This is a genomic window from Corynebacterium halotolerans YIM 70093 = DSM 44683, assembly GCF_000341345.1.
Lineage (GTDB): Bacteria > Actinomycetota > Actinomycetes > Mycobacteriales > Mycobacteriaceae > Corynebacterium > Corynebacterium halotolerans.
Genome location: NC_020302.1, coordinates 3,092,987 through 3,135,752, shown reverse-complemented (window position 1 = coordinate 3,135,752; position 42,766 = coordinate 3,092,987). Strand labels below are relative to the sequence as shown.

Below are 42,766 nucleotides of genomic sequence, written 5' to 3'. Positions count from 1 at the left end.
TCTTACCTCGTTCTTGTTGTCGTCAGGGTCTCACTGGGCGCCGGATTCCCCCAGTCCCCCGGAGTCACCACTGCCCTGCTGCCGGCACGGCAGGTCCGCTTTTTCGACGAGGTTGTGCACCGTGCCATTAACTGTCATTCACAGCCGATGTGTTCTGAAATATCGGCCGTAACCTCGTCTTCCACAATTTTGTCCACAGTTGTGGATAACTCGGACGGAGTTAGTTGTCCACAGCTTAGCGGAACTGCTGTGGAAAACTTTAACCGTCATATCCAGTTCTCTGACCTGGGAAAACAAAGAGGCGGAACGAAATCTGTAATCTCGGACCGCCAGTTATCCACAGGATTGGGAATCCACACCTTGTGGGTTGTGGGTGATTAACCAATTGTTACCCCCTGGCTTCGGACGATGTCTAGACGGTGTCCGGATTGTTGTGATTCCGTGGGGTCGACTTCCCCGCCGCCCAGCTGCCGGGCCCTGTCCTCCTCCGCAGCGCGCGCGGGAAATTCCACTCGGAGCAGGAGGAAATCCCACGAATGTCATTTCGGGTGCCCCCGGAGAGCTAACGCCGAATCGGCGGCGTGTCAATTTGTTCGGGTCCGCCCACCTCGCGTAGTCTGGCATGGTCTGTCACATCATCGGACCATGCCGCGTGGTACAGCGCCTCGCGGCCGGCCGTCGATGTGTGTGAGAGCAGTGTCGGCGCCGAACACCGGGCCGCGGCCGACCCTCCCGGGTCATGGCCGCGCGTCTGCGCGGGTACTGCGTGCGGTAGCCGTGCTCCGGCATGGAGTCCGGCCGCTTCATCTCAATATCGTCATTTCACCCGGGTGACCCACTCCCGGAGGGAACCGGCCGATCAACTCACTGGTCGGCGGAACCCGCACGGTCACCGAACAACACAGAGGAGTTTTACCGTGGCAAAGGGCAAGCGGACGTTCCAGCCGAATAACCGTCGTCGCGCACGCGTGCACGGCTTCCGTACCCGTATGCGTACCCGCGCCGGCCGTGCGATTGTGTCGGCCCGTCGTCGTAAGGGTCGCGCCAAGCTGACCGCGTAAGGTCACCGGCGTTGCTTCCGAAGTCGCACAAGTTCACCTCACCGTCCGAGTTCACCCGGACGATCAAGCGTGGACGCCGCGCCGGAAGCCGGACAGTGGTCGTACACCTGTGGGACCACGCGACTGAGGCCGACAACGAGGACCCCGCCACCTGTGGCGGCCCCCGTTTCGGCCTCATCGTGTCGAAGGCCGTCGGGAACGCGGTGATCCGTCACCGCGCCTCCCGGCGGCTTCGTCATGTCTGCGCCGGGCTCGTCGATGAACTGCCGGCCACCATGAACGTCGTCATCCGCGCGCTGCCGCGCGCGGGTGACGCGACCTCGGAGCAGCTGGGGCACGACATCCGGCGCGCGCTCGCCAAACTGGGGGTGGGTGACCGTGAGCGGCGTTCATGACGCCGGCGGTGACCGGAACCCCGGGGGCGGGCGTCGGCCCGACCGCTACTACACACTGACCGGCGATGAGATTCCCGGCGCACGTGGTCCCGCCTCGCGCGGGCTGGTTGCGGCGGTCAGTTTCTACCAAAAGTACGTCTCGCCCCTTAAAATGGGGTCCACCTGCCGTTTTGAACCCACGTGCAGCGCCTACGCCCTGGAGGCCGTCTCCCGGCATGGGGCCGTCAAGGGCGTCGTGATGGCGTTGGCCCGGCTGAGCAAGTGCGGTCCATGGCATCCGGGTGGCTACGACCCTGTCCCGGTACCCTGACGTGAGCCTGAGAAGCGACGTCGGCGAGACCCGACCACCATCTGACACCGAGGAGTCCTGACACACAGTGCTCAACTTCATCTATTGGCCGATTTCGGCCGTCCTGTGGTTCTGGCACAAGGTATTCAGCTTTGTGCTCAACCCGGATTCCGGCATCACCTGGGTGCTGGCCATCATCTTCCTGACCTTCACCATCAAGGCTCTCCTGGTCAGGCCGACCATCAACCAGCTGCGCTCCGGCCGCAAGATGCAGGAGATGCAGCCGAAGATGCAGGAGATCCGTCAGAAGTACAAGAATGACCAGCAGAAGCTGATGGAGGAGACGCGCAAGCTCCAGAAGGAGATGGGCGTCAACCCGATCGCCGGCTGCCTCCCGATGCTGGTACAGATCCCGGTGTTCATCGGCCTGTTCCACGTGCTGCGCTCCTTCAACCGCACCGGCGAGGGCATGGGCCAGCTGGGCCTGTCCATCGAGGAGAACTACAACACCCCGAACTACATCTTCGGCGTCGAGGAGGTCCAGTCCTTCCTGGACGCGACGCTGTTCGGCGTTCCGTTGTCGGCCTACCTCTCCATGCCGGAGAGCATGTACGCCGCGTTCCCGAACGTCGATTTCGGCCGGATGGACATCGCCTTCGTCGCGGTCCCGCTGGTCCTGATCATCGCCGTGGCCACCCACTTCAACGCGCGCATGTCGATCGAGCGTCAGCAGGCGCGCATCGCCTCCGGCAAGCAGGCCAAGCCCACCGGTGACAACGCCGAGATGATGCAGAACCAGATGCAGATGATGAACAAGATGATGATGTGGGTCATGCCGGCCACCATCCTGTTCACCGGCTTCCTCTGGCACATCGGTCTGCTGTTCTACATGGTCTCCAACAATATCTGGACCTTCTTCCAGAACCGCTGGGCGTTCGCCAAGATGGACGCCGAGGAAGCGGCCGAGGAGGAGGCCCGCAAGGTCCTCAAGCGCACCACCGCCCCGGCCCCGGGCGCCCGCCCGACCCAGCCGAAGAAGAAAAAGAAGAAGAACCGGTAGGACCTCGGTCCCGCACCAACAACCGGTCAGCACCGTGCCTACCCCGACATCCGGGGTGGGCACGGTGCTTTTTGCGGTGGGCCGGTTGTCCGCTCCGGGGGTGCGGCGACTACTCTCAGTCTCAGCCGGATTGTCACCGTAGGAGGACCCCACCGTGTCAGAGAACCCGGAGAACCCGGAGCCCGCACCCGCCCCCGCGCCCGCCGCCGACATCTTCGGCGACCGCCTGCCTCTGGCAGAGGCCTACCACCGCTCGCTGGCCACCGACGGCTCCACCCGGGGTTTCATCGGGCCGCGGGAGGTGCCCCGCCTGTGGGAGCGCCACATCCTCAACTGCGCGGTCATCGGCGAGGCCATGGATTACGGCGTCGCCGTCGCCGACATCGGATCGGGGGCCGGCCTGCCCGGTATCCCGCTGGCGATCGCCCGCCCCGATCTGCGCATCACGCTCATCGAGCCGCTGCTCAAGCGTTCGGTCTACCTGAACGAGGTCGTCGACGCCCTGCAGCTGACCAACGTCACCGTCATCCGCGGCCGGGCCGAGGAGAAGTCCGTGCGGCAGGCGGTGGGGCGCGTCGATGTCGTCACCTCCCGCGCCGTCGCCCCGCTGGGCAAGCTGACCGGGTGGTCGCTGCCGCTGGCCCGGGTCGGTGGCTCGATGATCGCGATGAAGGGCTCCTCCGTGAGCGAGGAACTCGAACGCGACGCCGCGGAGATCACCCGGGCGGGCGGCGGCGAGGCGGAGATCCTCACCGTCGGGGGCGGGCGGTTGTCCGAGGCGACCACGCTGATCCGCATCCCGCGGGTGAAGTGACCGACCGACCGAACATGACAGCCGTTCCGGCGAGACCGGAGACCCCTGACCGCCTGTGGAATGCGTCGGGGGCAGTGATTAAGGTGGAGGGAGTGCCGTTATTCGGCGCCGCCACGTCGATATGCAGGAAGAGGGCAGGGCACATCCATGGATGACCAGCAGTGGGACGAGACCCCGATCGCCGCAGCCGCACGCCGCGCGGCGCAGGTGATGACACCGAATTCCCTGCGCCTGCCGAAGCCGGACGCCCCGCGTCTGATCACCATCGCCAACCAGAAGGGCGGCGTCGGCAAGACCACCTCCTCGGTGAACCTGGCGGCCTCCCTGGCCCTCCACGGGCTCAAGGTCCTCGTCATCGACCTGGATCCGCAGGGCAACTCCTCCACCGCCCTCGGCGTGGAGCACCGCGCGGGCACGCCGTCGAGCTACGAGCTGCTCATCGGGGAGGCCTCCGCCGAGGAGGCCGTGCAGCAGACCCCCTCGAACGAGAACCTCTACTGCATCCCCGCCACCATCGACCTGGCGGGCGCGGAGATCGAGCTGGTCAGCCTCGTGCGCCGCGAGTACCGGCTGCACGACGCGCTGCACACCGGCTACCTCTCCGAGCAGGGCTTCGACTACATCCTCGTCGACTGTCCCCCGTCGCTGGGCCTGTTGACCATCAACGCGATGACCGCGGTGGAGGAGGTCCTCATCCCCATCCAGTGCGAGTACTACGCGCTCGAGGGCGTGGGCCAGCTGCTGAACAACATCTCCATGATCCGGCAGCACCTCAACACCAACCTCCACATCTCGGCGATCCTGCTGACCATGTACGACGCCCGCACGAAGCTCTCGGAGCAGGTGGCCAATGAAGTCCGTGACCACTTCGGTGACGTGGTGCTGCTCAACGTCATCCCGCGTTCCGTCAAGGTCTCCGAGGCGCCCGGCTACGGGCAGACCGTCCTCGAGTACGACCCGGGTTCCCGCGGCGCACTGGCCTACCTCGACGCGGCCCGGGAGTTCGCCAACCGCGGCGACTACCTGCCCGTCGGGTCCACGGGCCCCATCGGCGTCAGCCCGGAGACCGCGAAGCGGCTGACGGAGGAGCCCGCCGCGGACGCCGGTGAGGGCGCTGACGCATCCTCCGGGCCCGAGTCCACGTCCGCGCCCGACGACACCACCGGCGAGGCGGACAACGCCAGAGCCGACTCCGGTGGCAGCGAGCGTTAAGATATGGACTACTAGTAACGGACCCGCGGTCCGGGAAAGGCAACCGACGTCATGTCACAGGAAACTCGCAAGGGTGGACTCGGTCGTGGGCTCGCCGCCCTGATCCCCTCGGGCCCGAGTAACACTCCGCGCCTCGGCGACACCCCGGGTCTCGGGGCGCTCGCACGCGCCAAGGAATCAGCGGCGGCGGAGAACGCGGAGAAGGAGAAGACCACGCAGGCTCAGAAGCAGGCCGAGGAAACCCCCCGCGCCACCCAGTCCCCCCAGACCGAGGCACCGCAGCGCCCCAGGGATGTCCCGCGCACCGTGGATCCCGAGCGCTACCGGACCTCCCCGCGACTCGGGGACTCCGCCGCCGACGTGATCCTCGGGGGTGCCGTGGGCGCCCGCGACCGTCGTGACGAGACGCCGCAGGGGGTTCCGGAGGTCCCGGAGGCCACCGGAGCCGCAGAAGCCACCGGGGCCGCGCCGGAGACACCGGATGACGCGACGTCGGAAAGCAACGACTTCGGTGCCATCTACCAGGAGATCCCGATCGCGGAGATCTCCCCGAACCCGCATCAGCCCCGCCAGGTCTTCGACGAGGAGGCGCTGGCCGAGCTGGTCCACTCCATCCGCGAGTTCGGCCTCATGCAGCCGATCGTCGTGCGCCGCGCCCCCAAGGGCCCCGGCTACGAGCTCATCATGGGCGAGCGGCGCTGGCGCGCGGCCGGCAAGGCCGGGTTGCCGACGATCCCGGCGATCGTGCGGGAGACCGACGACGGCGAGATGCTGCGCGACGCGCTGCTGGAGAACATCCACCGTGTCCAGCTCAACCCGCTGGAAGAGGCGGCCGCCTACCAGCAGCTGCTCGAGGAGTTCGGCGTCACGCAGGCCGAGCTGGCGGACCGTCTCGGTCGCTCCCGTCCAGTGATCACCAACATGATCCGCCTGCTGGCCCTGCCGATGCCGGTCCAGCGCCGCGTCGCCGCCGGGGTGCTCTCCGCCGGCCACGCCCGCGCCCTGCTGGGCCTCAAACTCGGTGAGCAGGCCCAGGACGAGCTGGCTGACCGCATCATCGCCGAGGGCTTGTCCGTACGCGCCACCGAGGAGGCCGTCACCCTGCTCAACCGCAGCGAAGGGGTGCCGGAGCGTCCGAAGCGCGAGCCCGTCCCGCAGCCGGAGTTCCTGACGCACGCCGCGGACCGCCTGTCCGACGTGTGGGAGACCAAGGTCACGGTGTCCATGGGCAAGCGCAAGGGCAAGATGGTCGTGGAGTTCGGCGACCGCGACGACTTCGAGCGCATCATGTCGCTCATTGAGGGCCAGGATTAGGCGGTGACCCGACATGTTCGCCTCCCTCTCCCCGATCACCCAGGAGACGTTGGGGAACATTCACCCCCGAGCCAGGCGATCCGTCTTCTGGGAACTCGATCCCGAGACCGCCGCGAAGGTGACCGATAAGGGGGACCCGGCCTTCGAGAAGGAGGCGTGGCTGACGACCACCCTGCTCAACTACGGGTGCTGCGGTTTCTCCATCGGCGGCAGCACACGTGTCGACGGCACGCATCGCCGCGCCGTCGCCACCGTCCTCTACTGCGGGCGGGACGACGCCCCCGGAACCGTGAACATGCCGACCGCCCCGGTTTCCGACGACGCCGAGGTGCTCACCTCCCTGTTCATCGATCCGGGGTTCACCGGCCTCGGATTGGAGGCGGTGCTCGTCGACGCCTCGATCATGGAGCTGGTGCAGAAGGACGCCTCCGCCGTGGAGGCCTTCGGCCGGCGGGAGGACTTCCCGGCGAATGCGGAGGACGAGGAGGCGCTCGGCCCGGAGATCCGTTCGATACTCGACCGGGCGGAGGACATCGGTCTGTTGAGCGTGGCCACCCTGGAGTCGGCCGGCTTCCAGGTCGTCGCCGATCACCCCGTGCTGCCCCGCCTGCGTCTGGAGCTGCCTCCGCAGCAGCACCTGCTGTCCGCGGAGGCCGTCGAGCTGCTCCTGGCCGAGACCTCCGCGTGCTGAGGGCGGCCGGGCAGATCAGTGGCATGCTCTCGGCAGGAATCATGGGTTGAGGACGTGTGTTCGGCAGCGCGGATGATGTGATGGCACCGGGGCATCCGAAAGCTGTGCTTCCGGGGAGACCGAACCAGCCGACACAACAACCGGAAGCCGGGGTCGCCATGGCATTGCGCAGGGGGGTGTGGATCTCTGTCTGGGTGTCCCTGACAGTGGGGGCGATCCTGGCCATCGGCGGGTTGAACGGTTTCTATGTCACGATGCGGTGGCTGCAGGCGGAGGACGCGGAGGTGACCGGCCTGCTCCACCGCATCGAGACGGCGTGGGGATACATGTGGCCGGCGATCTGGTTCCTGGGCTACGGCGCGACCGTGGGACTCGGGATGAAGGTGCTGCCGAAGATGGCCTGACGGTGCCTATGGGGGAGGAAAACGTCACCCTGGTGCGTCGGAGAAAATCCTGCCCTGAAATCACCGGGCCGCGACTGCCACCGGATCATCATCATGCCGCTTTCAGCTGGCCGTCGGTCCTGGGCACCATGCTGTTTCCCGCGGGAGCTCCGTGCGGCCGCGTGGAGGGCCGACACCGGAAGGCGCCCCGGGAACGGCGAAGACGCCGTCCCCGGGATGTCAGCACACCCCGGGGACGGCGCCTTCGCCCACTTCCCTGCCCTACTGCAGTTCCGCGCGCAGCAGCTCGGAGAAGTTGTAGGTGCCGGTCGGCTGGTCGTCCTGGTCGAGCAGGTAGAGACGCTTGACGGCCACGACGATGGCCTCGGCGATGTTGTCGCGCATGACCGGGTCGGTCAGGATGGCCACGTCGCCGGGGTTGGTGAGGTAGCCGGCGACGACCTCGACGGTCGGCATCCTGGTCAGCCGCAGCAGCTCCCAGGTGCGGCCGTGGTTACCGCAGTTGATCAGGTCGGTGCGGGCGGCGATCTCGCGCTGGATGAACCCGGACAGGGTCTCCCCGATCAGCGAGCTGGCGCCGATCTCGGAGCCGAAGTAGAACGTGGCCACCCCTGAGGCCTTCTCGTTCTGGTACGAGTCGCACTGCAGGCAGATCATCAGATCGGCGCCGAAGGCATTGGCGATGTCGGCGCGGTCCTTCGCCTCCGGGTCATCCATCCGCGGCCGCGAGATGATGGTCTCCATCCCGGCGGCGATCATCCGTCCCTCGACCCGGGTGGCGAGATCCCAGAGGAGCTCCTCCTCGGTGATCTGGCCGTAGCGGCCCGTGACCACCTGCCCCTTGTTCGCCCCGCCCAGGGCGGGATCGATGACCACCCGCTTGCCCGCCAGCCGGGGGCCCGCGGCCCGGACGTACTCGAGCTCGCGGATCGCCTGCGGCGAGCCGCCGGTGATGCGGCGTCCGAGCAGGGTCAGGGCCCGCAGGGTCTCGGGTCCGCAGATGCCGTCGTTCTGGATGCCCGAGTTGAGCTGGAAGGACGCCAGGGCCTGGTGGGTGTACTCACCGAAGTGCCCGTCACGGCGGTGCGCGTAGAAGCCGAGCTCCTGGAGCTGATCCTGCAGCTGGGCGACGTCGTCGCCGACCAGCACGTTGTTCGGCTGGTAGGACAGGACGCGGGCGCCGAGGGTGTAGGAGGCGTGGCGTAATTCGCGGAGGGTCAGTTCGTCGATCTCACCGGTGGGGATGATGCCGCGGGACTGCTGGAAGGCCTTGAGGTACTCAGCCAGGTCCTCGTCGAAGAACTTGTCTTCCTCGCTGTACTTCTGGGACTTCCAGTCCACGACCTCTCCCTCGTATCCCGACAGGAGGCCCAGGCGCGCCAGGGTTGAGCGCGTCTCGGCCACCCGTGGGCTGCGGTCACCGACACGGACTACCTGCGTCACTGCGCTCCTTCCCTCACTTGAACTGCGGAAAATTATGGGCCTGGCCGGCGGGTTCGGTCGGCCGGGCCCAGGTTCGGAATCAGATTACCAGCTACAGCTGGGCATTCAGCTTCGCCACGATCTCGGACTTGGGGCGGACGCCGACGAACTCGTCGACCTTCTCGCCGTCCTTGAAGATCAGCACGGACGGGATGGACATGATCTGGAACATGGCCCCCAGGGTGCGCTCGGAGTCGACGTCGACTTTGGCGACGGTGACCTGGTCACCCATCTCCTCGGCGATCTCCTCGATCATGGGGCTGAGCTTCTTGCAGGGGCCGCACCATTCGGCCCAGAAGTCGACGATGACGGGTTTGTCGGACTCGATGACGGTGGACTTGAAGGTGTCCTGGGTGACGTCGATGACGTTGGTCATGGGGTGTGCTCCTTTACGTGCGGGCTGGTTCGGAGGGCGTGTGGTCTGCCGACCTACGCCGCGCTGACGGCGGCGAGGTAGTGCTCGGCGTCGATGGCGGCGCGGCAGCCGGAGCCGGCGGCGGTGATGGCCTGCTGGTAGTGGTCGTCCACGAGGTCACCGCAGGCGAAGACGCCGGCGATGTTGGTGCGGGTGGAGGGTTCCTCGACGTCGACGTAGCCGCCCTCCTTGAGGTCGATCTGGCCGTCGAGGAACTCGGAGCGCGGATCGTGGCCGATGGCGACGAACATGGCGGCGACGTCCAGGTCGGAGAGCTCGCCGGTGATGGTGTCGCGCAGCTTGATGCCGCCGACCTTGCCGTCGGACTCGATGACGTGGTCGACGACCTTGTTGGTGGTGAACTCGATCTTGTCGTTCGCGCGGGCGCGCTCGAGCATGATGGCGGAGGCGCGGAAGGCCTCACGGCGGTGGACGATGGTGACCTTGTCGGCGAACTTGGTCAGGAAGATGGCCTCCTCCATGGCGGAGTCGCCGCCACCGACGACGGCGATCTCGCGGCCCTTGAAGAAGAAGCCGTCGCAGGTGGCGCAGGTGGACACACCGCGGCCCATCAGCTTCTCCTCGCCCTCCACGCCCAGCAGGCGGGCCTGCGCGCCGGTGGCCAGGATGACGGTGCGGGCCTGGTGCAGCTCGTCGCCGACCCAGATCTTCTTGACGTGGCCGTTCAGCTCAACGCGGTCCACGAGTTCCATGCGCAGATCGGCGCCGAAACGCTCGGCCTGGGAGCGCATGTCCTCCATCAGCTCCGGACCCATGATGCCCTTGCGGAAACCGGGGTAGTTCTCGATCTCCGTGGTGTTCATCAGGGCGCCGCCGTACTCGTAGCCCTCGAAGACGATGGGCTTGAGCTCGGCGCGGGCGGCGTAGAGGGCGGCGGTGTAACCGGCGGGGCCGGAACCGATGATGGCGACCTCGTGGATCGTGTCGTTCGCGGTCATTCAGCTTCTCCTGGTTGGACGGTACTGGGGGACGATGAACCGTCCCACCAGCTTTTATTCACTATTCCTAGCGGTCACCGTAATTGTAATAGGTGCTCACGCGGCCGGGAGTGGACAGGCCGCGGGGCGGGCGGTGCTCATAGATGTCCAACGCTTTACAGGCCGAAAAAGTTCCCTCCCGCTCCTGCCGTCAGGCGGGCTCGACGCGCAGGTCCTCCCGGAGGAACTCCCGGGCGCGGGCCCGGCGGGACTTGATGGTGCCCGGCCGCACGCCCTCCCGGCGGGCCACATGGGAGACGGAGTAGCCGGCCACGTCGATGAGCAGCAGGGCGGCGCGCTGGTCGGGGCGCAGTTTGGCCATCGCCTGCCGCAGCAGCATGGTCTGGTCGAGGTGGCGGGTCGGATCGTAGGACAGCCGGATGTTGAACTCGTGCGGGACGACGTCGTCGTCGAGCGTGGTCTGCTCCCGGTGACTGCGGTGGTGGGCGAAGTCCCAGCCGGAGTTCATCACCAGGCGGTGCAGCCAGGTGCTCAGCGTGGATTCGGCGCGGTAGGTGTGCAGTTTGCGGCTGGCCTTCAACAGCGCCTCCTGCAGGATGTCATGGGCGTCGTCCTCGTTCCTGGCGTACCGGCGGGCCACCCACAGCAGGCGCGCGCGGTGGCGTTCGACGATGACGGTGAAGGCCCGCATGTCGCCCGCCACATAGGCGGAGACGAGGGCGCGGTCGGAATCGGTCGTGGTCTCCTGGTGAGACAGAGTCATTATTTCCCCCCGAAAATAGTTCTTCCGCCCTCATTCCACCCCACGGCGTGGGACGCTTCCCGGCGAGGCCGCCCACTGTATTGGGCGGTCCCTGCCCTGCCCCAGCTCCGCGTGCCGACGCCCGCCCCTCGCGGGCGTCGGCACGAGGCGTGTTCTACTGCCCCGACTCGAAGGAGGGCACCGGGGCGGCGTCCTCGGCGTCGAGGCCGATGGGCGTGATCTCCGCGACGGTCACGCTCTGCCCGTTCTCGGGCAGCTCGGAGATCCACAGGAGCAGGCCGCCGGACAGGGGGGCGTCCACGAGCTCAATGCTGTTGCGCCCGGAGTGGAAGGTCCCCTGTGCCAGGCGCGGCAGCTCCGCGGGATCGGTGACGTCGGCCGGCGCGGTGCCGGCGGGCAGGGCGTGGACGGCGAAGCGCGCGCCCGCCGAGGGCGTCTGCACCAGCAGATGCTGCAACTGCACCTCCTCGGCGAGGGTCACCGCCAGGCCGACGCCGGGCTTGGCGCCCAGCCCGCCCGGGTAGGTGTCCGTGGACCAGGTGGTGCCGGTGTCGTCGTCGACGGTCAGCTCGGCGTCGCCGGGGTTGTCGGCGCCTGCGGTCTGGCCCGGCACCTGCCACACCTCGGCGTCGGCGACCTCCTGGATGACCGGCAGCGGGCGCGGGGCCGTCTCGGCCTGCGAACCCTGGATCGACTCGGTGTTGATGGGGGCCTGCCCGCTGTCTCCGCCGATGACACTGACCAGGTAGGTGGTCAGCGCCGCGACGAGGACCACCGTGCCGATGGCGGTCACGCCGATGACCGCGGTCATCCGCGGCGAGTAACTCTTGGACCCGAAGCCGGCCTGGGCGGTCGGCTGCGGCACGTCGTCCCGGGCCACCACGAGCGGCTCCACCGGCTCGGCCGCGGCGGCGCCGGGTGCGACCTCCGCACGGGTGGAGCCGGTGCGGGCGCCGGTGTCGTCGGTGTCGTCGGTCTGCGGGATCCGCTCCCCCAGCCCGCAGGCGCGCAGGTCGGTGGCCAGGTCGGTCAGGGCGCGGGTGCAGTCCACCGAAGTGGAGCCGGCGTCGGTGGCGTCCTTCTCCCCCGCGGCGTCGTGACGCGCGCGCTCGGCGATCTCGCCCAGCCACCCGGCGAACCCGGAGTCGACCGGGTCCGTGGCGGCCTCCGCGTCCCCGGTGTCCCCGGTGGCGCGCGTCAGCAGCGTCAGCGCGGAGCTGAGCGCGGTGAGATCCTTCTTCTCGCTGGCGTCGGGCAGGACCGCCGGGAAGGCCAGCACCGCGGTGCCGTCGGTGGAAATCCGGATGCGTGCCCGGTTGTCCAGGCCCAGCGGGGTGCGCGCGGAGTGGGCGTCGACGGCGGCGTCGGCCAGCGGGGCCAGCGCCAGGGCCACGGCCTGCGGATCCAGGGAAGTGTCGGCTTCGGCGACCGTCTTCAGGGAGGACCCGGGCACCCAGTCGGCCACGACGAGGCAGCCCGAGCGGTAGGCCAGGACCTCGATGTCGGGGGCGATCGCCGGGTGCTCCAGCGCGGCGAGCTTGCGCGTGCGGCGGGAAACTTCGGCGGCGGTCCCGGCCGCGGCGGCCGGGGAGGCCGGGGCCAGCGGGGCGTTGCCGGTGGTGTCCACGAACGTCAGCGCCACCTCGCGGCGGGTGGACATCTCGCGGGCCTGCCAGAACCGGGCGCCGGGCACGGAGCCGTGGTCGGCGAGCAGACGGAAGCGGCCGTCGGAGACCGGGGCGCCGGGCACCAGGCGGGGGCCCCGGACCACGCCGGCGGACATCGGCGGCGGGACCGGTGAGGAGTTGAAGGCGTCCATCGCCAGGAACTGGGTGGACACCTCCGTGAGATCCGGGTCCTCGACCTTGATCTCCCGTTCCGGGTCGGGGCGCACGAAGCGTGACATGCCCGGGATGCGGTTGAGGGCGCGGCCGAGGTTCTGGACCTCGGGCAGATCCGAGTAGGACAGCGCGACGCCGGTGGCGATCACGAAGATCACGCCGACGACCGCCAGGCGGATGAGGTAGCCGACGCTGCCGAGGGAGTCGAAGATCCCGCCGGCGACCAGGTCGAGGAGGAAGTTGGCGAACAGTGCCACCGCGATACCCAGCAGACCCGTGGCCATCGCCCAGAAGGTGGTGCGCAGGATGGTGCGCAGACCCAGCGGGCCCAGTTTGCGGCGCAGCAGGAACGCGCCGATGACCGCGCCGGCGACGAAACCGAAGCCGTTGGCCGCGCCCAGCAGGATGACCACCCGCGACGGGGAGGCGGCCACCAGCGGTGCGAGCAGGGACAGGACGATCTTCGTGGCGGTGATGCCGGCGATGATGAACGTCGGGGTCCACGCCTCCTCGCGGGCGTAGAACACGCGCAGGTGCAGCAGCACCAGGGCGTACGGGATGAGCGTGAACGCCGAGAAGCTCAGCGTCAGACCCAGCAGCGTGGCCGACTCGGAGTCGAAGGCGCCGTAGGCGAACAGGGCGTTGCCGATCTGCGGGCCGAAGGCGGTGAGGAAGATGATGACCGGGATCAGCCCGATGAAGGTCAGCTTCGTGCCCATCGTCAGATCACTGACCACCGCCTTGTCATCGCCCGCGGCGGCGTTGCGGGACAGGCGCGGCATGATCGCGGTCAGCAGGGTGACGCCGATGATGCCGTAGGGCACCTGCAGCAGCAGCCACGCCTGCTGGTAGATGAACGGGGCGGCCGCGTCCGCGAGTGAGGCGATGCGGGTGGTGACGATGTAACCCGCCTGCGAGATGGCGACGTAGACGACGATGGCCATGGCCATGCCGCCGAACTGCCTGAGCCGGGCGTCCACACCCCACAGCGGGCGCAGATCCACTCCTGCCTTCCTCAGTGGGTAGATCATGATGAGGGCCTGCACCACCACTCCCAGGGTGGTGCCCAGGCCCAGCAGCAGGACGTGCGGATCCGACACCCCCGACGGGGCGGCCGGGTTCAGCGAACCCGGAATGAACCAGTACAGCCCCAGGACGGCGATGCTGACGAGGTTGTTGGCCACCGGGGCCCACGCGCCGGGCCGGAAGATGCCCTTGGTGTTGAGCACCGCCATGAACAACGAGAAGATGCCGTAGAAGAAGATCTGCGGCAGCAGCAGGAAGGCGAACGACGTCGACTGGACGACGTTGACCTCGCCCTCCGAGCTCAGCGTCAGCCTCGTCAGGGCGGGGGCCGCGATGATCGAGATCACCGTGACGATGATCAGCAGGGTCGCCGCGAGGGTGAATAGTCGCCGAACAAAGGCGGCGCCGCCGTCGGCGTCCTCCTTCTCCGCGCGGACCAGCACGGGCACGACCAGGGAGGTCAGGACCGCGCCGAGGACGATCTCGGTGATGAGGTTGGGCAGGGTGTTGGCGGTGTTGAACGCCGACGCCACCGCCGAACCCAGCGTCACGCCGATGAGAGCGTTGCGCAGGAAGCCGGTGATGCGGGAGACCAGCGTGGCCACCGCCATCGAACCGGTCGAGCGCACCACGTCCGAGTCGGAGGCGACCTTCTTCGCAGCCGTAGCCGTCTCCGTCGCCGTCTCCGGGTCGCCGGGGGCGGGCACGGCGGTCGGGACCGTCGTCAGGCTGGAACGGTCGGGGCCCGGGGCGGCGCGCTGCGCCGGGGCGGCCGCGCGCGGCTCGGGCACCGGCGCCGGCGGGGACGACGTGACGATGCGGGAACGCTGCCCCGCCGCCCGGTTGCGGGGCGGGGAGCTGAGGGTGGGGGTGTCGGCACCCTGGGATGCCGGATCGGAGGAACTCACTTCGGAACCAATCTGGGGCCGGGATGGAGGATGAACGGATCTTAGGTCGACCACGGGGCGGCGCGGTATGGCGTGGCACACCGCGGTCGGCCACGGTCAGGGGTCCGGGGTGCCGCCCGGGGGCTTCGGGGACCCGGTCGCGTCACCGGCGCGGCCACCACCCCGGCGGGGGGTCCGCCGGGCGGGGCGTCCACGTCGCGCCCGGGCGGCCGTCGAGCCGCCCGGGGACTGAGTCTGGGGGCGGTCCCGGGGGCGGTCCTGTCCCCCGGGGTGCTCCGCATCCCTGCGCCGCCGGTTCCGGCCGACGCGGAAGAGCAGTGCGAGGGCGAGGAAGACGACCACCAGCAGGCCGATGCCGTAGGCGCCGACGGTACCGGCGCGGGTCTGCACGCTGATGTCCACCGGGGAGGAGATCGTGGAGCCGTCCGGGGTGGCCAGCCACAGGGTCAGGTCGGTGCGCTCATTGCCGGGCGGCAGATCGGCCGTCATCTGGACGGTGATGGAACCGCGCGCCGGGATACGCACGAGACCGGGCAGGTTGAGACGGGCGCCCTCGGGACCGGAATAGGCCAGCTGCGCGTCGACGGGCAGCGGGAGGCCGTTCTCGGCGACGATCAGCAGCGGCGAGGACTCGGAGGCGCGGGTGTAGACGTTGCCCGGCGGGATGAGCGAGACGGATTCGCGCAGATCCTGCAGGGCCCGTCGGTTGCCGTCGAGAATCCGGTTGGTCCGCTCGACGGCCTCGTTGTGCGTGGCCAGCGCGCGGCGGTCGGTCACCGTCAGCGAGGTGAGCAGGTCGCGGCGCAGCGGCAGGGTGAAGCCGTAGCGGGTCAACGCGATGATCGGTTCGTTGACGGTCATGCGGGTCAGGTCGTCGATGTAGCGGGCCTGCTGTCCGGCGCGCAGCACTTCGGCGTCGCTGACCTGTGCCGGATCGGGGTACGGGGTGCCGAAGCGGGTGACCCCCGGCTGGGCGGGGGCCGCGGGCTGCGCCGCCAGCTCAGCGGACTGTTCCGGGGTCGGGGTGACGTAGTCGCGCAGCGGCAGCGGCTGCGCGCGGTCGTCGGCGAGCAGCTGCGTGACGGTGTCCAGCAGGGTCTCGGCCGCCTGCGGGGCCAGCTGCGCCGGCGGCATGACCAGCAGCGGATCAGGGCTGTCGGCCTGCCCGCCGGGGATCGTCTGCTCCCCGGCGGCCAGACGCACCGCCGCCCCGGCGGTGACGGAGCGGGCGAAGTCGGAGTCCGCGCGGTAGTCGAAGCGCGACGCCGGGTTGGAGTAACCGACGGTCTGCGGCGCGGGGCCGGTCGTGGCGAGCGTGGCGGCCAGGGAGTCCTGGTAGGTCACGGCGGTGATGCCGGGCGACAGGGTGGCGAACCGGTCGACCTGCGGCGCCTGCCACACGGTGTTGGCGGCGACGAGGACGTGCACCGGGGTCGCCGGGGCCGGGCCCGTGGCCTCGAGGGCGGGCAGCTCGGTGCTGTCGAGGGTGGACCCGGAGTCCGTGTCCCGGTGGGCCTGTTGCGCGCGGGCGGCGGCAGCGGCCTCCCAGGCCTGCTGCATGCCGCCCTCCGCGACGGTCGAGGTGGACTGGTCCGCCCAGCCGAGTGCCGGGGCGGCGGTCTCGGTGATGTAGCCGTCGCCCGGGATGATGATGTTGGTCTCCGGGGTAGCCCCCAGTACGTCGGTCAAGGTGGTGGGGCCCCGCTCCACAGCCTCGCGGAAGAGCCACTGGTCGCCGGTCTCCGCCACGGCCCCCAGATCCGCGTTCGCCCACGGCAGGGCCACGGTGCACCCCTCCGCGGCGGTCTCCCGCAGCTCGGCGAGCCACTCGGTGGCGTCCTCGGCGCCGGTGCCGGGGACGCCGGGATCGGGTTCACTGTTGCTGGTCCAGCTGTCGCGCAGGCGCTGCCCCTGCCGCGACAGCGACGGTCGTTCCTCGCCGACGGTGTAGCCCCGGCTCATCCGGTCGACGGTGTCCACCAGCGCCGGATCGAGCGCCAGGCAGCTGCCCTGGGCCAGCTCCTCCCCGCCCGGGCCGGCGAGCGCCTCCTGGTAGGAGGCCAGCAGCTGCTCCAGGCGCCCGCCCGGGGCGAGCTGCTCGGCCAGCTGTTCGCTGCGCAGGAGGAGCGGCGGATTCTCGGGCGCCTCGCCCGTCTCCCCGGGCACGATGTCCACCGGCGCGGTGAGCGGGTACAGCAGGGTCAGGCCCGGAGCCTGCTCGGCGGGCGCAGCGTCGGGGGTCGTGGCGTCATCCACGACGGCGCCCCCGCCCGAGCTCTCGGCGTCCGCCACCGGCACGAGCACGCGCTCGGTGGTGAAGTTCTCCACCGGACCGGGATTGGTGGCCGCTCCGGAGTCCTCGCCGTCGGCGGTGCCGCGCACCCCCGACAGGGAGAACAGCACCGGGTACACCCCGCCGGCGGTGATGCCCAGGGTGTCCTCCTCCCCCGGCGCCGTCGGCACGGTCACGTTCAGCTCGCGGCTCTCGCCGGGCGCGATCGGGCCGTTCAGCTCCACCGCCCTGCCGTAGAACGGGTAGGAGGAACGGTCGAGGCTGAGCACGTGGCGGGCCTGCGCGACCGTCGGGGCGGGGTTGGAGCGCTGCGTGAGCACCGACAGGCCGCTGACCGGCTCATCCGAATCATTGTGCACCACCAGCCGCACCCGCAGATCCTGCCCCGGTGAGAGCTCGCGCCCCTCGATGTCCGGGGCCGCGACGAGCTCGAGACGCACGTCAGAGTCCGCCTCCCCGGGGCGCACCAGGGGGTTGACCCACTGTTCGGCGACGGTCGGGTCGCGCGGATCCAGCGGGGTCGGCGCGGCGTCGGCCGCGGGCGTGCCGGGCAGCCCGCCTCCCACCAGCACGGCCGAGGCGGCCACCGCGGTCAGGGTGGTCACGCGCGCGGGCACCCGCCGGGACCACGAGCGCGCCCGTCGGAGGACGGACGCGGCGGTCACGGGGGTACGCGGGTTGACGCGGATCACCGGGGTGTCGCCCTTCCGGCGGCCTTCTCCTCCCGCGCGAGTTCGGGTAGGAGGTCATGCGCGATGCGGGCGAGCTTGCGCTCGTCGGCGTAGGCCAGGTGCTCGATGAGTTCCGAGACCGGGATCCAGGACACCTCGGTGACCTCCGGATCCTCGTCGTTGAGGTCTCCGTCCACGTAGCGCAGCAGATGGTGGTGGACCGTCTTGTGGATGCGGATGCCCTCGGAGACGAACCAGTAGTCGATCACCCCCAGGTCCGCGAAGACCTGGCCGTGCACGCCGGTCTCCTCCCACACCTCACGCTCGGCCGTCGCACCGTGGTCCTCCCCCGGTTCCACGTGCCCCTTCGGCATGGACCACAGCAGGCGCCCGCGCCGGTCAAGCCGGCCGATCAGGGCGACGTAGATACGGGAGAGGTCGACGTGGCCGCGGTCGTCGACGGCCTCGGCCAGCCCGGAGACCACGAGCCCGCCGGCCGAGGTCTCGTCGCGGGTGTGCATCCGCGACTGCGCCCCGTTGCGGCGGTTCTGCCCGCCGCGCGGCATGGGCCGGGAGGAGGGCTGGCCGCTGCGGCGGCGGTTGCGCCCGCCCGCTTTCCGACGCCCGCGGGTACCTGTCGGCGGCTGTGCGCCACCGGAGGCCTGCGCGCCGTCACCACCGGTCTGTTCCGTGGTGGAAGCGGTGTTCTGACCGCTGTTCTGGCCCGTGGAGGAACCGCGGCGGCGGTTGCGGGAGCGGTTGCGTCCCCGGCTGCGGGAGCGGTTTCCGCCGCTCTTCTCCGGGCCCCTGGTGTCCTTGTCGCCCTGGTTTCCGCCCTTGTCACCGTCGCCGGAGCCCTGCGCCCCCCCAGTGGATCCGGCGGAGTCGGACCGGGTGGACTGACCGGACTGGCCGGACGGGCCGGAGGCACGACGGCGTGAGCGCCGGCGGCGTCGTCGGCGCTTCGGGCCCTGGGAGTCCGGCCCGGGGTTCGGGGACCCGCCGGAGCCGGAACCGGCACCATCGCTGGCCTGCGGGCGGGCCAGGTGCCGTTCATTGTCAGTCATCGCCACGATGGTATCCGCTGGGAGGACCTTTCGGAATTCATTCGCCGTGTCGCCGACCGTGTCGCGGGGCCGGTGGCGGGGCGGTGAGGAGGCGTCGCGGAGGTGACGGTGGGATGGCGGTGAGGTGGCCGGGGACCACCTCCCGACCCCGTCCGTACTCCGTCCGTGCCCTGCCCGTGCCCCGCCGCCTGTTCGGGGTGGCCCGGTGGTGCCGGGTAGACTGAGGCGGATGAATCCCGAGGACACGCACGACACCGAGTCCGCCGCCCCGGCTCCCGGACACACCCCGGCCGCCGGGTCGGCGCTGCCCGACGCCTCCGACGTCAACGGGCGTGCCGCGCTGCTGGCACGCGCCGAGCAGGTCATCGCCGGGCTGACCGACGTACTCGCCGATCTGGTGGCGGATTTCACTGACCGCGGGCACCCGCTCCACCTGGTGGGCGGATCCGTCCGCGACGCCATCCTGGGCCGCCTAGGCAACGACCTGGACTTCACCACCCCGGCCCGCCCGGAGGTGGTCAAGGAGATCCTCGACGCCCACGCGGGTGTGGTCTGGGACACCGGAATCGCCTTCGGCACCGTCTCGGCGCAGATGCGCGGCCAGCAGATCGAGATCACCACCTTCCGCTCCGACACCTACGACGGCACCTCCCGCAACCCGGAGGTCCGGTTCGGCGACACCCTGGACGGCGACCTCATCCGCCGCGACTTCAAGGTCAACGCCATGGCCGTGGAGCTGGTCGCCGGCGACGACGGCCGCCTGACGGGGCGCTTCCACGACCCCGTCGGCGGTCTCGACGATCTGCTCCACCGTCGGCTGGACACCCCGGACACCCCGGAGAGCTCCTTCAACGACGATCCGCTGCGCATGTTGCGCGCCGCCCGCTTCGTCTCCCAGCTGGGATTCGGGGTGGCCGACCGGGTGAAGACGGCCATGACGGAGATGGCGGGGCAGATCACCCGCATCACCGCCGAGCGCGTCCAGGTGGAGCTGGACAAGCTCATGGCCGGTCCGGCACCGTGGACGGGGGTCAACCTGCTCGTGGACACCGGCCTCGCCGGGCACGTCTTCCCCGAGATCCCGGCGATGCGGCTGACCCAGGACGAGCACATGCAGCACAAGGACGTCTACGCCCACTCCATGCAGGTGCTGCGCCAGGCCATGGAGCAGGAGGAGGACGGCCCCGACCTCGTGCTGCGCTGGGCGGCCCTGCTGCACGACTGCGGCAAGCCCGCCACCCGCGCCTTCAAACCCGGCGGCGGGGTGACGTTCCACCACCACGAGGTCGTCGGCTCCAAGCTGGTGCGCAAGCGCCTGCGGGCCCTGAAGTACCCCAAGCAGGTGGTCTCGGACGTCTCCCAGCTGGTGTACCTGCACATGCGCTTCCACGGCTTCGGCGAGGGTCAGTGGACCGACTCCGCCGTACGCCGCTACGTCACCGACGCCGGGGAGCTCCTGCCCCGCCTGCACAAGCTCGTGCGCGCCGACAGCACCACCCGCAACAAAAAGAAGGCGGCGCGGCTGCAACGCACCTACGATCATCTGGAGGAGCGGATCGACGAGATCGCCGCCAAGGAGGATCTCGCCCGCGTCCGCCCCGATCTCGACGGCAACGAGATCATGGAGATCCTGGATCTGCGGCCCGGCCCCGAGGTGGGGCGCGCCTGGGCGTTCCTCAAGGAGCTGCGCCTGGAGCGCGGCCCCCTGGATCGCGCGGAGGCTGTTGCGGAACTGCGCGCCTGGTGGGATTCTGAACAGTCATCCCCCGACGCAGACACCACCGGCACCGGAGACACCGGTGCCGACGAGGTTCGAGAGTAAAAGGAGTGAGGCTGCGTGCCCGATTTCTACGCGGACCGGCTCTTCAACGCCCTGGAGCGCAATGACCCGGCCCCCGGTATGCTGCTGGTGGCGGCGCCGGGGATGCTCTCCGATGAGTTCGCCCGCAGCGTCGTGCTCATCATCGAGCACAATGAGCACCTGACCTTCGGCGTCAACCTCACCGCCCGCAGTGAGCTCGCCGTCTTCAACGTCATGCCCGACTGGTTGCCGTGCGTGGCCAAGCCGCAGGCCCTCTACATCGGCGGACCGCTCAACCAGCAGTCCGTCGTCGGCCTGGCGATGACCAGGCAGGGCGTCGACATGGACACCGCCCCGCAACTCAACCGCCTGGCCAACCGGCTCGCGCACGTCGACCTGCGCTCCGGACCCGAGGAGGTCACCGAGCTCGTCGAGGGCATGCGCCTGTTCGCCGGCTACGCGGAGTGGTCGCCGGGCCAGCTGGACGACGAGATCGAACGCGGCGACTGGTACGTCGCCCCCGCCCTGCCCACCGACGTCATCGCCCCCGGACACGTGGACCTGTGGGGCGACGTCATGCGCCGCCAGCAGATGCCGCTGCCACTGTTCTCCACCTTCCCCGCCGACCCCGTCGACAACTGATGGCGGGGGCGTCGGAGGCGACCCGCGCGGAGATCCGCGGCGGGTTGCGGGAGGCGTGGCCGGTGGCCGTGGGCCTGGTGCCCATGGGCATCGCCTTCGGCCTGCTCATGACGCAGGTCGGTTTCGCATGGTGGTGGACGCCGGTCTTCTCGGTCGTCATCTACGCCGGCTCCATGGAGTTCCTCGCCCTCAACCTGGTCACCGCCGGGGTAGGGCCCTTCTCCGCCCTCGTCACCGGCCTGCTGGTCAATTTCCGGCACATCTTCTACGGACTGACCTTTCCCCGGCACGCCATCCGCGGCACGGCGGGCAGGGCGTACTCGACCTACGCGCTCACCGACGAGTCCTACGCCATCGTCTCCGCGCGGCCCCCGGGGACGATCTCCGGAGCGCGGGTACTGACGATCCAGCTCTTCTGCCAGTCGATGTGGGTGCTGCCCGGCATCGTGGGCGCCGTGGCCGGCCAGGTCATCCCACCCGGCGTGCAGGGCATGGAGTTCGCGCTCGTCGCCCTGTTCGTCGTGCTCACCTGGGAGACCTTCCGCAACAACCAGGACCTCTCCCTGCCCGCCGTGGCACTCGCCCTGGCGGTGGTCATCGGTCTGTTCTCCCCGGAGCACATGCTGATGCTCGCCCTGTCGGCCTATTTCCTCATCCTGCTCGCCCGGTACCTCTCCCCCCGCCTGGACCAGGCGATGGAGGTCCGCCTCGACCGGGCGCAGCGCACCCGGGAGGAACGGTGACGGTCACGGTGCTCGCCGAACACGGACTGCCGGAGGGCGTGTCCCTGACGCAGGTGCTGGCCGTCCTCCTGCCCGTCGCGCTGGTGACCGTGCTCCTGCGCCAGTTGCCGTTCTCCTTCCTGAAGGTGCTCAAGGGAAACCAGTTCTTCGGCACGCTCGGAATGATGATGCCCGTCGGAGTGATGGCGGTGCTCGTGGTCTACACGCTCTCCGGGCAGTCGGGCGCCCCGGGCGGGATTCCGGCGGCGTTGATCGGGGTGGCCGTCACCCTCGGCCTGCACGCCTGGCGGCGGGACTCGGGGCTGTCGATCTTCGGTGGCACGCTCGCCTACATGGGCCTGGTCAACTTCGTGTTCTGACCATCCGGTCGGCCCCGCTGAGGCCTCTGGAAACGCCGGAGGGCCTCCCGCCCGAGGCGGGAGACCCTCCGTGTGTGGGGAGCACTAGAGTTCCGGGAACTTGGCGACGGCCTCCGACCACAGACCCTCGAACTCGTCCTCGGTGAGCTCGCGGTGGTCGATGTCCGGGAAGCCGGCGTAGGTGTCCGGGTGCGGCACGACCTCGGTGGGGGCATTCTGCATGCCGACCGTGGTGCCCGTGGACGCCCGGGCGGCGCCGCGGATCGTCTCGGCGGGGTCGAGCTCGATGATGCGCACCATCATGCACCGCTGCGCGTCGATCTCCTCGAGCTCGGCGACGTGGACGATGGAACCGGCGCCAGGGACGGTCAGGTCGATGCGGATGAAGAATCGTGGTTTCACGTGAGATATCCTCTCCCCCTTCCCCCGGTGACGCAAACACGGGCGTCGTCACGCGGGCCGGGTGAGCCTGTGCAGTGGTGTCAGAGCGCAGACGGGGTGTGCTGCCCACCGGCCTTCCAGGCGTAGCGGGCCGCCAGCCAGGAGCAGATCATGAGCTGGACCTGGTGGAAGATCATCAGCGGCAGGATGAGCAGGCCGAGCGCCCCACCGCCGAACATCACCGAGGCCATCGGCAGGCCGGTGGCCAGAGACTTCTTGCTGCCACAGAACTGGATGGCCTTCATGTCCTTCTCATTGAAGCCCAGGCGCCGGGAGACGAAACGGCTCAACCACAGCATGAACACCACCAGGACGGCGGAGAACACGACGAGGAAGACGATCTCGAGGACCGAGACCTCGCCCCACACCCCGGCGACCATACCCGCGGAGAAGGCCGAGTAGACCACCATGGTGATGGAGCCGCGGTCGACGATCTTGGTGGCCTTGTTCGCGGCGATGCCCTTCACCCACCTGCGCAGGACCTGGCCCAGGATGAACGGAAGGAGCAGCAGCAGAGAGATGTCGATGAACACCTGGGCGTCGATGTGGACCCCGTCGCCGGCCGACATGAGCAGCAGGACCAGCAACGGGGTGAAGAACACACCGGCCAGGTTCGACGCACTCGCCGCGACGATCGCCCCCGCGATGTTGCCCTTGGCGATCGAGGTGAACGCCACCGAGGACTGCACCGTCGACGGCACCAGCGTCATGTACAGGATGCCCAGGTAGAGCCCATCGGAGATGACCAGCTGCAGGGGTGCCAGCGCCACCCCGACGAGCGGGAACACGAGGAAGGTGAACGCCAGAATCGTCAGGTGTAGACGCCAGTTCATCAGACCGTTGAGTGCCTCGCGGGTGGACAGGCGCGCGCCGTAGAGGAAGAACAGCAGGGCGATCGCGAGGTTGGTGGCCACCGCGAACCAGTCCGCGAAGGTGCCGCGCGCCGGCACGATGACCGCCACGATCACGGCGGCGATGATGAGCACGATGAGCGGATCCGTCCGCTTGAGTCGGGAGAGCATGGGCAACAGTTTAGGGCCCGCGGGACGGCCCGACCGGCTCTTGGATCGGTGGCGGCGTAGTCTGGTGGGCATGTCTGAGCTGTTCTCCCCGTTCAGGCTCCGTGACCTGGAGCTGCCCAACCGCGTGTGGATGCCGCCGATGTGCCAGTACCACGCCTCCGACCGCGACGGCACGCCCGAGGACTGGCACCTGGTCCACTACGGTGCCCGTGCCGCCGGCGGCTTCGGCCTCATCATCGCCGAGTCCACCGGCATCGTCCCGGAGGGGCGCATCTCCCCGCTGTGCACCGGTCTGTGGAACGACCGCCAGGAGGAGGCCTGGGCGCGCATCGTCTCCTTCGTCCACTCCCAGGGCACGAGGATGGGCATCCAGCTCAACCACGCGGGCCGGAAGTCCTCCACCGTGCCGGCCCTGCCGAACCAGGAGCGCTTCGGTGACACCGACACCATCCCGCCCGGGCACGGCGGCTGGGAGCCGGTGGGCCCCTCGGCCGTCGCCAACGCGGGTCTGGCCGTGCCGCGGGAGATGACCACCGACGAGCTCTACGACCTGCCCGAGCAGTTCGCCGCCGCCGCGGAGCGGGCGGTGCGCGCCGGTTTCGACGCCGTGGAGATTCACGGCGCCCACGGCTACCTGCTCCACCAGTTCCTCACTCCCCTGGCGAATAAGCGCACCGACTCCTGGGGCGGTTCCTTCGAGAACCGCACCCGCCTGATCCGTCTGGTCGTCTCCGCCGTGCGGGCCGTCATCCCTGAGACCATGCCGCTGATCGTGCGACTGTCGGCCACCGACTGGGTGGACGCCGAGGATTCCGAGCCTTCGTGGGGCCTGGACCAGACGATCGCGCTCACCCACCTGCTGCGCGATGCCGGTGTCGACCTCATCGACGTCACCACCGGCGGCGCCGCCCCGGCCGACATCCCGGTGGGGCCGAACTACCAGGCCCGCTTCGCCGAGGAGATCCGCCGCGCCACGGGCGTGCCGACGGCCGCGGTGGGCCTGATCACCGAGCCGGCGCAGGCGGAGGCGATCGTCGCCGAGGACCGGGCCGACGCCGTGCTCATCGGTCGCGCCGCGCTGCGCGACGCCCTGTGGCCCCACCGGGCGGCCCACGAGCTGGGAACACCGCGCGAGGAGATCCCCTACCCGGGCTCCTACGCCCGCGGCGCATGGCGGGATCCCGCCCCCACCGGGCGCTGAGCACGGCGGGGCCGCGGGTGGGGTGAGAGCTGAGGGCGCTGCTAGAGAATCTCCCGTCGGTGGGCCGCCACCAGCCCCACCCCCATCAGGACGAGCCCGCCGACGGCCAGGCCGAGCGGCACCCCCAGCGAGTCATCGCCCGGCAACTGCGTGTGGCTGAACGGCGACGCGTCGATCGCCCAGTCGGGCAACTGCAGAATCGCCCCCATCAGTGAGACCACCGCGCCGGCGGCCAGCGGCGCCCAGGCGAACTGGGTCAGCCGCGGTACCGCGCCGACCAGCAGCACCGCGATTCCCGTCAGGAACAGGGTGGGGCCGAGCTGGGACAGGGCGGCGTAGGTCAGGGAGGCGTAGTCCTCGTCCATCGTGTTCTCCTGGGAGGCCAGGCCCACCGCCCCGCCGGCCAGGAGCGCGACCGTCATGGCCACCAGGCTGAGCAGTGCCACGAGTGTCGTCGCACCGAGCGGCACCCAGCGGCGCACGCCCGTCGAACGCTGCAGGTCCACGGTCCGGGCCTGCTCCTCCGCGTGGTGGGCGGTGATCTGCTGGACGCCCGCCGCGGCGATCAGGATGCCGATCACCTGGCAGATATAGGCGATGAACTCCTCGTAGACGGCGTCGCCGTCGAACAGGTCGCGGAAGACCTCCCCCGTGCCCTCGCTGGTGCCCACGAGGTCGGCGATCGTCCCGGACAGGGACATGAGGAATCCGCTGAGGCCCGCGACGACCAGCACCCACGCGACCAGCACCCCGCGGGAGAGCACCCAGCGCAGGCCGAGCGGTCCCCGGATGTGGCGCGGGCGTCGGGACGCCTGCCGACGCCGCGGGAGCAGACCGGTGGCGAAGCTGCGGCGGCGGTCAGCGGCCCCGATGAGCACCGCGGCCAGCAGACAGACGCCCACGAGCACCGCGACGACGGTCCAGTCATCGGTGTCGTAGGGTCCGATGACCTCCCGCCAGCCCAGCGGGGAGAACCAGTTGAGCCAGGTGAGCTCGCGGGTGTCGGCGACCACCCGGATGATGAAGGACGCGAGGACGGTGAGCAGCGCCGCGCGGGTCAGCGCCGCGCCGTCGTGGATGAACAGCAGCACGGCCTGGGCGAGGAGCGCGGAGCCGGTGGCGGCGAGCGCCACACTGGCCCCGAAGGCGAAGGCCCCGGAGGTGGTCAGCTCCTCCACAATGGCCTGCTCGAACAGGAGGACCACGCTCGAGCCCGCACCCAGCACAACCGCCGCGAGCAGCGTCGTGATCAACGCGGCGGCGGCCGGGACGACGGGCCGGATGCCAGTGGAGCGCTGCAGCTCCCCCAGCCCCGAGTACTCGGCCCGGCGGTGGAGGCCGGTGACCAGCAGCACGGCCATCACGGAGCCGAGGAGACCGACCCAGGCTCCGATCTCCCAGGCGGTCATCTGTCCGATGGTGCCGGGATCGGCGATCACGCCGTAGATGGCGGTGGTGCCGGTGTTGCTGCGCAGCCCCTCGATCATGGGCTGGCGGGACTCGAGAGTGGGATAGTAGCTCTCATACGCGGGTGGGAACGCCGCCACGAGCGCCCACAGGGGAAGACACCAGGCGAGCAGGTAACCCCGCCGCGTCCTGATGTTCAACCGGGTCAGGGCCAGCAGATCGTGCGTCATGCGTGCACCCCGCTTCCGGCCCCTGCCGCTCCCGTTCCCCTGCGGAGAAGACCGGTGGACAGATCTCCCGAATGCCGGTCGGACACCGGGTTCCTGCGCGGCGGTAATTTCGTCACAGTGACACTACTGGGGGGTGGTCCGGGGTACCCGGGCATGCTCGTGCAAGGACTCATCCGGCGACTTCTTCCGCGAATTCATCGAGTACTCCACGCCAATGCGCCTTGATGGCGTCCCGTTGTTCGAGTGAACCCAGCTTGTCGTGCTTCACGCTCAGGCGGGTCTTGCGCACCTCTCCGGTGGAGGCGTCAGAACAGTCGATCGCGACGGTGGAACCGTCGGTGAGTCCGGCCCGCCAGTAGCGCCACTTCTCGGTTTCAGAGATGCGGGGTTCATCGAGGGGCTCGGCGGGCAGCAGATCTCGTCCACCCGCGGACAGGAAGGCGACGAAGCTGTCGAATGCCTCGGTCCACTCCCCTCTTACCGTCTTGCTCGCCCCCGCGCTCACTGACCCGGTGACGGTCTGTCCGACGCGGCGACGTCCGATGATTCTCTCCACCTCCACGGAGATGCTCTGCGCCCACCATTCGGAGGCTCCCCCTTCGATGGCGAGGCGTGCGAAATCCTGGTGGGTGAGGTCGTGGAGATTCACGCCTCCGTCTGGGTGGGACTGCAGGTACTCCATCCATTCCCCGATGGAACGGCCGGTGGCGTTGGCGAATCTGTCCTTCGTGTTCTCATTGGGCTGTTTCTTCTCGGCGGTCATGGTGTCGAGTATGCCCCGCGACGAATGCCGCCGCGCGTCGGCAGAGGCGTGGTTTCACGTGAAACCTTGATGGTTGGCGCCGTACGGAGCCAGGGGGCGGGCGGTGGGTACAGGAACCGAGTTCTGCGGTAGGCCGCCTGCTGGCCGGTCGTCCTGACCACGTCCGGATGCTGATCAGTGATCAGGGTGGCGGTGGTGTTGACGGTTTCAGACGGTGAGTGCGCAGCTGCGCACTCCTTGCGGTTAATGTGCCTTGGGGCGGACAAGCGCCCATCGGAACCGGAACCAGTTTGCCGGTGCACACTGCCAACCCCCGGCCATCCGGGAGACGGCGGCGCACGCGCGAAAAGGATGGGACGAGGCACCGGGCTCCCCGGAGGGAGGGACATTCTGCACGCGCGGGGGCATCCGTTTCTATCCGGATTGGGAGGGCTGGGACCGGGAACAGTGCTAAGCATCCACGTGGCTTCTCCGGCTCCCGTTTCACGTGAAACCACCCTCCTCAAGGGCGAGGCGTCTCGCGTTACTGTTGCCGCGATGCGTCGAAGAGAAATATGCCCCAGTTCCAGTTGCGGCTGACGGGATGCGGGCGACAGGAGGCGGCTTTGGACCTGCCGCCTCAGGACGTGCTCTGGTCGTCGCTGTAGTGACGGAGGAACAGTTCCTCCACACTGGTCGGCGTGGCGGTGATCCCCTCTCCTCCGGCAGTGAGAATCAACCGGAGAATATGGGAGACGTCCTCCCGGTTGGCGGTGACGCGGAGTTGAGCATCCTTGAACTCCGCGCCGGCCAACTCCCGCAGCTCCGGAGTGGGTTCCGGGACGGTGGCGGTGATCCGGTGCGCCGAAAGGTGACGGAGCTCGGAGATGCTGCCGCTCTCCACGGCACGCCCCTCCTTGATTACCGTGACCGAATCGCATAGCTTCTCCACCTCGCTCATAATGTGGCTGGAGAGCAGCACGGTGGTGCCCCGCTTCTTCTCCTGCCGGATGACGTCGACGAAGGTCTGCTCCATGAGCGGGTCGAGCCCGGCGGTGGGCTCGTCCAGGATGAGCAGTTCCGCCCCGACGGAGAGCGCCGCCACCAGACTCACCTTCCGCCGGTTGCCCGTCGAGTACTCGCGTGCCCGCTTGTCCGGATCGAGTTGGAAGGCGTCGATGAGTTCGTCCTCCCGGTCGCGGTCGACCTGTCGCCCCCGCAACGACTCCAGCGCGCGGAGGGTCTCGCGCCCGGTGAGGTTCGGCCACAGGGACACATCGCCCGGCACGTAGCCCACGCGGCGGAGGACATCCGGGTGTCGGCGGGGATCACGGCCGAGCACTCTGACTGTTCCGGAGGTGGGATGGAGGACGCCGAGGAGAGTGCGAATCGTGGTGGACTTTCCGGAGCCGTTGGGGCCGAGGAAACCGTGGATGCTCCCCTTCTCCACTGAGAGGTTGAACTCGTTCAGCGCCCGGAAGTCCCCGAAGTTCTTGGTGAGGTCCTGAACCTCGATCACGGCTGTCACTGTTCTTCTCCTGATTTCTTGTGGGGTGTGTCTGTCTCTCCGGGTCCGGGGCATCCGCCCGTCGGTCGGCTGAGAGCGATGAGGGGTGGAGGTTGTCCGGCCCGCTTGATTTCCGGGCGGGAGGAGTGGGATGTGAATCGCGCCGGAGACTTCGCGTTTGTCCCGTGTTTCACGTGAAACACCATGGGGCGGTCTTCAGAACTCAACATGCGATCGCAGTGGTGTCCTTCCTCCGCCGCGTTCTGATCCACCGAGAATGCTTCGGTCGCCCGTGCCGTCTCGGCGGGGCAACGAGTGGGCGGGATCAGGGCGGCGCGGTTCGGGATGAAGACGTGATCGGCGATGAAGGTCAGCGCCGGGTGGGCTGATTGCGCCGTGCCCCTGCCGGGGTCGGCGAAGCGCGCCGTTGCTTCTCGGCCACCCGGAACCATCCTGGTTCTCATCGATTCCCCATCGTCCCTGTCGGGCTATGTCATTCGCCAGCATAGTTCCGCGGACGGTGACCGGGGCGGTGAGAAGCCGAACCTCCTGTGCCCTCATGGCGGTCGTAAGCGCTGCCGATGCCTGTATTCCCGGTGGGTCATTGTCTCCAGCGGCCCGGTAGCCACTCCCCTACCCCACCGCCCAAGACCGGCATTTCCTCTTGGGCACCGACCGCACCTGCGGTTGAACGCCCCGAAGCCGCCGGATGGTCGGTGAGCGGTCAGCGGAAACCGGCGGGCGGCGGGTGGCCAGTGCCTTCCCCACCCTTCGGAGCGCCCGGTAGCGCCGTCGACGAGCCGAGAAGCGGTCAGGGTTCTGGCCTTGATCGCTGTATCCGATGCGGATGCAGCGATGAGGGCTTTCTTTCGTCTCGATTGGGCCGGAACCGGATCGACACCCCGGTAGCACGGAAACCTCCACCTCGCCGCAGCCCGCTGCCGCTCGTCAGCTTCTCCGGCTTCTACACGGAAAGGCGTTCCGCCGCCACGTTTCGGCGTTCCATCGCGCTGGTATCAATGGCCGAGCGCCAGCGTGTGCCCGGCATCGTCGGCGACCCCCGCGGTTCCACGATGTTTCACGTGAAACGACGACGCCCGTCCCCTCCCCCACCGGGGAAGAGAACGGGCGCCGCGTGGGACCAAGCGGAGCTACTTCTTCGTGGCCGCCTTCATGGCGGAGACGAACTCCGTCAGCTCCTTCTTCAGGGCGGCCATGTCGGTGACCCGCCCCGGGTTCGGGTGCTCGCCCTCCACGTACTTGTCGATGATCTTCGTGATCGCTGAACCGGAGAGCGCGCCGGCGGCCCCGGCGGCGACGGCGTCGGCCACGTGCCGCGGGCTGGAGATGCCGAAGCCGAGCAACGCCGGGGCACCGCCGAAGCGCTGGATATTGGCCACCACATCCGCCAGGCCGGTGGTCTCCGACTCCTGCTCGGTACCGGTCACCCCGTGGCGGGAGACGGCGTAGATATAGCCCTTCGAGCGGGCGGCCACACCACTCAGCGTCGCCTCGGAGGCCTGGGCCGGGGCGATGAAGATCGGGTCGACGCCGACGGTCTCGGCGGCCTCCGCGAAGGGGCGGCCCTCGCGCACGGGAACGTCGGGCAGCAGGACCGAGTCGGCGCCCGCCTCCTGGAACTCGCGGTAGAACTTCTCGAGACCGCGGACGTACGGCACGTTCGAGTAGATCAGCATGCCGATCGGCAGATCCGGGTAGGCCGCGCGGATCCGGCGGATCTGCCCCAGGGCCCCGTCGACGGTCGCGCCGCCGTCGAGGGCGCGGACGTGGGAGTTCTGGATCGTCGGGCCGTCGGCGATCGGATCGGAGAACGGGACGCCGAGCTCGACGGCGTCGGCACCGGCCTCCACGATGGTGGAGATGATCTCGACGGCCGAGTCCGGATCGGGGTCGCTCAGCATGATGAAGGGGACGAAGGCGCCCTCCCCCTTGGCCTCGAGGGCCGCGAAAAGCTTCTCGTAGCGGCTCATGGTCAGTCCTCCTTCAGGACGAGTTCGGGGTGGGCGTCGAGCGAGCGGCGGACGTGGTCGACGTCCTTGTCACCGCGGCCGGACAGGGAGACCAGGATGGTGATGTCCTCGCCGTCGGCCTCCGCCTGCTTCGCGCGCTGCAGGGCGTAGGCGAAGGCGTGGGAGGACTCGAGCGCCGGGATGATGCCCTCCTTGCGGGAGAGCAGCTGGAAGGCCTCGAGGGCCTCGGCGTCGGTGACGGGGACATACTGCGCGCGGCCGGACTTGGCCAGGTGCGCGTGCTGCGGGCCGACGGCCGGGTAGTCCAGGCCGGCGGAGATCGAGTAGGACTCCTCGACCTGTCCGTCGGCGTCGCGCATGAGGTAGCTCTTCGTGCCGTGCAGGATGCCGACCTTGCCCATGGCGATGGCCGCGCCGTGCTTGCCGGAGTCCACGCCCTCGCCGGCAGGCTCGGTGCCGACGAGTTCGACGGACTCGTCGTCGATGAAGTCGGCGAACATGCCGATGGCGTTCGACCCGCCGCCGACGGCCGCGACGACGACGTCGGGCAGCCCGCCGGTGCGTTCGAGCATCTGCGCCTTGGCCTCCTCGGAGATCACCCGGTGGAACTCCCGCACGAGCGTCGGGAAGGGGTGCGGGCCCGCGGCGGTGCCGAGCAGGTAGTGGGAGTCGTGGAAGGTCGCGGTCCAGTCGCGCAGCGCCTCGTTCACGGCGTCCTTGAGGGTGCCCGAGCCGGTTTCGACGGGCACGACCTCCGCGCCCATCAGGTTCATCCGCCAGACATTCGGCTGCTGGCGCTCGACGTCCTTGGCGCCCATATAGATGACGCACTCGAGGTCGAGCAGCGCGCAGGCCAGGGCGGTCGCGGTGCCGTGCTGGCCGGCACCGGTCTCGGCGATGATGCGGGTCTTGCCCATTCGCTTGGCCAGCAGCGCCTGCGCGATGACCTGGTTGGTCTTGTGGGCGCCGCCGTGCACCAGGTCCTCGCGCTTGAGGAAGATGCGGGCGTGGCCCCTCCCCTCCCCCGCCAGCGGCAGGTTGGCGCACTCGGTCAGCGGGGTCGGGCGGCCGAGGTAGTCGCGGAGGTAGGTGGCCAGCTCCTGCTTGAAGTCGGCGTCGTCCATCGCGTCGACGAACGCCTTCTCCAGTTGGTCGAGGGCCGGGATGAGCGACTCGGGGACGAACTGGCCGCCGAACTCGCCGAAGTACGCCGGCAGGATCGTGGCGCCGCCGTCGCGGGCTGCATTATCAGTCATGGTCGTGTTCTCCTGCGGTCAGAGGTCGGATTCCGGGTAGCTGAATGTGCGGACGGTGGAGAAGACGCGGCGGATGGCGCCGGCGTCCTTGCGGCCGGCCCACTCTCCCGCCGTCGCCGGGTACTCCACGCCGGAGTTGAGGTCGAGACCCGCGCAGCCGACGGCGAGTGCGTCGGCGGCGTTGTCCGGGCCCAGCCCGCCGGCGAGCAGGGAGTGCCGCTTGACGACGTCCGGGACGACTCCCCAGTCGAAGCTGGTTCCGGTGCCGCCCTCCCCGGCGTCGAGGACGAGCCGGTCCACGGTGCCGTCGGCGGCAAGCGCCTCGGCGATGGCCGGTCCGTGCTCCTTCGTCATGGACACCGCGCGCCACACCTCGACGCCCTCGGGCACCTCGGCGCGCACGGCCTGGACGAGATCGAGCTCGGCGTCGACCGAACCCTGGTACGGGGCGTGGACCTGGACGGCGCCGACGCCGTCGAGGAGCAGCTCCGCATAACCGGAGGCGCGCCGGGAGACGGCGACGTAGGTCAGGCCGGGCTCGTTCGCGATGATCTCCGTTGCGGTTTCACGTGAAACATCGCGCGGGGAGGCCTCCTCGAAGACCAGCCCGCCGTAGACGGCACCCGCAGACCGGGCGGCCTGCGCGGCCGTCGCGGTGGTCAGGCCGCAGACCTTGTTGGTGCCGTGGACGAGCTCGCGGGCGGCGCGCTCAATATCCGGCTGGCTGGTCAGCTGCGAGCCGACGAGGAAGCCGTTGGAGTGACCGCCGAGCCGGCGGACGGTCTCGTTGTCGCGGATGCCGGATTCGGAGACGACCACGCGGTCGGCCGGGATGAGCTCGGCCAGGCGGCCGGAGCGGGACAGGTCGATCGAGAGGTCGTGGAGGTTGCGGTGGTTGACGCCGATGATCTTCGCGTCCAGCCGCAGCGCGCGCTCGACCTCGTCTTCGTCGATGACCTCGGTGAGGACGTCGAGCCCGAAGCGTCCGGCCTCCGCGGCGAGTGCCGCGTACTCCTCATCGTCCAGAACGGAGAGCATGAGCAGAATCGCGTCGGCGCCGTAGTAGCGGGCGGCGTGGATCTGGACCTCGTCGACGATGAAGTCCTTGCACAGCACCGGCAGGTGCGTCGAGGACGCGACGGTGGCCAGGTGGTCGTAGTCGCCACCGAAGCGGTCCGGCTCGCAGAGCACGGAGATGCCGGCGGCGAAGCGGGAGTAGATCTTGGCGATCTCGCCGGGTTCGTAGTGCTCGCGGATCATCCCCAGCGAGGGCGAGGAGGACTTGCACTCCATGATGAAGCGGTTGAGCCCGCGGCCGCCCCCGGGCTCTCCTCCCCCGAGGGAGGTGTAGAGCGAGCGTTCCGATGTCGGCAGCGCCGCGACGTCCACGTGCGCGATGCGTGCGCGGATCTCGGCCAGGTGGCCGCGGCGGCCCTCGACGATGCCTTCCAGAACAGTGGGCAGCTTATGCGCCATAGTCAGTCTCCTCGTGCTTCTTCAACCAGGCGGCGACGGTGCCGTCCGCGATCAGCTTCAGCGCCAGTTCCGTGCCCTCGCGCAGCGAGTCCGCCTTGGACTTCAGGTAGAACATCGCGCCGGCGTTGACGGCCACGGCGTCGCGGTGGGCGGTGGGCCCGGTGCCGTCGAAGATGGCGCGCATGTGGCGGGCGTTCTCCTCGCCGTCGCCGCCGACGAGCTCCGCCAGTTCGCAGGTGCTCACCCCGAGCTCCTCCGGGGTGACCTCGTAGTGGATGATCTCCCCGTCCTCGGTCAGCTCCCACACCTGCGTGGTGCCGTGGACGGCGATCTCGTCGGTGCCCGCGCCGTGGACGACGAGCGCGCGGGTGCGGCCGAGCTCCTGCATGACCTCGGCGATCAACTGGCCCTGCTCCGGATTGGCCACGCCCATGATCTGGAACTCGGGGCGCACGGGGCTGAGCAGCGGGCCGAGCACGTTGAAGATGGTGGGGATCTTCAGTGCCTTGCGCACGGGCTGGGCGTGGGCCACGGCCGGATTGTAGGCCGGGGCGAACAGGAAGGTAAAGCCCGAGTTCTCCACCCACTTCACGGCACGGTCAACGTCCAGGTCCAGGGGGATGTTCAGCGCCTCGAGCACGTCCGCCGAGCCCGACCTGGAGCTGACGGAGCGGTTGCCGTGCTTGATCACGGTGCAGCCACCCGCGGCGGCCACCAGGGAGGCGCCGGTGGTGATGTTGATGGTGTTGGCGCCGTCACCCCCGGTGCCGGCGGTGTCCATCACGCCCTCCCCCTCGTAGGGGAAGGGGCGGCCCGCGGAGATGAAGGCCTTCGCGGCGCCGGCGATGTCGGCGAAGGTCTCCCCGCGGGTGCGGATGGTGGCCAGCAGCGCGGCGATGTGCACGTCGTCGTAGGCGCCGATGGTCATCGGGGTGAAGACCTCCACGGCCTCCTCGAGCGTCGGATTCGGGTTGTCGAGGTACCGCGACAGCACGGCGAGATTATCGGGACTGGTCATGACGCATCCGCTCCTTTTGTGGAATTATTCAATAATTGCTGCGCCCCACGGTCCAGAATCAGCGGGCCGCTGGGACTGAGCACCGACTCGGGGTGGAACTGCAGGCCGAGCGCCAGACCGTCGCGGGTCCGCGCGGCCATCACCACCTCCCCGATCTCGGAGTCACAGGTGGCCAGCACCTCCAGCTCAGCGGGCACCTGACGGCAGCCCAGCGAGTGGTAGCGGGCCACCGGCACCAGGTGCCCGACCACGCCGGGCAGATCCGGGCCGCTGTCCACCGCCAGGCCGTCGAAGACGGGGCTGTCGACGCCGGCGTCGGTCAGCCGCATGAGATCCGAGGTGCCGTGCACCGGGCCGCAGGGTTCGACCGTGCCGCCGAAGTGCTCCAGCAGCGCCTGGAAACCCAGGCAGATGCCGAGGATCGGCACCTCGCCCAGCGCGGCGTCGATGAGCGCCATGAGGTGGCCGGCCTCGCGCGGGTGCCCGGGGCCGGGCGACAGGCAGATCAGATCCGGCTGCGCGGCCAGCACCTCCTCGACACCGACGGTGTTGCGGAAGACGGTGCAGCGGTAACCGGCGACCGCGAAGGCGTCGACGAGGTTGTAGACGAAGGAATCGTGGTTGTCGATCAGCACGATGTGCGGGTTGGTCACCGGACCACCTCCAGGGCCGAGTCCGCGGCGAGCGCGATGGCGTTGAGCACGGCGTACGCCTTGTGCAGGGTCTCATCGGCCTCGGCCTGCGGGTTCGAGTCACGCACCACACCCGCCCCGGCCTGCACGGCCGCCACTCCCCCACTCACGTAGGCCGAGCGGATGATGATGCAGTTGTCCATGTCCCCGTTGCCGCGGATGTAGCCGACCGCTCCCCCGTAGGAGCCGCGGCGGCGCTTCTCGACGCCGCGCAGCAGCTCCATCGCGCGCAGCTTCGGCGCCCCCGTCAGCGTGCCCATGTTCATGCAGGCGCGGTAGGCGTCCAGGGCGTCGAGATCCGGGTGCAGCTCCGCGGTGACCCGGGAGACCAGGTGCATCACGCGCGAGTAGCGGTCCACCTGCAGCAGATCGGCCACGCGCCGGGTGGCGGGCACGGCGACGCGGGCAAGGTCATTGCGGGCCAGATCCACGAGCATGGTGTGCTCGGCGATCTCCTTGGCGTCGGTGCGCAGCTCGAGTTCCAGGCGGATATCCAGCTCCGGGCTGACCGTGCCGTCCGGGTTCAGCCCGCGTGGGCGGGTGCCGGCGATCGGGTACAGCTGCACCTCGCGCGTGGCGGCGTCGAATTTCAGGTTCGACTCCGGGGAGGCGCCGAACAGCTCGTAGGGCCTGCCCTCGGTGTCCAGCCCGCGGACGTAGAACATGTACGGGCTGGGGTTGGTCTCGCGCAGCTGGCGGTAGGCGGCGAAGGCGTCCGGACAGGGCGCGGTGAAGGTGCGCGCCGGGACGACCTGGTAGATGTCGCCGTTGCGGATGTGCTCCTTCAGGTCGGTGACCTGGGCGCGGAACTCATCGTCCGGGATGTCCGCGGTGACAGTCAGCGTGTCCCCGTCGTGCTCGGTGACCCGGTAGGCGTGCTCGGTGTCCGGCTCGGCGGCGTCGATGGTCGCCGCCAGGTGCTTCAGCTCGGTCTCCAGCGCCGCGGTCTCCGCCTCGTCCGCCCCCACGGCCGTCAGCTTCGCGGACCTGGTCTCGTGGTTGATCGTCAGCACGATCTCGGCGAGCAGGAACTGGTAGTCCGGGTAGGTGTTGGCGGAAGCGCCCACCTCGGGCAGGACCTCGAAGGTCTCCAGGTAGTCGAAGGCCATGCCGCCGGCGAGGAAGGGCAGGGTGTCGCCGTCGTCGTGGTAGCCGGCCTCCAGCTGCAGGCGGCGCAGCGGCTCGATGGTGCTGGTGGCCAGGAGACGTTCGCGCTCGTCCGCGGCACCGGACGGCGGGAAGTCGAAGGCGAGCTGATCGCCGTCTCCGCTGTCGACGACGTGCCCGGCGAGCTGCCCGCGCAGCCGCTCGGCGAAGAGCTCGCCGGAGCGGGTCAGCGGCTCGGCCGTGACCACGGTGCCGCGGCAGGTCAACCGCAGCGCGCCGCGCAGCACCGCCACCGAGGAGATGCCGCTGCGGGTGGTGATGTCCGCGCTCTCCAGGAGCACGGCGTCGTCAATGGCCGTGCCGCCGATGTGCGCGAAGAGACCGGAGGCGTCCTCGTGGTAGCGGACCGGGATGGTCAGGACGCGTGGATCAAAGCTCATGGCAGGCACCTGCCGTGTCTGCCGGTGGTGGTGCTCATCGGGTGGGACCTCCTGGAGTGGTGGGTGATCGACGGGGACTTCTCCGAGCTGCTGCTTCTTTCAAGCGGCGCCCTTCCCGTCACAGACTCTCAGGGGGTGGAACCACGAAGGGCCCGCCGCTTGGCTGAAGCGTGCGAGCCCTTGATTTCAGGTGCTGTCAGGTGTGCAACATCGTGGCTCGCTCAGCTGGCGCGCCACCACCACTGCCGGTGGTCGATAAGACAGATGCTGTACATGTCTGGTCACTTTAGCACCGGGTCGTGAACTCCGCGCGGTGATCCCCCCGACGGAGCACCCGCTGGCGTGGTTCAGGCCATGCCGTTGCGGCGGGCCACCTCGACGGCGCGGCCGGCACCGCGGGTCCAGGGGTTCCCGTGGCCGGGCAGGACGTTCCGGGCCTCGGTCGCCGCGATCGCGTCGAGCGAGGACAGCGCCTGGGCCTCGTCGGCCGTCGCCGCCCCGGCGACGAGCCGCGGACCGGTGAAGGCGGTGTAGGGATCCAGGGTCACCAGGGCGTCGCCGGTGATCACTGCGTCGCGGCCCGGCAGGTGCAGGGCCACGTGCCCGTAGGTGTGGCCCGGGGTGGCGATCACCTTCGGGCGGCCGGGCACGGCGAGTTCGGTGTCCACGGTCAGGGGCTGCACCTCCTGGACGCCGCGGACGAACGCCGCTCCGGCCAGCACCATCGAGCCCAGCACCGGCAGGGCCCGCGGGTGCTTCAGCGGGTACAGGGCGATGGGGTTCTCGTGGGCGTAGCGGAAGGGGTGGGCGGCCAGCTCGTGGTCCTCACTGTGGGCGTGGACCGGCAGCCCGAGCTGCCTGACCAGGCGGCGGGCCATGCCGACATGGTCGAAGTGGGCGTGGGTGAGCACGAGGGTGCGGATGTCCTCCAGGCGGTGGCCGAGGGTGTTGACCCCGTCCTCCAGTTCACTCCACGTGCCGGGGAGGCCGGCGTCGACGAGTGTGAGGCCGTCGTCGTCCTCGAGCAGCCAGCAGTTGACGTTGGCGTGCTGGATGAGGTGCACGCCTTCTGCGACATCGGTGATCAGCATGGGAACCTCCGTGGTACTCCGTCGGGCCGGGGTGCGTGCCACCACACTACTGATCCGGGGGACGAAAAGCCGGGCCCTCCCGTGCCGGTTCATGCGGCGGGGAGGGCCCGGTGTGGCGGGGGGTGGGGCGCTACTTCTTCTCGGAGGAGTCGAGGGCCTTGCGCAGGGCCTCGAAGTCGACCTCGGGGGCGGGTCCGGCGTGTCCGCCGCAGCCGCAGGAACCGCCGTCGCCGCAGGAGGAGCAGCCGTCGTCCTGGTTCCGGGCGTCCAGGATGGAGACGGCACGGGCGCCCGTGCCTGCGCCCATGCCCAGCAGCACCACGGCCGCCAGCACCAGCAGGACCACGATGAGCCACATCCATCCCGTGGCGGTGAAGGCGAGGACCGAGCTCAGCAGCAGGGAGACACCGCCGACGACCCACAGCGGTCCGGCGACCCCGTGGGCGGCGTCCCACAGTTCCCGGGATTTGCGGACCTCGGGGACGCGGATACCGATGATCCCGTTGCCGGGGAGTTTCCGGGACCACGCGAGACCACCCAGGATCAGGAGGGCTGCGGCCAGCACGAGGAGAATTACGCCGATCACCATCATGTTCCTCACTTTATCCCCGAATCGGCCCAGTACTGAATCCGTCCCGGCCCTCCCCGCCAACACCCGCCCACCCGGTGGGCGGTAACGCTTCGGGCACGACTGGAACGAAAAGGCCTCTTCCGCCGGTGACTCCGGTACATCATGGGGCATGAGCCCCGCTCCCCTGCCCCGCTGGCTGCTGCCGACGCTGCGCGGAGCCCGGGAGACCCTGGGCACCGATCTGGTCGTCGGTCTGACCCTGGCCGCCATCGCCCTGCCCGGCTCCATGGCCGCCGCGCAACTGGTCGGCGTCTCCCCCACCCTCGGGCTGACGGGGCTGCTGGTCGGCGTGATCGTCTTCGCCCTGGTGGGCGGCCACCGCATCCTTTCCGTCGGACCGGACTCCACCATCGCCCCGTTGCTGGCCGGCGGGGCGGCGGCCGCCGCCGTGGGGACGGGCGCGGGTGGGAACGCGGGCGTCGACCGCGGGGCGCTGCTGCTGTTGAGCCTGATGGTCGCGGCGCTGCTCATCCTCATCGGCCTGATGCGCGGCGGGTGGATCACCCAGTTCCTCTCCCGCCCGGTGACCGTCGGCCTGCTCGCGGGCGTCGGCGTCAGCATCATCGTCACCCAACTCAGCACCGCCCTCGGCATGCCCGAGACCACCGGCGCGGTGCCGGAGCAGGCGCGGCAGCTGGCCACCGGCCTCGACGAGGTCAACCCCTACGCGGCGGCGCTCAGCGTCACCGTGCTGACGGTCACGGTGGTCACCGTGATGATCAGCCCGCGCCTGCCCGGTGCGCTCCTCGGCCTGGCCGTCGCCGCGGGCGCCACGGCGGCCTTCGGACTCACCGATCACGGGGTGGCGACCCTGGATGAGGTCGGTCCGGTGTGGTCGCTGCCTGACGTCCGCGCCGTCCCCTGGTCCGCCGTGCCTGAGCTGCTGACCCCGGCGCTGGTCATCGTCGTGCTCGTCACCGTGCAGACCGGTGCCACGGAGGCCGCGACGCGGCAGGGCCGGACGACCCTGGACCGCGATCTCGGGGTGATCGGCGTGGCCTCGGCGGCCTCGGCGGTGGTCGGTTCCTTCGCACTCAACGCCTCCCCGCCGCGCACCCGCCTGGTGCAGGACGCCCGGGGCCGCAGCCAGGTCGTCGGGCTGACGGCGGGGCTGGTCGTGCTCGCCGTGCTGTTCCTCGGCTCCGGGCTGCTGCCGCTGCTGCCCCACGCCGCCCTGGCCGCGGTGCTGCTGCAGATCGCGGCCTCGCTGATCCGGGTCCGCGAGCTGCGCCGCATCCTGCGCTACAGCCGCCTGGAGTTCGGGGTGGCCGTCGGGACGGTGGTGCTGGTGTGCACGCTCGGTATCGCGGAGGGCGTGGCCGTCGCCGCGTTGGTCACCCTGCTCGACCGCACGCGCCGGGAGGCGCGTCCGCCGGTCTACCGCAAGGGGCTGATGCCGCAGTCCAACCACTGGGTGCCGGTGAACGCGGGCGTCGAAACGCGGCAGGTGCCCGGCGTGCTGGTCTGGTCGGTGGAGGCCCCGATCTGGTACGCGGACGCCGACTACGTCGTCGAGCAGCTGCGCGAGGAACTCAACAGCGGTTCGGGCCCCTATGACGTGGTGGTGCTCGACGGCGCGGCGGTCCCGGACCTGGACTACACCGGTGTTCTCGCGTTGACCACCCTGGTCGACCACCTCGTGGAGGTCGGCACCCCGGTGCTCGTCGCCCGCGCCACCCGCTCCGTGCAGAAGGCGCTGCGCCGCTCCGGCCTCGCAGAGCGGGTGACCGTCCACCCCACCGTCGCCGACGCCGTGAAGGAGGGCGCGGAGATCGCCGGGCTCGAGGCGGAGTTCCGCGCCGCCCGCGGCAAGAAGAAGGATCTGCGCGCCCTCGACGAGGCGGGGCTGGACCGCCGGAGGCTTCTCGACGCCCGCGGCGACGGGGAGGACGCGGATGGTGACGACGGCGACGACGGCGGTGGCGTCAGCGACGACGGTGGGCGCGGGGACGTGCAGTAACGTGACTGCGGTGATCTGGGAGTCGCGGGCCGCCCGCGCGTGACACCCCGACCAGGACAATCATCCGTGGACGTCGGCCACGGGCTCGAACAAGGTGGTGCTCAACTACATGGACTTACGTCGCTTATCATCCTCGCTGCTGTTCCGGATCGTCGTCGCGATCATCCTCGGCGTCATCTGCAGCCTCTTCTTCCCCGAGTGGCTGGCGCGGGTGTTCGTCACGTTCAACAGCCTCTTCGGCAACTTCCTGAATTTCTTCATCCCCGTCCTGATCTTCGCGCTCATCACCCCGGCGATCGCCGGACTGGGCCGCGGGGCCGGAAAGTGGCTGGCGATCACCACGGCGATCGCCTACGGCTCGACGGTCTTCTCCGGTCTGGTGGCCTACGCCGTCGCCCGGGGCCTGTACCCCGCGTTACTGGGTGATGAGCAGGTGGCCGACGACGTCGCGGACGTCGACGAGGGCGCCCTCGCATCGTTCTTCACCATCGAGATGCCGCCGCCCTTCGAGGTCATGACCGCCCTGCTGCTGGCCTTCTGCCTCGGCGTGGCCATGACCGTGGTCAAGTCCGACACGCTCTTCAAGGTCACCCGCGACCTGGAGCGAGTGGTCATGAAGGTGATCTCCGCCTTCGTCATCCCGCTGCTGCCGATCTTCATCTTCGGCACCTTCCTCGGCCTGGGCATGAACGGCAATCTGATCGACACGCTGGTCACCTTCGGCAAGGTCATCATCGTGGCCACGGTCATGACGATCATCCTGCTGCTCATCCAGTTCACCGTCGCCGGCGCCCTCACGGGCCGCAACCCGCTGACCGCGCTGAAGAACATGCTGCCCGCCTACGCCACGGCACTGGGCACCTCCTCGTCGGCCGCGACCATCCCGGTGACCTACGAGGCCGCCCGCAAGAACGGCGTGGAGACCAACGTCGCCGGCTTCGTCATCCCGCTGTGCGCGACCATCCACCTGGGTGGATCCATGATGAAGCTGACGCTCTTCGCCTTCGCCATCGTCGCCATGGCGGGCCTGGAGGTGTCCGTCCCGCTGGCCATCGGCTTCATCCTCATGCTCGGCGTGACGATGATCGCCGCGCCGGGCGTGCCCGGTGGCGCGGTCATGGCGGCCGTCGGCCTGCTCGGCAGCATGCTCGGCTTCGACGAGAGCATGATCGCCCTGATGATCGCCGCCTATATCGCCATCGACTCCTTCGGCACCGCCGCCAATGTCACCGGCGACGGCGCGATTGCCCTGATCATCAACAAGTTCGCCAAGGGCCGCCTCGACATCCGTCGCGATGACGAGGAGGCCTTCGCCGTCCCCGGCGTCTCCACCGACCACACGAGGGACTGACGCCTTCCCGTCGTGGCACCCCGGTTGTGAACCGCAACCGGGGTGCCTTTGTCTTCCCACCGGGCTGAATGTCGTGCCGGACACCGGGGCGGGGCGATAGGCTGAGCGCATGATCGAACATCCCGTCAAGGTCGCGCGGGTCGGGGAGATCGCGCCGGGGAAGGGCGTCGCCGTTCCGCCGGAGGTCTCCGGGCACCCGACGCCGATCGCACTGTTCCACACCGAGGACGGTTTCCGCGCCGTCGACGACACCTGCACCCACCTCGGGGCCTCCCTGGCCAAGGGCGGGGCCGTCGGCGGTGAAGTGGCCTGCTGGCTCCATAACGGGAAATTCTGCCTGGACACCGGCGAGGCCACCCTCTACCCCGCCCGCGCCTCACTGACCACGTTCCCCGTCGAGGTCCGCGGCGATGAGGTGTGGCTGCTGCCGACGACGGGTGACTGAGCGGGGAACACCGCGCTCACGCGCTCATCGGCGGCCGCGGGCCTCCTCCAGGCGCAGCGGCGCGGCGTCGGCGAGCGGTGCTGCCCCGGAGTCGATGAGCGACTGCGGAGCCTTCTCCGGCTGCGGCCGGAGACGGATGAGGTGGATGCTCACCAGGCCCGCGATGACCGGCAGGATGATGGTGGTGGCCGGCGTGCCGAGCAGCCACACCGAGACGGCGATGCCGAACCACAGTGCCGACAGGGTGCGCACCTTGTGGCGGGGCGTCATCGCGCGGTGGTAGTAGTTCGAGATGTAGGTGCCGAAGACCCGGTGATTGACCAGGTAGTTGTGCAGCCGGTTGGAACTGCGGCCGAAGCAGAACGCCGCCAACAGCAGGAACGGGGTGGTGGGCAGCACCGGCAGCATGATCCCCGCCGCCCCGAGGGCAAGGCTGAGCGAGCCGACGGCGATGAGGACGGGCTTGAGCATGCCCTTAATTATACGATGAAAGTCGGGTTAAAAACAGTGGCTGCGGAGGGCCTCAGCGGCCTGCCAGCGCTCTCGCG

General features: G+C 69.5%; 39 protein-coding genes (1 of these 39 only partly in view). 17 read left to right on the top strand and 22 right to left on the bottom strand.

Annotated elements, in window-relative coordinates; genetic code table 11:
• Positions 1–917 precede the first annotated feature (917 nt).
• The 9 genes from rpmH (at position 918) to A605_RS14250 (ending at position 7,240) form a co-directional block, all read left to right on the top strand.
• Positions 918–1,061: a 50S ribosomal protein L34 gene (gene rpmH / locus A605_RS15160; protein ID WP_015402223.1), complete on the top strand. Its 144-nt coding sequence runs from the start codon at positions 918–920 to the stop codon at positions 1,059–1,061.
• 11 nt (positions 1,062–1,072) lie between these two features.
• Positions 1,073–1,456: a ribonuclease P protein component gene (gene rnpA / locus A605_RS14280; RefSeq protein ID WP_015402222.1), complete on the top strand. Its 384-nt coding sequence runs from the start codon at positions 1,073–1,075 to the stop codon at positions 1,454–1,456.
• A gap of 55 nt (positions 1,457–1,511) precedes the next feature.
• The gene (gene yidD / locus A605_RS15155) at positions 1,512–1,766 is read left to right on the top strand and encodes a membrane protein insertion efficiency factor YidD (RefSeq protein WP_149029544.1); all 255 of its coding nucleotides are present in this window, start codon (positions 1,512–1,514) and stop codon (positions 1,764–1,766) included.
• Positions 1,767–1,833: 67 nt separating this feature from the next.
• On the top strand, positions 1,834–2,805 hold the full coding sequence (gene yidC, locus A605_RS14275; protein WP_015402220.1) for a membrane protein insertase YidC: 972 nt from the start codon (positions 1,834–1,836) through the stop codon (positions 2,803–2,805).
• 154 nt (positions 2,806–2,959) lie between these two features.
• A complete protein-coding gene (gene rsmG, locus A605_RS14270) occupies positions 2,960–3,619 on the top strand; it encodes a 16S rRNA (guanine(527)-N(7))-methyltransferase RsmG (protein WP_015402219.1) in 660 nt (219 codons plus the stop codon).
• Positions 3,620–3,766: 147 nt separating this feature from the next.
• Positions 3,767–4,831 carry a ParA family protein gene (locus A605_RS14265; RefSeq protein WP_015402218.1) on the top strand — a complete coding sequence of 355 codons (1,065 nt, stop codon included), beginning with the start codon at positions 3,767–3,769 and terminating at the stop codon, positions 4,829–4,831.
• Between the two features lie 51 nt (positions 4,832–4,882).
• Positions 4,883–6,145 (top strand): ParB/RepB/Spo0J family partition protein, encoded by a 1,263-nt coding sequence (locus tag A605_RS14260; RefSeq protein WP_015402217.1) that lies wholly within the window; start codon positions 4,883–4,885, stop codon positions 6,143–6,145.
• 13 nt (positions 6,146–6,158) lie between these two features.
• Positions 6,159–6,836: a hypothetical protein gene (locus A605_RS14255; protein ID WP_015402216.1), complete on the top strand. Its 678-nt coding sequence runs from the start codon at positions 6,159–6,161 to the stop codon at positions 6,834–6,836.
• 194 nt (positions 6,837–7,030) lie between these two features.
• Positions 7,031–7,240 carry a hypothetical protein gene (locus tag A605_RS14250; RefSeq protein ID WP_244428993.1) on the top strand — a complete coding sequence of 70 codons (210 nt, stop codon included), beginning with the start codon at positions 7,031–7,033 and terminating at the stop codon, positions 7,238–7,240.
• 261 nt (positions 7,241–7,501) lie between these two features.
• Here the strand turns inward: A605_RS14250 and A605_RS14245 are convergent, their stop codons facing one another.
• The 7 genes from A605_RS14245 to A605_RS14215 all read right to left on the bottom strand — a co-directional run bounded on the left by A605_RS14245 (position 7,502) and on the right by A605_RS14215 (position 18,665).
• Positions 7,502–8,683: an N-acetylmuramoyl-L-alanine amidase gene (locus A605_RS14245; RefSeq protein WP_015402214.1), complete on the bottom strand. Its 1,182-nt coding sequence runs from the start codon at positions 8,681–8,683 to the stop codon at positions 7,502–7,504.
• 91 nt (positions 8,684–8,774) lie between these two features.
• Positions 8,775–9,098, bottom strand: a complete 324-nt coding sequence (gene trxA, locus A605_RS14240) for a thioredoxin (protein ID WP_015402213.1) — start codon at positions 9,096–9,098, stop codon at positions 8,775–8,777.
• Between the two features lie 53 nt (positions 9,099–9,151).
• Entirely contained in the window at positions 9,152–10,096 is a 945-nt protein-coding gene (gene trxB, locus A605_RS14235; RefSeq protein ID WP_015402212.1) for a thioredoxin-disulfide reductase, read from the bottom strand.
• A gap of 190 nt (positions 10,097–10,286) precedes the next feature.
• Positions 10,287–10,859, bottom strand: coding sequence for a sigma-70 family RNA polymerase sigma factor (locus A605_RS14230; protein WP_015402211.1), 573 nt, complete (start codon positions 10,857–10,859; stop codon positions 10,287–10,289).
• A 154-nt stretch (positions 10,860–11,013) separates the two neighbouring features.
• A complete protein-coding gene (locus A605_RS14225) occupies positions 11,014–14,634 on the bottom strand; it encodes a murein biosynthesis integral membrane protein MurJ (RefSeq protein ID WP_015402210.1) in 3,621 nt (1,206 codons plus the stop codon).
• A 96-nt stretch (positions 14,635–14,730) separates the two neighbouring features.
• Complete coding sequence (locus A605_RS14220; protein ID WP_149029453.1) at positions 14,731–17,532, bottom strand: hypothetical protein; 2,802 nt, start codon at positions 17,530–17,532, stop codon at positions 14,731–14,733.
• An 83-nt stretch (positions 17,533–17,615) separates the two neighbouring features.
• On the bottom strand, positions 17,616–18,665 hold the full coding sequence (locus A605_RS14215) for an NUDIX hydrolase (RefSeq protein ID WP_015402208.1): 1,050 nt from the start codon (positions 18,663–18,665) through the stop codon (positions 17,616–17,618).
• 229 nt (positions 18,666–18,894) lie between these two features.
• On the opposite strand from A605_RS14215, the gene A605_RS14210 reads away from it, so the two are divergent.
• From A605_RS14210 to A605_RS14195, 4 genes are read left to right on the top strand one after another with little or no spacing between them, the layout of a single operon-like run.
• Positions 18,895–20,487: a CCA tRNA nucleotidyltransferase gene (locus A605_RS14210; RefSeq protein WP_015402207.1), complete on the top strand. Its 1,593-nt coding sequence runs from the start codon at positions 18,895–18,897 to the stop codon at positions 20,485–20,487.
• A gap of 15 nt (positions 20,488–20,502) precedes the next feature.
• Entirely contained in the window at positions 20,503–21,108 is a 606-nt protein-coding gene (locus tag A605_RS14205) for a YqgE/AlgH family protein (protein ID WP_015402206.1), read from the top strand.
• Positions 21,108–21,851 carry an AzlC family ABC transporter permease gene (locus A605_RS14200; protein WP_034990808.1) on the top strand — a complete coding sequence of 248 codons (744 nt, stop codon included), beginning with the start codon at positions 21,108–21,110 and terminating at the stop codon, positions 21,849–21,851. The genes A605_RS14205 and A605_RS14200 overlap by 1 nt, the downstream gene beginning before the upstream one ends.
• Positions 21,848–22,210, top strand: a complete 363-nt coding sequence (locus tag A605_RS14195) for an AzlD domain-containing protein (protein ID WP_015402204.1) — start codon at positions 21,848–21,850, stop codon at positions 22,208–22,210. The genes A605_RS14200 and A605_RS14195 overlap by 4 nt, the downstream gene beginning before the upstream one ends.
• A gap of 84 nt (positions 22,211–22,294) precedes the next feature.
• Here A605_RS14195 and A605_RS14190 read toward each other — a convergent pair whose 3' ends face one another.
• The gene (locus A605_RS14190) at positions 22,295–22,612 is read right to left on the bottom strand and encodes a hypothetical protein (RefSeq protein ID WP_015402203.1); all 318 of its coding nucleotides are present in this window, start codon (positions 22,610–22,612) and stop codon (positions 22,295–22,297) included.
• Positions 22,613–22,692: 80 nt separating this feature from the next.
• On the bottom strand, positions 22,693–23,673 hold the full coding sequence (locus tag A605_RS14185) for a bile acid:sodium symporter family protein (RefSeq protein ID WP_015402202.1): 981 nt from the start codon (positions 23,671–23,673) through the stop codon (positions 22,693–22,695).
• A 70-nt stretch (positions 23,674–23,743) separates the two neighbouring features.
• Between A605_RS14185 and A605_RS14180 the strand changes: the two genes are divergently transcribed.
• Positions 23,744–24,874 (top strand): NADH:flavin oxidoreductase/NADH oxidase, encoded by a 1,131-nt coding sequence (locus A605_RS14180; RefSeq protein WP_015402201.1) that lies wholly within the window; start codon positions 23,744–23,746, stop codon positions 24,872–24,874.
• Positions 24,875–24,915: 41 nt separating this feature from the next.
• Here A605_RS14180 and A605_RS14175 read toward each other — a convergent pair whose 3' ends face one another.
• From A605_RS14175 to A605_RS14125, 11 genes are all read right to left on the bottom strand, one after another.
• The gene (locus tag A605_RS14175; RefSeq protein WP_015402200.1) at positions 24,916–26,511 is read right to left on the bottom strand and encodes a hypothetical protein; all 1,596 of its coding nucleotides are present in this window, start codon (positions 26,509–26,511) and stop codon (positions 24,916–24,918) included.
• 169 nt (positions 26,512–26,680) lie between these two features.
• Positions 26,681–27,274 (bottom strand): hypothetical protein, encoded by a 594-nt coding sequence (locus tag A605_RS14170; protein ID WP_015402199.1) that lies wholly within the window; start codon positions 27,272–27,274, stop codon positions 26,681–26,683.
• A gap of 619 nt (positions 27,275–27,893) precedes the next feature.
• On the bottom strand, positions 27,894–28,772 hold the full coding sequence (locus A605_RS14165; RefSeq protein WP_015402198.1) for an ABC transporter ATP-binding protein: 879 nt from the start codon (positions 28,770–28,772) through the stop codon (positions 27,894–27,896).
• Positions 28,773–29,911: 1,139 nt separating this feature from the next.
• Positions 29,912–30,751 carry a tryptophan synthase subunit alpha gene (trpA, locus tag A605_RS14160; RefSeq protein WP_015402197.1) on the bottom strand — a complete coding sequence of 280 codons (840 nt, stop codon included), beginning with the start codon at positions 30,749–30,751 and terminating at the stop codon, positions 29,912–29,914.
• 2 nt (positions 30,752–30,753) lie between these two features.
• Positions 30,754–32,007: a tryptophan synthase subunit beta gene (gene trpB, locus A605_RS14155; RefSeq protein ID WP_015402196.1), complete on the bottom strand. Its 1,254-nt coding sequence runs from the start codon at positions 32,005–32,007 to the stop codon at positions 30,754–30,756.
• An 18-nt stretch (positions 32,008–32,025) separates the two neighbouring features.
• Positions 32,026–33,483, bottom strand: coding sequence for a bifunctional indole-3-glycerol-phosphate synthase TrpC/phosphoribosylanthranilate isomerase TrpF (gene trpCF, locus A605_RS14150; RefSeq protein ID WP_015402195.1), 1,458 nt, complete (start codon positions 33,481–33,483; stop codon positions 32,026–32,028).
• Positions 33,473–34,501, bottom strand: coding sequence for an anthranilate phosphoribosyltransferase (gene trpD / locus A605_RS14145; protein ID WP_015402194.1), 1,029 nt, complete (start codon positions 34,499–34,501; stop codon positions 33,473–33,475). Before trpD ends, trpCF begins: the two co-directional genes overlap by 11 nt.
• Positions 34,498–35,154 (bottom strand): anthranilate synthase component II, encoded by a 657-nt coding sequence (locus A605_RS14140; RefSeq protein WP_015402193.1) that lies wholly within the window; start codon positions 35,152–35,154, stop codon positions 34,498–34,500. The genes trpD and A605_RS14140 overlap by 4 nt, the downstream gene beginning before the upstream one ends.
• On the bottom strand, positions 35,151–36,740 hold the full coding sequence (locus A605_RS14135; protein ID WP_015402192.1) for an anthranilate synthase component 1: 1,590 nt from the start codon (positions 36,738–36,740) through the stop codon (positions 35,151–35,153). Before A605_RS14135 ends, A605_RS14140 begins: the two co-directional genes overlap by 4 nt.
• A 347-nt stretch (positions 36,741–37,087) precedes the next feature.
• Positions 37,088–37,831, bottom strand: coding sequence for an MBL fold metallo-hydrolase (locus tag A605_RS14130; RefSeq protein ID WP_015402191.1), 744 nt, complete (start codon positions 37,829–37,831; stop codon positions 37,088–37,090).
• A 130-nt stretch (positions 37,832–37,961) separates the two neighbouring features.
• The gene (locus A605_RS14125; protein ID WP_015402190.1) at positions 37,962–38,423 is read right to left on the bottom strand and encodes an SdpI family protein; all 462 of its coding nucleotides are present in this window, start codon (positions 38,421–38,423) and stop codon (positions 37,962–37,964) included.
• A 148-nt stretch (positions 38,424–38,571) separates the two neighbouring features.
• Between A605_RS14125 and A605_RS14120 the strand changes: the two genes are divergently transcribed.
• The 3 genes from A605_RS14120 (at position 38,572) to A605_RS14110 (ending at position 42,218) form a co-directional block, all read left to right on the top strand.
• Positions 38,572–40,422: a SulP family inorganic anion transporter gene (locus A605_RS14120; RefSeq protein WP_015402189.1), complete on the top strand. Its 1,851-nt coding sequence runs from the start codon at positions 38,572–38,574 to the stop codon at positions 40,420–40,422.
• 109 nt (positions 40,423–40,531) lie between these two features.
• Positions 40,532–41,773: a dicarboxylate/amino acid:cation symporter gene (locus A605_RS14115; protein WP_015402188.1), complete on the top strand. Its 1,242-nt coding sequence runs from the start codon at positions 40,532–40,534 to the stop codon at positions 41,771–41,773.
• A 109-nt stretch (positions 41,774–41,882) separates the two neighbouring features.
• Positions 41,883–42,218 (top strand): Rieske (2Fe-2S) protein, encoded by a 336-nt coding sequence (locus tag A605_RS14110; protein WP_015402187.1) that lies wholly within the window; start codon positions 41,883–41,885, stop codon positions 42,216–42,218.
• A 24-nt stretch (positions 42,219–42,242) separates the two neighbouring features.
• Here the strand turns inward: A605_RS14110 and A605_RS14105 are convergent, their stop codons facing one another.
• Both A605_RS14105 and A605_RS14100 read right to left on the bottom strand, forming a co-directional pair.
• Positions 42,243–42,689 (bottom strand): YbaN family protein, encoded by a 447-nt coding sequence (locus A605_RS14105; protein WP_015402186.1) that lies wholly within the window; start codon positions 42,687–42,689, stop codon positions 42,243–42,245.
• Positions 42,690–42,741: 52 nt separating this feature from the next.
• Positions 42,742–42,766, bottom strand: partial view of an AraC-like ligand-binding domain-containing protein gene (locus tag A605_RS14100; RefSeq protein ID WP_015402185.1) — the 3' portion only. It continues 914 nt past the right edge of the window; only the last 25 of its 939 coding nucleotides appear in the window; its start codon lies off the right edge, out of view; its stop codon occupies positions 42,742–42,744.

Excerpts from the sequence above, each read along its gene's own strand:
- A605_RS14265 (WP_015402218.1), top strand. The coding sequence starts at position 3,767 with ATGGATGACCAGCAGTGGGACGAGACCCCGATCGCCGCAGCCGCACGC.
- A605_RS14260 (WP_015402217.1), top strand. The coding sequence starts at position 4,883 with ATGTCACAGGAAACTCGCAAGGGTGGACTCGGTCGTGGGCTCGCCGCC.
- A605_RS14255 (WP_015402216.1), top strand. The coding sequence starts at position 6,159 with ATGTTCGCCTCCCTCTCCCCGATCACCCAGGAGACGTTGGGGAACATT.
- trxA (WP_015402213.1), bottom strand. The coding sequence starts at position 9,098 with ATGACCAACGTCATCGACGTCACCCAGGACACCTTCAAGTCCACCGTC.
- trxB (WP_015402212.1), bottom strand. The coding sequence starts at position 10,096 with ATGACCGCGAACGACACGATCCACGAGGTCGCCATCATCGGTTCCGGC.
- A605_RS14230 (WP_015402211.1), bottom strand. The coding sequence starts at position 10,859 with ATGACTCTGTCTCACCAGGAGACCACGACCGATTCCGACCGCGCCCTC.
- A605_RS14215 (WP_015402208.1), bottom strand. The coding sequence starts at position 18,665 with ATGACTGACAATGAACGGCACCTGGCCCGCCCGCAGGCCAGCGATGGT.
- A605_RS14210 (WP_015402207.1), top strand. The coding sequence starts at position 18,895 with ATGAATCCCGAGGACACGCACGACACCGAGTCCGCCGCCCCGGCTCCC.
- A605_RS14200 (WP_034990808.1), top strand. The coding sequence starts at position 21,108 with ATGGCGGGGGCGTCGGAGGCGACCCGCGCGGAGATCCGCGGCGGGTTG.
- A605_RS14185 (WP_015402202.1), bottom strand. The coding sequence starts at position 23,673 with ATGCTCTCCCGACTCAAGCGGACGGATCCGCTCATCGTGCTCATCATC.
- A605_RS14180 (WP_015402201.1), top strand. The coding sequence starts at position 23,744 with ATGTCTGAGCTGTTCTCCCCGTTCAGGCTCCGTGACCTGGAGCTGCCC.
- A605_RS14175 (WP_015402200.1), bottom strand. The coding sequence starts at position 26,511 with ATGACGCACGATCTGCTGGCCCTGACCCGGTTGAACATCAGGACGCGG.
- A605_RS14170 (WP_015402199.1), bottom strand. The coding sequence starts at position 27,274 with ATGACCGCCGAGAAGAAACAGCCCAATGAGAACACGAAGGACAGATTC.
- trpA (WP_015402197.1), bottom strand. The coding sequence starts at position 30,751 with ATGAGCCGCTACGAGAAGCTTTTCGCGGCCCTCGAGGCCAAGGGGGAG.
- trpB (WP_015402196.1), bottom strand. The coding sequence starts at position 32,007 with ATGACTGATAATGCAGCCCGCGACGGCGGCGCCACGATCCTGCCGGCG.
- trpCF (WP_015402195.1), bottom strand. The coding sequence starts at position 33,483 with ATGGCGCATAAGCTGCCCACTGTTCTGGAAGGCATCGTCGAGGGCCGC.
- trpD (WP_015402194.1), bottom strand. The coding sequence starts at position 34,501 with ATGACCAGTCCCGATAATCTCGCCGTGCTGTCGCGGTACCTCGACAAC.
- A605_RS14135 (WP_015402192.1), bottom strand. The coding sequence starts at position 36,740 with ATGAGCTTTGATCCACGCGTCCTGACCATCCCGGTCCGCTACCACGAG.
- A605_RS14130 (WP_015402191.1), bottom strand. The coding sequence starts at position 37,831 with ATGCTGATCACCGATGTCGCAGAAGGCGTGCACCTCATCCAGCACGCC.
- A605_RS14125 (WP_015402190.1), bottom strand. The coding sequence starts at position 38,423 with ATGATGGTGATCGGCGTAATTCTCCTCGTGCTGGCCGCAGCCCTCCTG.
- A605_RS14120 (WP_015402189.1), top strand. The coding sequence starts at position 38,572 with ATGAGCCCCGCTCCCCTGCCCCGCTGGCTGCTGCCGACGCTGCGCGGA.
- A605_RS14115 (WP_015402188.1), top strand. The coding sequence starts at position 40,532 with ATGGACTTACGTCGCTTATCATCCTCGCTGCTGTTCCGGATCGTCGTC.
- A605_RS14110 (WP_015402187.1), top strand. The coding sequence starts at position 41,883 with ATGATCGAACATCCCGTCAAGGTCGCGCGGGTCGGGGAGATCGCGCCG.
- A605_RS14105 (WP_015402186.1), bottom strand. The coding sequence starts at position 42,689 with ATGCTCAAGCCCGTCCTCATCGCCGTCGGCTCGCTCAGCCTTGCCCTC.